At 70.8% G+C, this 56594-nt stretch carries 52 protein-coding genes (2 of these 52 cut by a window edge); 25 read left to right on the top strand and 27 right to left on the bottom strand.

Going from position 1 to position 56594, the window contains the following annotated elements:
- Positions 1-213 carry the 5' end (the start) of a hypothetical protein gene (locus J7E22_RS00790; RefSeq protein WP_214977970.1) on the bottom strand. Its footprint begins 399 nt before the window's first position, so the window shows 213 of its 612 coding nt (coding positions 1-213); it begins with the start codon at positions 211-213; the stop codon falls past the left edge of the window.
- A 420-nt stretch (positions 214-633) separates the two neighbouring features.
- Between J7E22_RS00790 and J7E22_RS00785 the strand changes: the two genes are divergently transcribed.
- Both J7E22_RS00785 and J7E22_RS00780 read left to right on the top strand, forming a co-directional pair.
- Positions 634-1011 (top strand): hypothetical protein, encoded by a 378-nt coding sequence (locus J7E22_RS00785; RefSeq protein WP_214977969.1) that lies wholly within the window; start codon positions 634-636, stop codon positions 1009-1011.
- A 249-nt stretch (positions 1012-1260) separates the two neighbouring features.
- Complete coding sequence (locus J7E22_RS00780) at positions 1261-1785, top strand: AAA family ATPase (RefSeq protein ID WP_214977968.1); 525 nt, start codon at positions 1261-1263, stop codon at positions 1783-1785.
- A gap of 353 nt (positions 1786-2138) precedes the next feature.
- On the opposite strand, the gene J7E22_RS00775 is transcribed toward J7E22_RS00780, so the two are convergent.
- Both J7E22_RS00775 and J7E22_RS00770 read right to left on the bottom strand, forming a co-directional pair.
- The gene (locus J7E22_RS00775) at positions 2139-2453 is read right to left on the bottom strand and encodes a hypothetical protein (protein WP_214977967.1); all 315 of its coding nucleotides are present in this window, start codon (positions 2451-2453) and stop codon (positions 2139-2141) included.
- Between the two features lie 29 nt (positions 2454-2482).
- Positions 2483-2938 (bottom strand): hypothetical protein, encoded by a 456-nt coding sequence (locus tag J7E22_RS00770; protein WP_214977966.1) that lies wholly within the window; start codon positions 2936-2938, stop codon positions 2483-2485.
- Positions 2939-3129: 191 nt separating this feature from the next.
- Here J7E22_RS00770 and J7E22_RS00765 point away from each other — a divergent pair, with 191 nt between their 5' ends.
- Positions 3130-3942 (top strand): hypothetical protein, encoded by an 813-nt coding sequence (locus J7E22_RS00765; protein ID WP_214977964.1) that lies wholly within the window; start codon positions 3130-3132, stop codon positions 3940-3942.
- A gap of 36 nt (positions 3943-3978) precedes the next feature.
- On the opposite strand, the gene J7E22_RS00760 is transcribed toward J7E22_RS00765, so the two are convergent.
- From J7E22_RS00760 to J7E22_RS00750, 3 genes are all read right to left on the bottom strand, one after another.
- Entirely contained in the window at positions 3979-5067 is a 1089-nt protein-coding gene (locus tag J7E22_RS00760) for an LCP family protein (protein WP_214977962.1), read from the bottom strand.
- Positions 5068-5144: 77 nt separating this feature from the next.
- Positions 5145-5630 (bottom strand): hypothetical protein, encoded by a 486-nt coding sequence (locus tag J7E22_RS00755; RefSeq protein ID WP_214977960.1) that lies wholly within the window; start codon positions 5628-5630, stop codon positions 5145-5147.
- 300 nt (positions 5631-5930) lie between these two features.
- Positions 5931-6371, bottom strand: a complete 441-nt coding sequence (locus J7E22_RS00750; protein ID WP_214977958.1) for a hypothetical protein — start codon at positions 6369-6371, stop codon at positions 5931-5933.
- A 116-nt stretch (positions 6372-6487) separates the two neighbouring features.
- Here J7E22_RS00750 and J7E22_RS00745 point away from each other — a divergent pair, with 116 nt between their 5' ends.
- A complete protein-coding gene (locus tag J7E22_RS00745) occupies positions 6488-6793 on the top strand; it encodes a hypothetical protein (RefSeq protein WP_214977956.1) in 306 nt (101 codons plus the stop codon).
- A 67-nt stretch (positions 6794-6860) separates the two neighbouring features.
- The gene (locus tag J7E22_RS00740; RefSeq protein ID WP_214977954.1) at positions 6861-7112 is read left to right on the top strand and encodes a hypothetical protein; all 252 of its coding nucleotides are present in this window, start codon (positions 6861-6863) and stop codon (positions 7110-7112) included.
- Positions 7113-7153: 41 nt separating this feature from the next.
- Here J7E22_RS00740 and J7E22_RS00735 read toward each other — a convergent pair whose 3' ends face one another.
- Together J7E22_RS00735 and J7E22_RS00730 are read right to left on the bottom strand one after the other, a co-directional pair.
- Positions 7154-7990, bottom strand: a complete 837-nt coding sequence (locus tag J7E22_RS00735) for an NAD(P)-dependent oxidoreductase (protein ID WP_214977952.1) — start codon at positions 7988-7990, stop codon at positions 7154-7156.
- Positions 7991-8058: 68 nt separating this feature from the next.
- Complete coding sequence (locus tag J7E22_RS00730; RefSeq protein ID WP_251008559.1) at positions 8059-9060, bottom strand: SDR family NAD(P)-dependent oxidoreductase; 1002 nt, start codon at positions 9058-9060, stop codon at positions 8059-8061.
- 119 nt (positions 9061-9179) lie between these two features.
- Here J7E22_RS00730 and J7E22_RS00725 point away from each other — a divergent pair, with 119 nt between their 5' ends.
- From J7E22_RS00725 to J7E22_RS00715, 3 genes are all read left to right on the top strand, one after another.
- Positions 9180-10229 carry a helix-turn-helix transcriptional regulator gene (locus J7E22_RS00725; protein ID WP_308159088.1) on the top strand — a complete coding sequence of 350 codons (1050 nt, stop codon included), beginning with the start codon at positions 9180-9182 and terminating at the stop codon, positions 10227-10229.
- A 72-nt stretch (positions 10230-10301) separates the two neighbouring features.
- Positions 10302-11870, top strand: a complete 1569-nt coding sequence (locus tag J7E22_RS00720; RefSeq protein WP_214977948.1) for a UDP-N-acetylglucosamine 1-carboxyvinyltransferase — start codon at positions 10302-10304, stop codon at positions 11868-11870.
- 161 nt (positions 11871-12031) lie between these two features.
- On the top strand, positions 12032-13612 hold the full coding sequence (locus J7E22_RS00715; RefSeq protein ID WP_214977946.1) for a Na+/H+ antiporter: 1581 nt from the start codon (positions 12032-12034) through the stop codon (positions 13610-13612).
- 29 nt (positions 13613-13641) lie between these two features.
- Here the strand turns inward: J7E22_RS00715 and J7E22_RS00710 are convergent, their stop codons facing one another.
- From J7E22_RS00710 to nirD, 4 genes are read right to left on the bottom strand one after another with little or no spacing between them, the layout of a single operon-like run.
- Positions 13642-15225: an FAD-dependent oxidoreductase gene (locus J7E22_RS00710; protein WP_308159087.1), complete on the bottom strand. Its 1584-nt coding sequence runs from the start codon at positions 15223-15225 to the stop codon at positions 13642-13644.
- The gene (locus J7E22_RS00705; protein WP_214977944.1) at positions 15222-17372 is read right to left on the bottom strand and encodes a molybdopterin oxidoreductase family protein; all 2151 of its coding nucleotides are present in this window, start codon (positions 17370-17372) and stop codon (positions 15222-15224) included. Before J7E22_RS00705 ends, J7E22_RS00710 begins: the two co-directional genes overlap by 4 nt.
- A 17-nt stretch (positions 17373-17389) precedes the next feature.
- Positions 17390-18817 (bottom strand): MFS transporter, encoded by a 1428-nt coding sequence (locus J7E22_RS00700; RefSeq protein ID WP_214977942.1) that lies wholly within the window; start codon positions 18815-18817, stop codon positions 17390-17392.
- A 2-nt stretch (positions 18818-18819) separates the two neighbouring features.
- Positions 18820-19977 carry a nitrite reductase small subunit NirD gene (nirD, locus tag J7E22_RS00695; RefSeq protein ID WP_214977940.1) on the bottom strand — a complete coding sequence of 386 codons (1158 nt, stop codon included), beginning with the start codon at positions 19975-19977 and terminating at the stop codon, positions 18820-18822.
- Positions 19978-20245: 268 nt separating this feature from the next.
- On the opposite strand from nirD, the gene nirB reads away from it, so the two are divergent.
- The 3 genes from nirB to J7E22_RS00680 are packed head-to-tail and all read left to right on the top strand — an operon-like array spanning position 20246 to position 25118.
- Positions 20246-22888 carry a nitrite reductase large subunit NirB gene (nirB, locus tag J7E22_RS00690; RefSeq protein ID WP_214977938.1) on the top strand — a complete coding sequence of 881 codons (2643 nt, stop codon included), beginning with the start codon at positions 20246-20248 and terminating at the stop codon, positions 22886-22888.
- A 2-nt stretch (positions 22889-22890) separates the two neighbouring features.
- On the top strand, positions 22891-23988 hold the full coding sequence (cobA, locus tag J7E22_RS00685; protein WP_214977936.1) for a uroporphyrinogen-III C-methyltransferase: 1098 nt from the start codon (positions 22891-22893) through the stop codon (positions 23986-23988).
- Positions 23985-25118, top strand: coding sequence for a uroporphyrinogen-III synthase (locus J7E22_RS00680; protein ID WP_214977934.1), 1134 nt, complete (start codon positions 23985-23987; stop codon positions 25116-25118). Before cobA ends, J7E22_RS00680 begins: the two co-directional genes overlap by 4 nt.
- A 79-nt stretch (positions 25119-25197) precedes the next feature.
- Here the strand turns inward: J7E22_RS00680 and J7E22_RS00675 are convergent, their stop codons facing one another.
- On the bottom strand, positions 25198-26802 hold the full coding sequence (locus J7E22_RS00675; RefSeq protein WP_214977932.1) for a glycosyltransferase family 39 protein: 1605 nt from the start codon (positions 26800-26802) through the stop codon (positions 25198-25200).
- A gap of 34 nt (positions 26803-26836) precedes the next feature.
- A complete protein-coding gene (locus tag J7E22_RS00670; protein WP_214977930.1) occupies positions 26837-28525 on the bottom strand; it encodes a CDP-glycerol glycerophosphotransferase family protein in 1689 nt (562 codons plus the stop codon).
- Between the two features lie 102 nt (positions 28526-28627).
- Between J7E22_RS00670 and J7E22_RS00665 the strand changes: the two genes are divergently transcribed.
- On the top strand, positions 28628-31243 hold the full coding sequence (locus tag J7E22_RS00665; protein ID WP_214977928.1) for a glycosyltransferase: 2616 nt from the start codon (positions 28628-28630) through the stop codon (positions 31241-31243).
- A gap of 14 nt (positions 31244-31257) precedes the next feature.
- Here the strand turns inward: J7E22_RS00665 and J7E22_RS00660 are convergent, their stop codons facing one another.
- Together J7E22_RS00660 and J7E22_RS00655 are read right to left on the bottom strand one after the other, a co-directional pair.
- On the bottom strand, positions 31258-31785 hold the full coding sequence (locus J7E22_RS00660; RefSeq protein WP_214977926.1) for a hypothetical protein: 528 nt from the start codon (positions 31783-31785) through the stop codon (positions 31258-31260).
- A 42-nt stretch (positions 31786-31827) separates the two neighbouring features.
- On the bottom strand, positions 31828-32559 hold the full coding sequence (locus tag J7E22_RS00655) for a FadR/GntR family transcriptional regulator (protein ID WP_214977924.1): 732 nt from the start codon (positions 32557-32559) through the stop codon (positions 31828-31830).
- 96 nt (positions 32560-32655) lie between these two features.
- On the opposite strand from J7E22_RS00655, the gene J7E22_RS00650 reads away from it, so the two are divergent.
- From J7E22_RS00650 to J7E22_RS00635, 4 genes are all read left to right on the top strand, one after another.
- On the top strand, positions 32656-33570 hold the full coding sequence (locus J7E22_RS00650; RefSeq protein ID WP_251008536.1) for a proline iminopeptidase-family hydrolase: 915 nt from the start codon (positions 32656-32658) through the stop codon (positions 33568-33570).
- A gap of 201 nt (positions 33571-33771) precedes the next feature.
- Positions 33772-35214: an APC family permease gene (locus J7E22_RS00645; RefSeq protein ID WP_251008535.1), complete on the top strand. Its 1443-nt coding sequence runs from the start codon at positions 33772-33774 to the stop codon at positions 35212-35214.
- Positions 35211-36140 (top strand): acetamidase/formamidase family protein, encoded by a 930-nt coding sequence (locus J7E22_RS00640; protein WP_214977921.1) that lies wholly within the window; start codon positions 35211-35213, stop codon positions 36138-36140. The genes J7E22_RS00645 and J7E22_RS00640 overlap by 4 nt, the downstream gene beginning before the upstream one ends.
- 118 nt (positions 36141-36258) lie before the next feature.
- On the top strand, positions 36259-37749 hold the full coding sequence (locus tag J7E22_RS00635) for a reverse transcriptase family protein (RefSeq protein WP_214977919.1): 1491 nt from the start codon (positions 36259-36261) through the stop codon (positions 37747-37749).
- A 117-nt stretch (positions 37750-37866) separates the two neighbouring features.
- Here the strand turns inward: J7E22_RS00635 and J7E22_RS00630 are convergent, their stop codons facing one another.
- The 3 genes from J7E22_RS00630 to J7E22_RS00620 form a co-directional block, all read right to left on the bottom strand.
- Entirely contained in the window at positions 37867-38463 is a 597-nt protein-coding gene (locus J7E22_RS00630) for a DapH/DapD/GlmU-related protein (protein ID WP_214977917.1), read from the bottom strand.
- Between the two features lie 200 nt (positions 38464-38663).
- Positions 38664-39485 (bottom strand): phosphatase PAP2 family protein, encoded by an 822-nt coding sequence (locus J7E22_RS00625; protein WP_214977915.1) that lies wholly within the window; start codon positions 39483-39485, stop codon positions 38664-38666.
- Between the two features lie 52 nt (positions 39486-39537).
- Positions 39538-40980 (bottom strand): helix-turn-helix transcriptional regulator, encoded by a 1443-nt coding sequence (locus J7E22_RS00620; RefSeq protein ID WP_214977913.1) that lies wholly within the window; start codon positions 40978-40980, stop codon positions 39538-39540.
- Positions 40981-41097: 117 nt separating this feature from the next.
- Between J7E22_RS00620 and J7E22_RS00615 the strand changes: the two genes are divergently transcribed.
- From J7E22_RS00615 to J7E22_RS18065, 3 genes are all read left to right on the top strand, one after another.
- Positions 41098-43101, top strand: coding sequence for a phosphoenolpyruvate carboxykinase (GTP) (locus J7E22_RS00615; RefSeq protein WP_214977912.1), 2004 nt, complete (start codon positions 41098-41100; stop codon positions 43099-43101).
- Positions 43102-43110: 9 nt separating this feature from the next.
- On the top strand, positions 43111-43551 hold the full coding sequence (locus J7E22_RS00610; protein WP_214977910.1) for a hypothetical protein: 441 nt from the start codon (positions 43111-43113) through the stop codon (positions 43549-43551).
- Between the two features lie 358 nt (positions 43552-43909).
- A complete protein-coding gene (locus J7E22_RS18065) occupies positions 43910-44875 on the top strand; it encodes an AraC family transcriptional regulator (protein WP_214977907.1) in 966 nt (321 codons plus the stop codon).
- A 71-nt stretch (positions 44876-44946) separates the two neighbouring features.
- Here the strand turns inward: J7E22_RS18065 and J7E22_RS00600 are convergent, their stop codons facing one another.
- The 3 genes from J7E22_RS00600 to J7E22_RS00590 all read right to left on the bottom strand — a co-directional run bounded on the left by J7E22_RS00600 (position 44947) and on the right by J7E22_RS00590 (position 47317).
- Positions 44947-45384 carry a VOC family protein gene (locus J7E22_RS00600; RefSeq protein ID WP_214977905.1) on the bottom strand — a complete coding sequence of 146 codons (438 nt, stop codon included), beginning with the start codon at positions 45382-45384 and terminating at the stop codon, positions 44947-44949.
- 143 nt (positions 45385-45527) lie between these two features.
- The gene (locus tag J7E22_RS00595; protein WP_214977903.1) at positions 45528-46313 is read right to left on the bottom strand and encodes a hypothetical protein; all 786 of its coding nucleotides are present in this window, start codon (positions 46311-46313) and stop codon (positions 45528-45530) included.
- Positions 46313-47317: a helix-turn-helix domain-containing protein gene (locus tag J7E22_RS00590; RefSeq protein ID WP_251008551.1), complete on the bottom strand. Its 1005-nt coding sequence runs from the start codon at positions 47315-47317 to the stop codon at positions 46313-46315. Before J7E22_RS00590 ends, J7E22_RS00595 begins: the two co-directional genes overlap by 1 nt.
- A 284-nt stretch (positions 47318-47601) precedes the next feature.
- On the opposite strand from J7E22_RS00590, the gene J7E22_RS00585 reads away from it, so the two are divergent.
- The 4 genes from J7E22_RS00585 to J7E22_RS00570 all read left to right on the top strand — a co-directional run bounded on the left by J7E22_RS00585 (position 47602) and on the right by J7E22_RS00570 (position 51044).
- Complete coding sequence (locus J7E22_RS00585; RefSeq protein WP_251008534.1) at positions 47602-48564, top strand: alpha/beta hydrolase; 963 nt, start codon at positions 47602-47604, stop codon at positions 48562-48564.
- Between the two features lie 68 nt (positions 48565-48632).
- Positions 48633-49061, top strand: coding sequence for a hypothetical protein (locus tag J7E22_RS00580; RefSeq protein ID WP_214977897.1), 429 nt, complete (start codon positions 48633-48635; stop codon positions 49059-49061).
- Positions 49062-49200: 139 nt separating this feature from the next.
- Positions 49201-50679 (top strand): phospholipase D-like domain-containing protein, encoded by a 1479-nt coding sequence (locus tag J7E22_RS00575; protein WP_214977895.1) that lies wholly within the window; start codon positions 49201-49203, stop codon positions 50677-50679.
- A gap of 8 nt (positions 50680-50687) precedes the next feature.
- On the top strand, positions 50688-51044 hold the full coding sequence (locus J7E22_RS00570; RefSeq protein ID WP_214977893.1) for a hypothetical protein: 357 nt from the start codon (positions 50688-50690) through the stop codon (positions 51042-51044).
- A 114-nt stretch (positions 51045-51158) separates the two neighbouring features.
- Here the strand turns inward: J7E22_RS00570 and J7E22_RS00565 are convergent, their stop codons facing one another.
- Complete coding sequence (locus J7E22_RS00565; protein ID WP_251008533.1) at positions 51159-51671, bottom strand: YbhB/YbcL family Raf kinase inhibitor-like protein; 513 nt, start codon at positions 51669-51671, stop codon at positions 51159-51161.
- 72 nt (positions 51672-51743) lie between these two features.
- Between J7E22_RS00565 and J7E22_RS00560 the strand changes: the two genes are divergently transcribed.
- Both J7E22_RS00560 and J7E22_RS00555 read left to right on the top strand, forming a co-directional pair.
- Positions 51744-52184, top strand: coding sequence for a hypothetical protein (locus tag J7E22_RS00560; RefSeq protein WP_214977889.1), 441 nt, complete (start codon positions 51744-51746; stop codon positions 52182-52184).
- 275 nt (positions 52185-52459) lie between these two features.
- A complete protein-coding gene (locus J7E22_RS00555; protein WP_214977887.1) occupies positions 52460-52918 on the top strand; it encodes a hypothetical protein in 459 nt (152 codons plus the stop codon).
- Positions 52919-53056: 138 nt separating this feature from the next.
- On the opposite strand, the gene J7E22_RS00550 is transcribed toward J7E22_RS00555, so the two are convergent.
- The 4 genes in view from J7E22_RS00550 to J7E22_RS17810 are tightly spaced (at most 51 nt apart) and all read right to left on the bottom strand, a layout consistent with a single transcriptional unit that may run on beyond the window.
- Complete coding sequence (locus J7E22_RS00550) at positions 53057-54232, bottom strand: flagellar hook protein FlgE (protein ID WP_214977885.1); 1176 nt, start codon at positions 54230-54232, stop codon at positions 53057-53059.
- Between the two features lie 51 nt (positions 54233-54283).
- Positions 54284-54715: a flagellar hook assembly protein FlgD gene (locus J7E22_RS00545; RefSeq protein ID WP_214977882.1), complete on the bottom strand. Its 432-nt coding sequence runs from the start codon at positions 54713-54715 to the stop codon at positions 54284-54286.
- Between the two features lie 39 nt (positions 54716-54754).
- Entirely contained in the window at positions 54755-56539 is a 1785-nt protein-coding gene (locus J7E22_RS00540; RefSeq protein WP_214977880.1) for a flagellar hook-length control protein FliK, read from the bottom strand.
- A protein-coding gene (locus tag J7E22_RS17810) for a C40 family peptidase (protein ID WP_214977878.1) crosses the window boundary here: on the bottom strand, positions 56536-56594 show its end. 670 nt of this gene lie beyond the right edge of the window; 59 of the gene's 729 nt are visible here — the last part of the coding sequence; the start codon falls outside the window, past its right edge; the stop codon is at positions 56536-56538. Before J7E22_RS17810 ends, J7E22_RS00540 begins: the two co-directional genes overlap by 4 nt.

The following is a 56594-nucleotide window of genomic DNA, read 5'->3' as shown; positions in this document are numbered from 1 at the left end:
CGCGATCGGTACTGCTAACTGGAGGAATTGTCGGTGGTCCGGATTGAACCTGAAATCGAACCGCAGCTCGATCTCGTTCACTTCCGCATCGGACAAACCAGGATGAAGCGCGATCCCCCCTTTGCGCAACAGCGCCACTGCAGCAGCCATGACCTCGTCGCCAGTCCGGCGTCGCTCACCGTTCACAAGCAAGTCGTCCTCCTTCCGGATCATCCGTCCCGCATCGGACCGACGCCCCGAACCGCGGTTCCCTCCTCCGTCAGACCAGATGGTGCTGGCTGAGCCGGAGCAGGAACGGAAGCGAGCGCGGGTGGCCCGGGACCATGCCTTCATCTTGACAGGCAGAACCGAAGGATCCGCCACCGGTCACGCTCCGTTGGGCGATCGCAGCTCGCCGGCCAGTGTCGGCGAAGTCCTCCGAAAGTACTCACCCACGTGCGGTCCCGGCATGCGCCCGGAGGACTCGCCTCAATCGGGGGTCGTGCGAGTTGCCGGCGGTTCAGTGCCTGCGATGTCTGCAAGCCCGCGAAGGTACTGCCCATCTCGTTCGATGACCGCAATGCGTCCCAGCCGGTAGCCAAGCGGGCGGTCTTCCCAGTCGCCGGTGGAGCGGACCTCCCACAAGTATACCCAGTGGCGGCGAACCTCGTCGACAATGCCGACCCACATCAAATCAGGACGACGGTCCTTCTGCACTGCGACGAGGTGACCGTCGGCGCCGAACGCATTGACCACGTCCCGAGTTCGGCCGAGGTCGACGCCGACAAGCACGGCAGGAACCCTCGGTGGCCATCCCGGACGGAGCCGCGCCGCCTGCGACTCGAACGATCTGTCGTCGCGTACGTGAAGCAAGTCGGTGAGCCGGAACGCAATGTGACCATCGAAGAATCCGCCCTCAGCGACCCGTGCCAGCAGGACCCACTTGGAGCCCACGGCGAGGACGTAGCCGCTGTACCGCGAGCGAGGCTCCGACCGGCGGCGGAGCACAAGGAGCTGATCCGCGGCCGCTGATCGGAGATGGGCACGAATACGAGACGGACGCATCCAGGAAGGTTGCCACACCGCAGTGGACCGCGGAGGCTGCGGCGCCAGCTGCCAAGCCCGACTCGGGCGTCATCGGCGAACGAGCAATTCGACGTCTCCAAAAGCGTCTCGACGGCCGATCGGCTACCGGACGCGCTACTCCCCCAGCTTCGCCGTGGGTGATGCTCCGCGCTGACCGGCCGCGCGCAGCTGGTCCCTCGCTTTAGGGTGGCGGTCATGTCGAAACTCACGACGTGTGTGCTCATCACTGGCACCGTCGGATCTGGGAAGACCTCCACGGCGTACGCGATCGGTCGACGCCTGCGCGATTCTCTCGTGCCGCATGCCGTCATCGACCTTGACGAGCTCCGGCGATGCTGGCCCGCCCCACCCGATGACCAATTCAACACCGCTCTTGAGGCGGAGAATCTTCGTTCCGTGGCGGCCAACTACCGTCGCGCTGGTGCGATGCGGCTCGTCGTTGCCGGGGTAGTCGAGGGCGCGGGCGCCCTTCAGCGGTACAGCGAGGCGCTCGGCTTTCCGGTCGTTCTCGTTCGTCTCCGGGTCGACCTGTGTCTCGTCCGGGAGCGCCTAGTGGAACGGCACGAGCCCGGCGAAGAACGAGATTGGTACCTGAACCGGAGCGGGCAGTTGGACGGCATCCTCGACGAGGAGAACGCAGCGAGCATCACGATCGACGTATCCGACGAACCACTGGACAGGGTCGCCCAGCGTGTTCTCAGCGCGATCAACTGGGCGTGACCTGAACGGGCAACCACTCGCCAGCCTGACGCCGTCCACGAGCAGGTCGCCCGATAGGCGGTCTGCCGCGTGCTGCAGTCCTGATGCTGGCCCCGCGTCCGATCGTTCGCCAGATCCGGGCCGCGAGCGAGACGACAGCAAGCCGTTGATCCTTCAGCCCGGCTGATTGTTCTCGGGTCCCACGTCTCCACGCGTCCGATGGATGGCCCAATTCATCCTCGGTGGCCCCCGCGTTTCAATCCGTCGCAACACCTGACCCGGGAGTCGCGCGACTCACGTCGCGGACTGGAGACCGACGCCTGATCGCGGTGGCACTCGGTGCCCAGCCGAGCCGCCTGCTCTGCACCGGCAGGTCAGCGCCCGTTGCGCGGGACGTCGTTCAGATCACGCACCAACTGCGCGACGCAGGACGATCCGATCCGAGCGGTCAAGGATTCTGAGAAGCGGCTGAGCCACACGGCTTCCACCTCCTCCACCGTGACGTTCCCGTGTTCGAGGAGGATGCGAGCCACGTCGATCGCCTCTGGCGTGTATTCGTCGCTCGGAGCTCCGTCCTCGTTTCCGGGCAAGAGGCCGTACGGGTCGATGGCGGTCAGCACTGCGAGCACCCCTGACACGATCAGTCCATAGTCATCGCCATCGGCCTTCACCTGGCCAGTCTGCAGCACTCTTCCTTTCTCCGTACACGCCTGTCGTCTCAGCGCGTGGCTGAGCTGCCGTCTGCCGCGGTGGTCCCCCTTGGAAGGATCAGGAGCATCGCGGGAAGGGCCGCCGCACAGATGACGACAGCGCCGATGACGTTCGATGTCACGCTTGCTCCGGTGGCGATGTCGATCGGCTCTCCGATGCAACCGACGACGACGACGAGCCCGAGAGGGATGATTGCGGCGAGCCCGCGTGCGCCATGCCACGCTCGGACGCTGCCCGTCACCAGCGAGACGGCCCCGGCGACACACGCGAGGATGAAGAACGCGACGCCACGGTAGGCAGCGGGGTCGTGAAGATGGCCCACGTTCCCGCGGTGGAACGCCCAGTCGGCTGCGAGCACCACTCCCAGCGCGACGAGCACGACGCCGTACACGGCGGCAACAACTGCTGCGATTCGAGTAGCCGGAGTCACGCGCAGTGTGGAGTCGACATGCACGTTGCTCATGACATGAAGGTAGCAACGGGCCAGCGGAGTTGCGGGAGGCGGTCGGCTTCACGATGTTCCGGCCGATCGCGAATTGCTTCCGGAGGCTTTCGGACCGCGCGCGGGGCGGCCAGGATGGCGTCGTGGGGACCGCGACAGAGACGAGACCGGTATCGCCGTGGGAGCCCAGGCTGGGGCGAGGGACGGCGATCTTGGTGCGCCGACGCCGCAGAGCGCGGACCACTGCACTCATCGGGCTGGCGGTCGGGGTGGTCGCGGCGGCAGCCTGCGGTTCGCTTGTCAGGTCGACCGGCTCCGGCTCGGGCTCCCTGGGGGCGGTCGGTACCGTCTTCGGGACGGTCGTCATCGCTCTGGTCGGGATCATCGTCGCGATGTCGTTCGCGGTGCAGTTGCGGCGGCTGCGGTTCCTGATCGAAGGAGCGGCACTCAGCGTGCTGCTGCCAGACAATCCGACGGTGACAGCGGCGGCGATTGCACCCCATTTGCGTTCCCCTGATGACTACGACCGATGGGTCAGGAACGAGGGGATTCGGCCCGCAGTGTTCGGCGCACGGTTGCCGCAGTGGCGCTGGTCTGCGGGAATGACGCGGGAGCTCTTGCCGGGAACGACCGCTGCTGGCCTGCGGCGTTTTGCGGGGATCACCGTCAACGCGGCTGTGATTGCGCTCGTCGGGTTGGCGGTGGTCTTGCTCCTTGATCACGGCCCGGCAGTCGCATTCCGCATCGTGGGCGGTGCAGCGGTGGTCGCGTTGCTCAGCGCTGCGGGAGTGGTCCGGATGGCCGTCGAGGTGCGGGCTTCGGCTGAGTACCGCGCCGGGTACACGACGTTGACGCCGATGCGTCATGCCGGTTTGCGCGGGTCTGGCTGGACCGAACCCGACGTCCGGCTCGGCGTCGACCTCGTCGACGCGTCCACGCATGCGATCCTGCGAGCGGCCGGAGCCAGAGCCCTGACCGTGGACGAGGCAAGGCAGCGCCGACGCATGTCAGCTACTCCTCGATAGCTCATCCTTCACTGCGTGGGGACGAGCGTAGGGCGCTTACTGCCGCGTGCCCTTCGAGCAGGTCTGTTCAGCGGCGCTTTGTCCGGTGACGGACGAAGGGAGCGCTACGGGCGTGTTGTCGCTCGGCGCAGCACCGTTCGAAACCGGGGTGCCAGAGGAAGGCTTCGGTTCGGGCGAACTGTTGTTGGAGCCGGAGTTGGGCAGAGGAGATGCCCCGGGTGAGACCACGGCACCGCGACCGATCGCCCCTTGGGCGATCTGCGTTCGCGCATCGTCCTGAAGCGCGACGTTGAGGCTGTGTGCTGCGTCCTGACTCACGACGAGCCGGTTGATGTTTTCCGGGTCTTGTTCCGTCGGGTACTGCACCAGCAGCATGTCTGAGGTGTTGGTGTTGCGAACCGCGGCTGCGAGTGACACCAGCGTGCCCGTGTTGTTCAAGCCCTCGGACAACGTCATGTTCGACGTCGCCGCGGAAGCGAACTTGTAGAGCGTCACCGGATTCGAAAGGGCGCCGTCGCTGGTGAGTTGCCTGAGCATCGCGGACAAGAAGACCTGCTGGTTGCTGATGCGTGCGACGTCGCTGCCGTCGCCAACACCGTGGCGGGTGCGGAGGAAAGCCAGTGCTTGATCCCCCTTGAGGGGCACTTGCCCAGCAGGAAGATTCAGGAAGGTGCCATCGTGGATGGGCTTCGCGATGCACACTGTGACGCCACCGAGCGCGTTGCTCATCGCAATGACACCATCGAAGGTGATCAGCCCGGCGTACGGGATCGACAGACCGGTGAGGTTCTCCACCGTCTGCACGACGCATGCGACTCCCCCCTTGGGGCCGCCTTCGGCCAGGGAAGTGTTGAACATCGCCTTCGTCTGCGGATAGCTGGACTTCCCTGTGTCCGGATCCGTGCACGCCGGGATCGGCACCATCGTGTCTCGCGGGAACGACACGATGGTGACTTGTGAATGGTCTTCACTGATGTGGACGAGCATGGTGACGTCGTTGCGGGCGCCATCGGCGTCGTGCTGCTCCGCAGTCTGTCCGACGCGTGTGTCGGAACCGATCAGCAAGATGTTCGCACCGCCCTTGATGGCGCTGATGTCCTGGGTCTTGGCTTTGCCGTAATCCACATCGACGCGCTGGAAACGGTCGAGGCGAGTGACGGATCGGCGTCACTGACGGCGACCGGTTCAAGTACCTCAAATGGCTACCCTTGGCCTGCCGGGGCGTATGCGACGAGAGGCGTCCCGTTCTTCTCGCAATCGGCCGCTGCCTGCCGGAGCGCTCCGGTGAAGGGTGCAGCATCGGGGTCGAACTTCGTGGACGCCACCGTGGAGGGCGAGTTGTTCACAGCGTCCTGCAGGGCCACGAGGTCCGGACTGAGCCCGACGTTCGGCGTCCGGAGCAGCCCGGACAGCGTGGTGGGAGTGAGATTGATGATGGCTGCGTAGCCGTCGTCCCTCAGCGTGCCGGCACTGCGTCCCAGCGTTGCGATGGACAGGTTGGACTGCAGTTCTGACAACCCCGAGCAGGTGACTGCGACGCCCTGATCAGGTGCGTGCTTGGCTTTCGGAGTCGCGACCTTCGCGGTAGACGCTGGTGTGTGGTCGGCAATGTGTGGCGCTGTGCCGACGCAGCCCGCCAGCGCGACAAGTGCGGCAACTGCCGTCATCGCGGTCAACAGAATGCGCATGGTCCCCCCGGTGAGCAGCTCTGGTGCCTTCGATCCTTGTACCAGCCTAGCTCGGCCGCCATCGCCGCATCGGCCGTCGTGCCCCGCGTCTACCAGGGGGTTGAAGGCACGGCGCGAGGTACCAAGGCACACCGTGAGCCGTGGCGTCGCATCAGCGCGGAACCAGGATCGTGCTCTTGGGTTCCGCGGCTGATCGATTGTCAGGATCGATGAAGGCCCTGGTTCGTCGAACGCCTATCGAGCGCAACCACTCCACGACGATGGACGATGCTTCAAGGCGGTCGAACAGCCGCCAGGCTGTCAGTGCAAGGGCCTGAGCATCACGGAGCCATCGATTGCGCCGACCTCGAGGACGGCCGAGCCGGCGCTGTCTCCCTCCGCGTGCATGCTGACGTCCTTGCCGGTGCTCGAGGCCACGAATCGCAGGAGATCGAGGAGTGCCGTCAGCGAGGCATCATCGATGATCTCGCGCAGATCGAAGTCGAACGTGATCGGAGCGCCCAGGCCGAGGGAGAAGTTGACGAGCACTCCGGGTGCCGGCCGCACCCGGGTCGGACCGAGTTCGTCTTCAGGCCCGGCATCGAGGACGTGCCAGGGTGAGCGTGCGAGTGCTGCGCGAAGTCGGTCGACGTCCGCTCCGGTAGATCCGATCACCGTCGCGTCCGGAAGGACCATGGCGTCGACGCCGGGCTCAGGAGCGAACGCGCGGCGCAGATCGGCGGCGGTGAACTCTGGTTCCATGCGAGGAGTCTGTCTCGATGCATCGACGGAGCCAACCGCGTCGGTGCACGATCGTCTCCGGGGCGCGATGCGGCCCGCTTCACTGCCTGGTCCCGTCGCGGCGTAGCCTCGCTCGCATGTCCGAGAGAACGCCCGAAGAGCACCGCACACTGGTTCGGTCGCTGTTCGGCCGGCCCGGGGTTGCAATCAGCTGCTTGTGGCTCGGTGTCGGGCTCGCATGGCTCGGGCTTGCGATCGCCGAGCCGAGTGCGTTCCGGTACTTCGTGGCTGCGCTGTGGCTCATCATGGGTGGCGGGATGCTCGTCGTTGCGCTGAACGACCGGGCTGAGCGCAACCGGCAGCGAACATCGTCCGGTCTCGCCCGAGCGGCATCGGGCCCGCTGTCCGACCGCTCTGAACACTCTGATCGAAACGCTCCGTGATCCACCCGCCCAGTGGACTGCATGACCTCGCAGCGACGGGCACAGCGCGAACTGCGAGACTCCCACCATGACGAGAGGTGGAGGGCCGGAGTTCCCGGACGTCGACCCGCGGTTCGACGTGCAAGCGCGACGACTCTTCGGGCCCTTCTGGCAGGTGCGGGTCACCGACACCGTCTCCGGTGGCGCGATCCCGGTGAGCGGAGGCGCGTTCCTCACCGGGTACGGATCGGTCCGGCGTGCGGCGAAGTACTCCTCGCGGCTCTGGCTGAGCAGGATGGAGCGGCGGGACCGGCGTGCTGCCCGGAAGCCGACCGCCTGACGGCGTTCGCCGTCCGGAGAGCGACGCCCGGCGCGGTCAGCTCACCGGACCTCGTCCGCCAGCCGCGGAAGCGCGTGCGCTCCACGGACCGCACGCTCGATGAACGGCACCACGTCCGCACCCAGCCCGGCGACGGCCTCGGCGAAGATCTCCATGTCGACCAACTGCATCCGTTCGAGGTGGTCCGCGTTCTCCGGAGTGATCGCGCTGCCGAGAGCGTCGAGCGCGCGGCTCGACCCGGTGCCGGATCGGAGGACCTCGACGAGCGGACCCGTCTCCACGCCGAGGGCACCCGCAATGTGGAGCACCCGGTCCAGGCTCTCCTGGTTCGCCATCAGCAGGGCGTTGTTGAGGAGCTTCGCGGTCTGACCGGTCCCGGGACCGCCCATGTGCGCGATGGTGGCCGAGAACGTCTCGAAGACCGGGCGGACGCGCTCGAGGACCGCCGCGTCCCCGCCGACGATCGTCACGAGTCGACGCGCGACGGCGCCGGCGCGGCCCCCGCTCACCGGCGCGTCGAGGACGTGCACGCCGGTGGGTGCGGCGAGGTCGGCGAGCTCCAGCGCGAAGGCCGGGAGGCCTGTGCCGTGGTGCACGAGGACGGAGCCGGCCCGCATCCCGGCGAGGAGGCCACCGGTGGTCACCACGTCGCGGACGCCGTCGTCGTCGTTCAGGCAGAGGCCGACGACGTCGCTCGCGGCGCCGAGCTCCGCCGGCGTGGCGTGCACGGTGACGGGGAGTCCGTCGAGCGCGTCGAGCGAGCCCGGACGCCGGGCCCACACGTGCAGGGTGTGGCCGGCTTCAGCGATCGCGCGGGCCATCGGAGCGCCCTGGTCTCCGAGTCCGATCCAGCCGACGGCGAGGGTCGTGGTGAGCATGGTGGTTCCTTCCTGAGTGTGTCGTGTCGTGTCGGGTGTGTGCTGACTCGTGCCGCGATGGCACGCGGTCAGGCTGCGAGGAACCGCTCGGACATGGTCCACATGCGGTCGGCGTTCTCCGGGTCGAGCGCGTAGGGCGCGACGGTGGTCACCAGGACGGCCGGGTCGGTGATGCGCTCCGTGGCGGGCGTCGCCTCGGTGTTGTCGTTGAAGTAGCGGCCGCCGATGCCCGCCAGCAGGGGTGAGACCGCGACGAACACGCTCGTCGAGGCGCCCTGCTGCACGTTCTTCTGCAGGTGCTCCGGGGTGGCGAGCGAGCCGCCGACGTGGCGCTGCAGGTCGGTCTTGATCGCGCCGGGGTTGAGCGCGTTCACGGTGATGCCGTCGTCGGCCCAGCGCTCCGTCGCCCCCACGGCGAACAGGATCTCCGCGGTCTTCGACTGGGCGTACGCGGACACGGGGTCGTAGATGCGGAAGCGGTAGTCGACGTCGTCGAACACGACCGGTCCGAACAGGTGGCCGGACGAGCTCACGACGACGACGCGGGCGCCGTCGGACGCGCTGGCGAGGGCGTCGTGCAGGCGTGTGGTGAGGTCGAAGTGTCCGAGGTGGTTCGTCGCGAACTGCATCTCCCGACCGTCGGCGTTCCGCGTCAGGTCCTGGATCATCATGACGCCGGCGTTGTTGACGAGCAGGTCCAGGGGGCCGGTCCACGAGTCGGCGAAGGCGGCGACGGACCGCCGGTCGGTCAGCTCGAGCGGCGCGGTGTGCACGTTCGGGTTCCCGGTGTCCGCGGACACCTCCTCGGCGACACGCTGCGCCGCGTCCATCCGGCGCGCGGCGATCGTGACGTCGGCGCCGCGGCGTGCGAGGGTGCGCACCGTCTCGACGCCGATGCCGGACGCGGCACCGGTCACGACCGCACGCTTGCCCGTCAGGTCGATGCCCTCGCTGACCTGGTCGGCGGTGTCGGTCCAGTGGAACGGCGTGGTGATCTGGGTGGTCATGGTGGTCCTTCCGATGACGGCGACGGTGGTCCGGACGGTCCGGTCCTCGTCGCCGGAGGCCATCGTCACGCCCCTCGCGACCGTGACGAGAGACCCCGGTGGAGCAGTGCCCTGCCAGGACCAGGATCCGATCGCGCCCGCCGATGCTGCCGCCCTCGACCGGCAGGCGTTACCGTCGTCACGTGGACGGCACGAACCCCCTCGGCGAGTACCTCAAGGCACGTCGGCAACTCGTCACGCCCGAGCAGGTCGGGCTCCCCCGCGGCCCCCGCCGGCGGGTCCCGGGACTCCGTCGTGAGGAACTGGCGCTGCTCGCGGGGATCAGCCCGGACTACTACCTCCGGCTGGAACAGGGTCGGGACCACAACCCGTCCGCACAGGTCCTCGACGCCCTCGCTCGCGTCCTGCACCTGGACCGCGAGGGGACCGCGTACCTGCAGCAGCTCGGCCGCGCCGCACCGGCCGTGCTCCGTGCACCGGGGACGGCGACGAGGACGACGAGGACGACGCCGAGGACAGCGACGACGCCGGGACCGACCACGACGGCACCGACCACGGCCGCACCGACGACTCTCGAGGACCGCGTCGACCCCGCGATCGTGCAGCTGATCGACGAGCTGCCGGTGCCGACCTTCGTCCAGGGCCGCTGGCTCGACGTCCTCGCCGCGAACCCGCTCGCCCGCGCACTCTCGCCCCAGTACCGGCCCGGCGTGAACCTGCTCCGCGCCGCGTTCACCGACCCGCGAGACCGGACGCTGCACCAGGACTGGGACCGAGCGACCGAGGAGGCCGTGTCCGGGCTGCGCGCGGCCGCCGGCACCGATCTCGACGACCCGCGGTTGCAGGACCTGGTCGCCGAGCTGTCGGCCGTGAGCGACCGGTTCCGCGAGCTCTGGGCCCGGCACGACGTCCGGGGCAAGGTCGGCGGGACGAGCGTGATGCTCCACCCGGAGGTCGGGCCGCTCGAACTACGCCACGAGAAGTTCGCCGTCACCGGCAGCACGGGCCAGCTCATGGTCGTCTACCACGCCGAACCGGGCTCGCCGTCGCACGACGCCCTCCGCCGGTTGGCCGCCTCGATCGAGCAGGCAGGAGCCGCGCCAACGGGCGCCATCCCCCCAGGAGCAGCGGTAGCACCGGCACCACCAACACCAGGACTGGCACCGGCACCGGCACCGACCGGTCCACCCGTCGGGGGACACGACCGCGGAAAACTCTCAGATACGAGGTAAGCGGGTCGTATTCCGCGGCGCGGAGGCTCCCATGACCGGTTTTTATCTCATCACCGTGTTAGCGTGACGAACATGACCGACACCACCACCGTCGTCCCCCCGGCCGTCACGGCCACGTCCGCCCCGCTCCGCGAGGTCGGCGCCCTGATCCGGGGCGCCCGCAAGGGACGCAGCATGACCCAGGCCCAGCTCGCCGAACGCGTCGGCACCAGCCAGAGCGCGATCAACCGGATCGAGCAGGGCGGCCAGAACCTGTCGCTCGAGATGCTCACCCGCATCAGCGACGCCCTCGACCAGCAGATCGTCTCCATCGGCGGCGCCCCGCAGCGTGCCCACCTGCGGGTGCAGGGCGGCCGGAAGCTCAGCGGCTCGATCGCGGTGAACTCGAGCAAGAACGCGGCGGTCGCACTGCTCTGCGCGTCGCTCCTGAACCGCGGGGTCACGCGGCTGCACCGGGTCGCGCGCATCGTCGAGGTCGACCGCATCATCGACGTCCTCCGCAGCCTCGGCGCGAGCGTCACGTGGTCCGTCGACGGCGAGACGCTCGAGATCGTCGCCCCGAGCGACCTCAACCTCGACGCGATCGACGCCGACGCTGCCCGCCGCACGCGGAGCGTCCTGATGTTCCTCGGGCCGCTGAGCGGTCGGTACGGGTCGTTCCGGCTGCCGTACGCCGGCGGCTGCGACCTCGGCACCCGCACGGTCGAGCCGCACCTCATCGCCCTGCGTCCGTTCGGTGTCGACGTCGAAGCGACCTCCGGCTGGTACGAGGTCGGCGTCGCGAACACCGAGGTCCCGACGAAGTCCGTCGTCCTGACCGAGCGCGGCGACACCGTGACCGAGAACGCGATCCTCGCCGCGGCCGCGCGCGACGGCGTGACGGTGCTCCGGAACGCCAGCCCCAACTACATGGTGCAGGACCTCTGCTTCTTCCTGGAGCTCCTGGGCGTGCAGATCGAGGGCATCGGCACCACCACGCTCCGCATCACCGGCAAGAGCCGCATCGACGAGGTCGTCGACTACTGGCCCAGCGAGGACCCGGTCGAGGCGATGAGCCTGCTCACCGCCGGCATCGTCACCGCTTCCACCCTCACCGTCACGCGCGCCCCGATCGAGTTCCTCGAGATCGAGCTCGCGACCCTGGCCGAGATGGGCCTGCGCTTCGACGTCACCGAGGAGTACGCCGCCGCGAACGGCCGCACCCGCCTGGTCGACATCACCGTGCACCCGTCCGAGCTGCACGCACCGATCGACAAGATCCACGCGATGCCGTTCCCCGGGCTGAACATCGACAACCTGCCGTTCTTCGTCGTGATCGCCGCCATGGCCGAGGGCACCACCCTCGTGCACGACTGGGTCTACGAGGGGCGGGCCATCCACCTGCTCGACCTCACCCGGCTCGGCGCGAGCGTCACGCTGCGCGACCCGCACCGGCTCGACGTCACCGGCCCGACGCACTTCTCCGGTGCCGAGGTGAGCTGCCCGCCTGCCCTCCGGCCCGCCGTCGTCATCCTGCTCGCGATGCTCGCCGCCAAGGGCGAGAGCGTCCTGCGGAACGTCGGCATCATCGCCCGCGGGTACGAGCAGCTGCAGGAACGACTGAACTCCCTCGGCGCGTCGATCGAGACGTTCCACGACTGAACCCGGTCGGATCGGACCAGAACGCGTCCGATCAGTGACCCGACGGCCCGCCCGACCCGTGTCGAGGCGGGCCGTCACCGTCGTCCGGGAGCCGCACCGCGCCTCCCGGACGCCCAGCCCGGACCGGGTTGACTGAACCGTCGTCGATGTGAGGAGCGCGTGTGCTGGGACCGGAACTGGTGGTCGTGCTCGGCATCGCCATCGCACTGACCACCGCCGTCGCGAGGCGCCTGCGGGTCGCGCCACCGGTGCTGCTCCTCGTGATCGGCGCGCTGCTGGCGTTCATCCCGCAGTTCGCCCGCGTGCAGCTGCCCGCCGACGCCGTGCTGCTGCTGTTCCTGCCGGCGCTGCTGTACTGGGAGAGCCTGACCACGTCGCTGCGCGAGATCCGCAAGAACCTGCGCGGCATCGTGCTGATGGGGACCCTGCTGGTCGTCGTCACCGCGGGCGGCGTCGCCGTCCTGCTGCACGTGATGGGCATGCCGTGGGGTCCCGCGTGGGTGCTCGGCGCCGCCGTGGCCCCGACGGACGCCACGGCGGTCGGTGTGCTCACGAAGATGCTCCCCCGCCGCAACGTCACCGTGCTCCGCGCCGAGTCGCTAGTGAACGACGGTACGACGCTCGTCGTGTACGGCATCGCCGTCGCGGTGACCACCGGCGCGCAGCACCTCACCTTCTGGAACGTGTCCGGCATGCTCGCGCTGTCGTACCTCGGTGGGATCGCCGCGGGACTCCTGGCCGCGTGGCTCGGGACGGTCGTGCTCCGGCGCGTGGACACCGTGGTGCTCGAGAACCTGGTCACCCTGCTCGTGCCGTTCGTCGCGTTCCTGGGCGCGGAGGCGATCGGTGCCTCCGGCGTGCTCGCCGTCGTCGCCGCCGGCATCGTGATCAGCCAGGTCGGCCCCAAGCTCGACCGGGCCGAGACCCGGCAGCAGGTGCGGGCGTTCTGGTCGTTCCTGACGTTCCTGCTCAACGGCTCGCTGTTCGTCCTCGTGGGGATCGAGGCGATGATCGCCGCCCGCACGCTGCACGCGTCCGACATCTTCCGCGGCCTCGGCGTGGTCGTGGCGGTCTCCGTCGCGCTGGTGCTGCTGCGGTTCGCGTTCCTGAACGCCGCTGGCGGGACGGTGTGGCTGGTGACGCGTCGGACGGGAGGCGCGCCCCGCGAAGGACACCGGGACCGGTTGGTCAGTGGGTTCGCCGGGTTCCGCGGCGCGGTCTCCCTGGCGATGGCGGTCGCCGTCCCGCGGACCCTCGAGTCTGGCGCTCCGTTCCCCGACCGGGACCTGATCATCTTCGTGACCGCCGGCGTCGTCGTGCTCACGATCGTCGGGCAGTCGATCGTGCTGCCCCTCGTGCTCCGCCGCGCGGCGCTGCCGGAGGACGAGTCCGTCGCCGAGGAGCGTCGGCACGCGGAACGGACGGCGATCGAGGAGGCCCTCGCGGCGCTCCCCCGGCTGGCTCGTTCCACGGGCGCCGACCGTGCGACGGTGGCGCGGCTCCGGAAGGACTACGAGGCGCACCTCGACGTCATCGAGGCCCGTGCCGAGGACGACGACGACCACCCGGCGCTGCAGCGGCACGACAACGCGGTCGCGCTCGAGCTGGCGCTCGTGCAGCACAAGGCAGCGACGCTCCTGCGGCTGCGCGACGAGGACGAGATCGACGACCTGGTGCTCCGGCAGATCCGCGCCGGGTACGACGCCGAGGAAGCCCGGTTGAACGGGGCCGTACCGCTCTGATCCGGGGCTCGACCGGGCCCTGGTGCTCGTCAGCCGACACGGACGATCCCGGAGGCAGTGAGCAGCTCCTCGATCCGCCCCCGGCACCCGCCGCAGCCGGTGCCGGCCCGAGTGGCCGCACCGACGGCCTCGATCGTGTCGGCTCCCGCTCCCGCGGCTGCGGTGACGGTGCCCGCGGACACCCCGTTGCACGCGCACACGGTGGCGTCGGCGTCGAGCGCACGCGGAGCAACGCGTGCCGCCGTCGGCGCATCGAGCCGGAGGAGCGTGGCCGGGTCCCCCGGCACGCTGCTCCCCCGCTCGAACAGGAGTGTCAGCTCGGCCCCGGCGCGTGGCATCCCCACCGTCACGAAACCGACGAGCACGTCGCCCCGCACGACGGTCTTGCAGTACTGACCGCCGACCGGGTCCAGCCAGACCCCGACCCGGACGTCGTCGTCGCGCCACGGATCGACGTCCACGAGACCGCCCGCCACGAGGTCCACCCCGGTCGCCTTGAGCATCACCACCGCCGGTCGCTCGACGGGACCGTCGTCGGTCGGGAGGAGCGGTGCGGCGGTGGCCCGCGCCTCCCGGGTCAGGCGATCCGCGAGCCGCGACGCCTGCCGCCATCCGGGTCCGATCAGCCCGGCCGGACCGCCGGACACCGGCGCGTCGGGATCCACGACGTGGGCGCAGTCACCGATCGCGTGCACGGAGGGATCGGTCCAGCTCCGGAGTTCCTCGTCGACGAGGACGCCGCGGTCCGTCGCGATGCCGGCCCGTTCGGCGAGTTCGGTCCGGGCGGCGACGCCGCAGGAGAGCACGAGCAGGTCGCCGGGGATGCGCGAGCCGTCCGCTCCGAGGAGGGCGCTGAACCGTGGCCGACCGTCCGGGCCGTCGACGGTCTCGATCGCCTCCGCCCGGGCGTTGGCGGCCAGCCCGACCCCCGCGGCGCGGGTCACCCGGGCGAGCACCCGGCCACCGTCGCGATCGAGGTTCCGCGCCATCGGAGCCGGGCCCTGGTGCACCACGACGACCTCGGTCCCGTGCTCCGCCGCGAGCAGCGCGAACTCCATCCCGAGGACGCCGGCGCCGAGCACGACCACGGTTCCGCCGCTCCGGACGGTCGCGCGGACCTGGTCGGCGTCCTCGAGGTCCCGCATCGCGACGACGCCGAGCGGGAACGGGTCCGTGCCGCGATCGACGTCTGCGGCGGCCGTCGGGACCCGACGTCGGTCGTGCCGGACGTCCCCGAGGCCCACCAGCGTCGGGATGTTCGGACGGGCGCCGGTGGCGAGCACGAGCCGGTCGTAGTCGAGCCGCTCCCCCGAGTCGAGCAGCACGGTCTGACGGGTCCGGTCGAGCTCGACGGCCGCTGCCCCCAGGTCGATCCGGACACCGGCGGCGCGCGCTGCGGCGGTGTCCGTGACGTCGAGGCGCGCGCGGTCGGCGGCTCCCACCGCGTACTCCGCGACGAGCACGCGGTTGTAGGCGTCCTCGCGCTCGGCACCGACGACCGTGAGGGCGACGTCACCGCTGGTCACGGCGGGCAGCAGCTCCTCGACGAAGCGGGCGCCGACCGGACCGTAGCCGACGAGCACGATCCGCAGCGGGTGGTGTTCCGCGGTCACGACGGCTCCGTCCCGGTCCGGAGGGCGTCGCCGGCGAGCCGCACCGTCACGACGGTGCGCTTGAACTCCGGCATCGCGGACAACGGGTCGACCGCCGCGACCGTCAACCGGTTCGCCGCACCGTCGCCCGGGAAGTGGAACGGCATGAAGACGGTGTCGTGGCGGATGTCCTCGGTGAGGGTCGCGGTGCCCTGCGCCGTGCCGCTCGTCGAGCGGAGTTCCACGGGGTCGCCGGCACGGATGCCGAGGCGCGCGGCGGTGTCCGGGTGGATCTCGACCGCGGCGGTCGGAGCGGCGGCGACGAGCTCGGGCACCCTGCGGGTCTGCGCACCCGACTGGTAGTGCTCCAGCAGTCGGCCGGTGATGAGGGTCAGCTGGGACCTGGTGCCACCGCCACCCGCACCCGGTCCTCCTGCGCCGGTGCGTCGCGGCAGCGGCTCGCCCGCGCCGGATCGCGGCCGCACCGGGACCATGCGGGCGCGGCCGTCGTCGTGTCCGAAGCGGTCGGTGAACAGACGTGGGGTGCCCGTCGAGCCCGCCGGGTACGGCCAGTGTGCGGCGATCCCGGTGTCGAGCAGGTCGTGGCTCAGGCCGGAGTAGTCCGCGATCCCGCCCGCCGACGCCCGTGCGAGCTCGTCGAACACGACGGCGGGCTCGGTCGGCCAGGTGGACGGGGCGTCGAGGCGCGCGGCGAGGTCGGCGAGGACGTCGAGTTCGCTCCGTGCGGCACCCGGGGGCGGGAGGGTGCGTCGACGGCGGATGACACGACCTTCGAGCGAGGTCATCGTGCCCTCCTCCTCGGCCCACTGGGTGACGGGGAGCACGACGTCGGCCAGGGCCGCGGTCTCGGACAGCACGAAGTCCGAGACGACCAGCAGGTCGAGCCGCCCGAGACCCTCCCGGACCGCCCCGACGTCGGGGCCGGAGACGACGACGTTCGCGCCGTGGACCATGAGCGCCCGGACCCCACCGGGGCGGCCGAGCATGCCGAGGAGTTCGACCGCCGGCACGCCCGGCCCCGGGATGACCGACGGATCGACGCCCCAGACGCCGGCGACGTGCTCCCGGGCTGCGGGGTCGGTGATCTTCCGGTAGCCGGGGAGCTGGTCGCACTTCTGGCCGTGTTCGCGCCCGCCCTGCCCGTTCCCCTGGCCGGTGAGCGTGCCGTACCCGGATCCCGGGCGGCCGACCAGGCCGAGCAGCAGGGCCAGGTTGATCGCCGCCGTCGCGGTGTCGGTCCCGTCGACGTGCTGCTCCACCCCGCGCCCGGTCAGGACGTGCGCCCGGTCCGCGGCGGCGAGCCGGCGGGCGAGCGACCGGACCACTCCGGCCGGCACGCCCGTGTGTTCCTGCACCCGCTCGGGCCACCACGGCGCGACGCTCCGGCGGACGGCGTCGGCGCCGGACGTCCGGGAGGCGACGTACGCCTCGTCCGCCAGGCCCTCGGCGAACACGACGTTCGCGAGACCGAGGAGCAGGACGAGGTCCGTCCCCGGTGCCGGTTGCACGTGCACGCCAGCACCGTCGTCGGTCAGTCGCGCGGTCGCCGATCGGCGAGGGTCGACCACCACGAGCCCGCCGGCCGCACGAGCGCCCTCGAGGTGCCGGACGAACGGCGGCATGGTCGCGGCGACGTTCGACCCGAGCAGCAGCACCACCTCGGCGTCGTCCAGGTCGGTCACCGGGAAGGGCAAACCCCGGTCGACGCCGAAGGCCCGGTTCCCTGCTGCCGCGGCTGACGACATGCAGAACCGGCCGTTGTAGTCGATGCGGGACGTCCCCAGCGCGAGCCGGGCGAACTTGCCGAGCTGGTACGCCTTCTCGTTCGTCAGCCCGCCGCCACCGAACACCCCGACGGCATCGGGGCCGGACTCCGCACGGATCCGCCGTAGCCCGGTGGCGACGGTGTCGAGGGCCTCGTCCCAACCGACCTCGACGAACCCGTGCGCGGTGCGGACGAGCGGCGTGGTGATCCGGTCGGGCACGGTGAGGAGCTCCGCCGACGTCCAGCCCTTCTTGCAGAGCCCTCCCCGGTTGGTGGGGAACTCCCGCGGTGTGACCGTCGCTCCCCCGTCGGCTGCGGGGGTCAGGGTCATCGCGCACTGGAGCGCGCAGTACGGGCAGTGGGTGGCGGTGCCGGTCGTCACGGTGTGCGGTCCCCGGGTCAGATGCGGACGCCGGCGCGACGGCCCCGGACGGCGAACACGATGGTCACGGCGATCATCACGACGTAGGCGGCGACGAACCAGCTGAGCCCGGTGGCGTACCCGCCGAACGAGGTCTTCGACAGGCTCAGCACCTGCGGCACGACGAACCCGCCGTACGCCCCGATCGCGGAGATGAGACCGAGGGCGGCGGCCGTCCGGCGCTGCGACCCGACGTCGCCGGCCCGCCGGTGTGCGTCCTCGGACCCGGCGCGGAGCGCGAAGACCGTCGGGATCATCCGGTACGTGGAGCCGTTGCCGATCCCGGCGGCTGCGAAGAGGACGAGGAAGCACCCCAGGAAGGTGCCGAAGCCCGCGGTCGGCAGGGTCGTGATCACCGCGATCGCGCCGGCCGCCATCACCACGAAGGAGACGATCGTCACCGACGTCCCGCCGAACCGGTCTGCGAGCCGGCCGCCGATCGGGCGTGCCAGCGATCCGACCAGTGCGCCGAGGAACGCGAGCGAGAGCGTGGCAGTGCCGACCCCGAAGGCGGAGAACGCCGGGAACTGGTCGGCGATGAGCTTCGGGAACACCCCGGAGAACCCGATGAACGAGCCGAACGTCCCGATGTACAGGAACGCGAGGAGCCACATCTCCGGCACCTTCACCGCGGCGATCGACGCGGCGAAGTCGGCCTTCGCGTGCGAGAGGTTGTCCATCCGCAGCCCCGCACCCACCACCGCGATCAGGATGAGCGGGATCCAGATCCAGCCCGCGAGCGGCAGCTGCAGCGTCACACCGGCACCGATGCTGACCACGATCGGCACGACGAGCTGTGCGACGGAGGCGCCGAGGTTGCCACCAGCGGCGTTCAGGCCGAGGGCGAAGCCCTTCTGCCGCTGCGGGTAGAAGAACGTGATGTTCGACATCGAGCTGGCGAAGTTGCCGCCACCGAGGCCCGCCGTCGCCGCGACCAGGAGCATCACGCCGAACGGGGTGTGCGGGTTGCCGACGCAGAGCGCCAGCCCGACGGTCGGGATGACCAACAGCCCCGCGGAGATCATCGTCCAGTTGCGGCCGCCGAATCGCGGCACCATGAACGTGTAGGGGAAGCGGAGTGTCGCGCCGACGAGACTCGGGATCGAGATGAGCCAGAACGTCTGCGCCGTGTCGAACGCGAACCCGGCGGCGGGCAGCGAGACGACCACGATGGACCAGAGCTGCCAGACGACGAAGCCGAGGAACTCGGCGCCGATCGACCACCGCAGGTTCCGCGCGGCGATGGCGGACCCGCCGTGCTCCCACTGGGCGGTGTCCTCTGGGTCCCAGCCGTCGATCCAGCGGCCGGGTCGGTGGGTGAGTCCGGGCGCGGAGCCCGCCGGGGTCGGTGTGGGACCGGCTGGCGAGGCGGCGGCGAGGCCGGGCTGGTCGATCTGTGTGGTCATGGTCACTCCTGGTGGCTGCGGGGCGTCGTGGTGGTGACCGCGTCGTGGCGGTCGAGCACGATGCCGACGAGTTCTGCGGGGGGCGGCGCGTCCTCGACGAGGAGCGGCCGGCTGGTCAGGTCCCCACCGGCCGCGACCGCGAGGTCGGCGAAGTAGCCGGGGGCGAGCAGGTAGGTGGCGACGGCGACACGCCCGACACCGGCGGCGGCCGTGCGCGTGGCCGCGACGGCGTCCGGGAGGCGCGGCTCGGCCGCCGAGATGAAGGACACGGTGACGGGGCGGTCCAGCACGACCGCCAACATCGCCCCGACCGTGTGGCAGTCCGCGACCGCGGACGCGTCCGTCGACCCCGCTGCGGCGAGGACGACGTGGTCGTCCGGCGTGAGGCCGGCGTCGTGGAGGCGGCGGGCCAGGACGTGCGCCAGGCGGACGTCGGGCCCGAGGGCGCCGCCGACGACGACACCGGGCGCGCTGTCGGTGCTGCTCTCGACCGCCGCGGGGCGTTGGGCTGCCGGGCCGGGTGCGCCCGCGGTGCGCTCGGCCGCGGCTTCGGCAGCCGCCTCCGCGAGGTCGACGTGCACGTGGAACCCCGCCGACAGCAGGAGCGGCACGACGACGGCCTCGGCGCCAGGGTCTGCAGCACGGAGCACGGTCGGGACGTCGGGCTCCTGCACGTCGACGAACGCGTCGAGGACCGGCAGCTCGGGTCGTGCCGTGCGGACGGCGTCGAGCAGCCCAGCGACGGCCCGTCGTCCCGCGGGGTCCGAGGTGCCGTGGGAGGCACCGACCAGCACGGTGGGCGCGGCCACCTCGACGACGTCCCCGGTGAGGCGGACGCGCCAGATCGGCAGGCATACGGAGGTATCCGTCAGGCACGCGCCCGAATCGAGGTCGTAGACGTCCTTGTGCAGCGGCGACGCGATGGTCGGGACGCCGCCGCGTGAACCCACGATCCCCCGGGCCATCACGGCCGCGCCGGTGTGCGGGTCGGCGTTCGAGAAGGCCCGGACAGTCCCGTCCGGCAGGAGGACGACCCCGACCTGGGTCCCACCGACGAGCGCGGTCTCACCCCACATCGGCTCGAGCTCGTCACGTCCGCACACGGGCGTCCACGCGGTCGCCGCGCTCGTGGCGATCACGTCGTCGGTGATGGCGATCATGCTCGGTCCTCTCGTCCGTCGTGACGTCGGGCCGCCGTGCACCGCTGTCGGTGGCGTCGGTGGCCTGCTGGGCAGCGAATCTACGGAGCGCGTGTTTCCGCGCCGGACCGTCGGCGTGACGCGCCGGTAACGATGACCTCTCGCCGGCCCCGACGCCGTGTGAGCGCCCCGACACACGCCGTCACACCGGTGCAACGGTGCCGTCACGTCGGCTCCGTAGCGTCGTCGGCAACGACCGGGCGCCCGTCCGGAGCAGGAGGTGCAGGCCATGTCGGAGACCACCGCGACCGCGTCACGTGGGACGGACGACTGCGACCAGGGTCGGCGGCACGTCGTCGTCATCGGCGGCGGGCCGGCCGCGCACCGACTCGCCGACTCGTTGCGCGCACGGCGGGAGGCCGGTGGGCCGCCCATCGGCGTGACGGTCATCGCCGAGGAGCCGTACCTGCCGTACGACCGGGTCGCGCTCTCGACGCGGCTCGCGGCACCGGTCGACCTGACGCTCGGCGACGGCACGCTCTGGACCGCTGCGGACGTGACGTGCGAGACCGGGGTCCGCGCGGACGCCATCGACCTCGCCGGGCGCACCGTCACGCTGTCGGACGGTCGGTCGCTGCCCTGGGACGACCTGGTCCTCGCGACCGGCTCCTCGGCCACCGTCCCGCCGATCCCGGGGGCCGCGGCCGGGCGGGTCTACCGCACGGTGGACGACGTCGACCGGCTCCGAGCCGAGATCGACGACTTCCGCGAGCAGCACGGGCGTCCCGCGGCGGTGGTCGTCGTCGGCGGCGGGCTCCTCGGGCTCGAGGCGGCTGGCGGTGCGCTCGCCCTCGGTGCCGGCGCGGCGATCGTGCACTCCGGGCGGTGGCTGATGTCCTCGCAACTCGACGAGGGCGCGGGCCAGGCGCTGGGACGGGTGATCGACGGCAAGGGCATCCGGATGCACCTCGGCACCCGCCCTTCCGAGGTCCTCACGGCGCCGTCCGGCCGGGTGATCGGCGTCGCGCTGCAGGACGGCACCACGATCCCCGCTGACATCGTCGTGTTCTCGATCGGCATCACGCCCCGCGACGAACTCGCCCGTGCGGTCGGCATCGAGGTCGCTCCCCGTGGCGGCGTGGTCATCGGCGCGGACTGCCGGACGTCGGCGCCCGGCGTGTGGGCCATCGGCGAGGTCGCCGCGGTCGACGGTGGCTGCGTCGGACTCGTCGCCCCGGCGAACGCGATGGCCGAGGTCGTGGCCGACCGGGTGTCCGGCGGGGCAGCCGAGTTCCCCGGGGTCGACGACGCGACGAAGCTGAAGCTCGCCGGGGTCGACGTCGCGTCGTTCGGTGACGCCTTCGCCCGGACGCCCGGCGCGCTGGAGGTCGTGTACGCCGACCCGCCCCGCGGGCTGTACCAGAAGCTCGTCGTCAGCGCCGACGCGAAGACCCTGCTCGGCGGGGTGTTCGTCGGCGACGCCGCGCCGTACTCGGGCCTCCGTCCACTGCTCGGTCGTGAGCTCCCCGCCGAGCCAGTGTCGTTCCTGTCCGCCGCCGGGGCGGAACCGCCCGCGGGGATCGAGTTGCCCGACGACGCGCAGGTCTGCTCGTGCAACGCCGTGACCGCAGGCGACGTCCGGGGGTGGATCGCCGGGGACCACGGCGAGGCCTGCACCGACATCGCCACGCTGAAGTCGTGCTCGCGGGCCGGCACCCAGTGCGGGTCCTGCGTGCCGCTCGTCAAGAAGATCCTCGACACCGAGCTCACCAAGGCAGGTGTCGCGGTCTCGACCGCGCTCTGCGAGCACGTGTCCATGAGCCGGACGGAACTGTTCGAGGCGGTCCGGGTGCTGGGCCTCCAGACCGCCGCCGAGGTCTTCGAGCGGTTCGCGACCGGCTACGGCTGCGACGTCTGCAAGCCGGTCGTCGCCAGCGTGCTGGCGACGCAGACCAACGCGTACATCCTCGACGCCGGTTCCGGGCCGCTGCAGGACACGAACGACCGCGCGCTCGCCAACATGCAGAAGGACGGGACCTACTCGGTGGTGCCGCGGATCCCGGCCGGCGAGATCTCCCCCGCGAAGCTCAAGGTGATCGCCGACGTCGCGGACCGCTACGGGCTCTACACGAAGATCACCGGCGGCCTGCGGATCGACATGTTCGGTGCACGGCTCGAGCAGCTGCCGGACATCTGGCGCGAGCTCGTCGACGCCGGGTTCGAGTCCGGGCAGGCGTACGGCAAGGCCCTCCGGAACGTGAAGTCCTGCGTCGGGTCGACCTGGTGCCGGTTCGGCGTGCAGGACTCCGTCGCGATGGCGATCTTCCTGGAGGAGCGCTACCGCGGGCTCCGGTCCCCCCACAAGTTCAAGATGGGCGTCTCCGGGTGCGCGCGGGAGTGCGCCGAGGCCCGGGCGAAGGACGTGGGCGTGATCGCGACCGAGAACGGGTGGAACCTGTACGTCGGCGGGAACGGCGGGTTCCAGCCCGCCCACGCGCAACTGCTCGCGACCGACATCGACTCCGAGACCCTCGTGCGGTACATCGACCGCTACCTCATGTACTACATCCGCACGGCGGAACGCCTGCAGCGGACCGCGCGGTGGCAGGAGGAACTCGACGGCGGGCTCGACCACGTCCGCGCCGTCGTGTGCGAGGACTCGCTCGGCATCGCCGCCGAACTCGAGGCGGCCATCGCGACGCACGTCGAGGGGTACGAGGACGAGTGGGCGGCGACCCTCCGCGACCCGGCCCGACTCCGACGGTTCCGGTCGTTCGTCAACGCTCCCGACACCCCAGACCCCACTATCCTGAGGGTCCCGGAGCGCGAGCAGACGCGTCCGGCGGCACCCGGCGAGCGGGGGTCGGGACCGGTGCCCATCGCCGGCGCGACGATCCCCGTCGGGCCGGGCCGTGCCTCCAGGGAGGGGTGACCGTGGAACTCGCACTGGACCTGACCGGTCGCGCCGTCCTGGTGGTCGGCGACGCCGACCCGGTCAGGAGGATCGTGGCCCGGTCCGCCGCGTCCGGCGCCGTGGTGGACGTCCGGACACCCGGTGTGGCCCTGCAGTGGATGCGCGCGATCCCGGTCGCACGCACCCCGGGCTCGGTGCCTCCGGCGGTCGTGGTCTGGGCCGCCGACGCGCACCCCCTGCGGGAGGCCGTGCTCGCAGCGGCCCGGGCGCTCGGCGCGCTGGTCGCCGAGGAACGACCGCTCGCTCCGACGCCACGCGGCCACGTGACCCTGGTCGGTGGCGGCCCCGGGGAGCCGGACCTGGTCACCGTCGCCGGTCGTCGGGCCCTCGCTGACGCGGACGTCGTCCTGCACGACCGGCTGGGACCCCGCGACCACGTCGCGGCGCTCGCCCCGGGAGCGACGTTCGTCGACGTCGGCAAGACGCCCGGACACCACGCCGTCCCGCAGCGGGACATCGAGCGGATCATGCTCGAGCACGCTGCGCGCGGCCGCCGGGTCGTCAGGCTCAAGGGCGGCGACCCGTTCGTCTTCGGCCGCGGCGGTGAAGAGGTGCTCGCGTGCCGTGCGGCCGGGGTGCCGATCACCGTCGTGCCCGGCATCACGAGCGCCATCGCCGTGCCCGCCGAAGCAGGGGTCCCCGTCACGCACCGCGAGGTCGCGCGTGCCTTCACCGTGCTGTCCGGACACGTCCCGTTCAGCGAGGACGAGCTGCGCCACCTGGTCGGGCTCGGCGGCACGATCGTGGTGCTCATGGGCATCGGCACGGTCCACCACACGATGGCGGGACTCCGCCGGCACGGGATGTCGGCGGACGTGCCGGTCGTCTTCCTCGAGCGGGGGTACACGCCGGAGCAACGGACCGTGCTGACGACGCTGGGCGGGGCCGACCGTGCCGTCGCGCTCGAGGGCGTGCGGTCACCGGCCGTGATCGTGATCGGCGAGGTCGTCCGTCTCGCGCGGGACGCCGCGGCGGTGGACGGGATGGCGGCGGACCTCGCGCAGGCCGGGGTGCTCGCGCAGGCCGAAGTGCCCGCACGGGTCGGGGTGTCCGGGTGAGCGAGGGTCCCACCACGGCCGCTCCGGCGTTCCGACCCGACCAGCTCGACGGCTTCCGGATCGCGGTGACGTCCGACCGCCGCTCCGAGGACCTGATCGCCGCGTTCGAGCGGCGCGGTGCCGAGGTCGTCCACGCGCCGACCATCCGGATGACGGGTGCGCAGGACGACGAGGCCCTGGTCCACGAGACGCAGGCGGTCATCGACGCCGTGCCAGACGTCCTGCTCGCCACCACGTCCTACGGGGTGCGCCGCTGGTTCGAGGCGGCCGACGCCGCCGGACTCGGCGACGACCTGACCGATGTGCTGCGCGATGCGCGGATCCTCGTGCGGGGCCCGAAGGCGCGCGGAGCGGTCCGCGCCGCCGGGCTCGACGACCACGGCATGAGCGAGCGCGAGACGACGGCGTCGCTCGTCGACCAGGTCCTCCGTGAACCGGTCGCCGGGCGCGTGATCGCCGTCCAGCTGCACGGCCTGACCGACCCGATGCAGCTCGACCGCCTGCGCGACGCCGGAGCGCGCGTGCTGACCGTTTCGCCCTACCGGTGGACCGTCCACGAGAACGCCGACCGTGTGGAGCGTCTCATCGCCTCGACCTGCTCGGGCGGCATCGATGCGGTGACCTTCACGAGCGCCCCCGCGGTGGAGGCCCTGTTCTCCATCGCCGACGGGATCGGGCGGCTCGGGGAACTGCAGGCGGCGCTGCGTGACGGCGTCGTCAGCGCGGCGGTCGGCCCGGTGACCGCCGCGCCGCTCGTCGACGCGGGCATCCTGCCGATCGTGCCGGACCGGTTCCGGATGGGCGCGCTCATCCGGCTGCTCTGTGAGCACCTGGAACGCTCAGCGGTCGAGGTCGTCACCGAGGGCGGCGCACTCGAGCTCCGCGGCAACCGCGTCCGGATGGGTGACGACCGCGTGACCCTGAGTCCGGTCGGCCTCGCGCTGTTCACCGCTCTCGTGCGGGCCGACGGAGCCACGCTCTCACGGCGTGACCTGTCCGACGCCGCGCCGGGCGCGCTCGATGACCACGGCGTCGACGTCGCGATCAGCCGACTGCGGCAGTCGCTGCCCGCTGCCGACGTGATCGGCACCGTGATCAAGCGCGGCTACCGGCTGGCCGTGCGGTCCTGATCACGGGCGCGGGCCCGGTCGCGCTCTGTGTCTCGGGAACGTGCGCCGCGGACTGACGCGAGACCGTCCCGACCCGCCGTCAGGACCGGACGTACTCGCGGATGACGCTCCGGTGCGTCCGCACCTCTACCCCGGGGCGGAAGCCCAGGTCCTCGAGGTCCTCCATGCCGTACGTGTCGGTGTGCGTCGGTGTCGCGTACTCGACGAGCCACACGCGGTCGACGCCCGCGAAGCGCCCGAGTGCCGCCGCACGAGCCGGCGTCATCGCCGTGTCGCGCCAGGTCGTCGACCGGGCGTACGGGATCTGGAGCGTGACGTCGCGGACGTTCCGGAAGCCCTCCGGGTACGTGTGCTCGGCGAGCCGCGGCCGCTGCGAGGGCCGGGCGGACTCGTCGAACACGATCGCGTCCCCGGGCACGGCGCGGGCACCGATCGTGGCGCTGATCTCGGCCCAGTCGCTGTTGTTCTTCGCGTAGGGGGTCCGCTGCGAGGCCCACACCGGCGCGGCCGCGATGAGCACGACGACCACGGCGACGGCACTGATCACGGTCGGACGCCGGACTCGCTCGGCCAGCCACGCGATGCCACAGGCCATCAGGATCGCTGCCGCCGGCGCCGAGTAGGACATGTACCGGCCGGAGAACATCGGGTGGACCGCGCTCGCGAGGACCAGGATCGTCGTCGGCAGCACCAGCCAAGCCGCGCCGAGCAGGACGAGCGAGGGACCGGTGCGGGTCGTGGTCGGGGTCACCATCGGGGCCGCGATCGCCGTCGGACCGGTCGTCCGGACGGCGTCGCTCTGCGTGCGCCCGGCCCAGGCGCGAACCGCCGGCACGGCCGCGGCGAGGACGGCGATGAGGATGAGCGCCCAGGCGAGCAGGGCGAAGGGCACGCTCGTGAACCACAGGCCGACGGTCAACGACTTGAACGTGATCGTGGTGCGGTGCGCCAAGAAGGCGACCTGTCCGCGCTCGAGCAGACCGAAGACGATCACGGGTGACGCGAGCACGACCGCCGTCCCCGCGGCGAGTGCCCAGCGTCGGAGCACCGCCCGACCGGGGCGGGACGCGAGCACGACCGTCGCGTGCACGGCGAGCAGCAGGACGGAGAACATGAACGTCCAGATGCCGAGCGCGAGCAGGCCGGTGTACGCCCACCACCAGCGCTTGCCGTCGGACCGACCGGTGAGGATCCGCACGAGTACCCAGGCGGCCCAGGCAGCGATCGCGGCGCTGAAGGCGTAGGACCGGGCTTCCTCGCCCATGTACGTGACGCGCGGCAGGACGGCGCAGACGATGCCCGCGACGACGGCGAGCCGGTCGTCACGCAGTTCGTGGACGATGAGCACGACGGCGGCGGTCAGGAGCCCGACGGCGATGGCGGACGGGAACCGCACCGAGAACGGGGATGCCCCGAAGACGTCGACCCAGGCGTGCAGGCCGCCGTAGTACAGCCCGTGCACGGCGTCGACGTTGCCGAGCATCCGGAGCAGGCTCGGGATCGATCGCTGGGCGGACATGACGCTCGTGCCCTCGTCGCCCCAGAGCGACGGGATCCAGGAGCCGATCGCGGACAGCACCATCGCCACGACACCGAGCACCGCGGCCCGGCCGGCGATGCCAGCGGGGACGGCGGGCTCCTCCGTCCGGAGTCGCGCGACGGACTGCAGTGTGGGACCGACCATGGACCCATGGTCGCGCAGCCGCCTGAACGGTTCGCTAACGGACGACCGTCGCGGTGCCGTCGCCGAGCGCCTGGGTGAGCGATGCGACCGTCTCGGCCCCGCCGCCGCGTCCCCACTCGGTGACGCTCCCGGCCCTGGCGGCCGCGACCAGGGTCCTCCAGAACGGCGATCCGCCGGAGGCGTCGACGACCGCGTCGAAGCGGATGTCCGCGACGATCCGGTGCCATTCCCGACTCCACTTGCGCTCGGCGGCACGCCCGCGGACGAACCCCGATCCGTTGGTGTTCCCCTGCCGGACCAGCTGGCGGATCCGCGGGTCGAAGGCTGACTGGATCGTCAGGTACCACCGGCTGCGAGAGTCCGAGAGCAGCACCGAGACGTCGATCCGGTCGTGGTCCAGGGCGTTGAGGACCGCGACGACCTCGGCCGCCAGGGGTTCCCGCGCCGATGCCGGGACGACCACGAGCAGCGACTTCCGCGTCGGCGAACCCGGGTCGGTCGTGGTGGTCCGCGGATCGCCGCCGGCGCCCTGGTCGAACACCGCCCGGATCAGCCGCGCCGTCGCTCCGCCGTCGTCGTGGGCGCTCATCCGCTGCCGCATCGCGGCCCGGGCGCTGCCGTCGTCGGTCGTCGACGCCACCGCGGCACCGACCGCCTCGGGCGTCGTCACCCGCGGACCGGGCCACTCGGCCGTCGGGATCGCCAGGCCCCGGTAGGACGCGTACTCCTGGACGTCCGGGACGAAGAACACGATGGGCCGGTCGAGCGCCAGGAAGTCGAAGAAGATGCTCGAGTAGTCGGTCACGAGCGTGTCCGTGACCCCGAGCAGGACGTTCGTCGGGATGTCGTTCGGCACGAGGACCCCGCGTGCGCCCGCCCGCTGTGCCGCGAGGTGGTGCACGACCTGGTGGGTCTTCAGCAGGACGACGAACTCGGCCGGGTCGAGCGCGGCCTGCATCGCCGCGACGCGCTCGAGCAGCAGGTCCGCGTCGTCCTCGGGACGCGCGAACGACGTGCCCCGCCAGGTCGGCGCCCAGAGGACGATGCGGCGGTCGCCGACGTCGAGACCGCGGTCGACGAGGTCCGCTCGCACCGAGCGCACCGCGGCGGCGTCGAGGAACTGCCGGTCGATCCTGGGGTAGCCGGTCTCGAGCACCGGTCGGGCCATCACGCCGTCGAGCCGATGTGCGCGCCGGAACAGCACGTCCGTGGTGAACGCGTTCGGCGACACGAGGACGTCGGCCTGCAGGAAGTTGCGCAGGACGTTCGCGACGCGGGAGGCGGGGTCACCGATCTCGAACCCCATGTTCTTCAGGGGGGTCCCGTGCCAGGTGTTCACGTACGTCTGCTCGGGCCGCTTGTCGAACTGCCGGTCGAAGGTCGCGTTGCTGATCAGCCATCCCGCCGTCGCCATGGCGCGGACGGCCCCGGTCGAGCCCGGCTGGACGAACCGGACGCGCGGGTGGTCGCGGAACTCCTGGCGGACCGCGGCGTTGTCGTTCTCGTCGGACAGGCTCCACACGTGCCGGAGGTGCTGCCGGTCCGGGTCCGTCACGAGGGACCGGAAGACCGCCTCCGGACTGCACAGCACACCGTTGCCGTTGAACGACTCGTAGAACACGACGTTCCGGTCCACCGGGCGGGTGCGCCAGAACGCACGGACCTCCGACCGGAACCGGCGGTCGAACCGGCGGCGGGAAGCGGACGTTCCGGACGTGTTCATCCGGTGAATTCTACCTTCCGTGGGAGTGCCATCTTCGCGAATTCTGGGAATCGCGAGAGGATCATCCACGCGTGCCCAGCGGGGCACCTTGAGGGAGTGTGCATGAGTGTCATCGGTAGGGGTCGGCGTCTGGCCCGACGGGTCGTGCGGTCGACGTCGGTCGAGTGGTACTCGTACTGGCGGGCACAGCCGATCCGGTCCGGGACGGTCCTGTTCGAGTCCTTCGCCGGCAACGGTGCGGCGTGCAACCCCGAGGCGTTGTTCCGTGCCCTCCTGGCAGCGCCGGACCAGCAGCACCGCCAGCTCGTCTGGGCCCTCGCCCCGGGGCGGGGCGTCGAGCTGCGTCGGGAGTTCCGCGACCACCCCCGCGTGCGGTTCGTCGAGCGCGACTCCGCCGCCTACTGGCGGGTGCTCGGGACCGCCGGGACCCTCGTCAACAACGCGACCTTCCCGCCGGCCTTCGCACGCCGTGACGGCCAGGTGTACCTGAACACGTGGCACGGCACCCCCCTGAAGCGGATGGGGTTCGACGAGCCGGACGGCGCGACCGCGTCGGCGAACGTCCTGCGCAACTTCCTGAACGCCACCCACCTGCTGTCGCAGAGCCCGATGATGACGGAGCGCATGTACCGGGGCTCCTACCGGCTCACCGGCGTGTTCCAGGGCGAGGTGCTCGAGGTCGGGTACCCGCGGAACGACCGGACGGCCCTGTCCGCGCAGTCGGGCTCCACGGCCGCCACGACGACCGACGCCGAGCTCCGTCGGACCTTCCGCGACCGCGGCTTCGACGTCGACGGACGCGCCATCGTCCTGTATGCCCCGACCTGGCGCGGCGAACGGTTCAACCGGGCCGAGGACGACTCGCTCGAACTCGCCGCAACCGCCGACCGACTGCAGGCCGCACTCGACGAGCGGGGCGCCTCCGCGCTCGTCATCGTCCGCCCGCACCAGATCGTGGCGCAGGCGGCCGAGGCCGTGCCGGCCCTCCGCCAGCGCCTCGTGCCCGAGGACCTGCCGACCAACGCCGTGCTCGCCGCGACCGACGTGCTCATCTCGGACTACTCCTCGATCATCGTGGACTTCGTCGCCACCGGGCGCCCGATCGTCCTGGCGCACAGCGACCTCGCGACCTACGCGACCGACCGCGGACTCGACGTCGCCGACGACGAGTGGCCGGGCGTCCGCGCCACGACGCCGGACGAACTCGCCGACGCCGTCACCGCCGCGGTGCTCCGCGACCCCGCCGCCGCCCCGTCGGCCCACGACCGCGCGCTGGCGGACCTCTACGTCCCCCGTGACGACGGACACGCATCGGAACGCGTCCTGGACGCGGTGTTCCGTCCCGGAGCCGCGCAGGACGGCGTCGTCCGCCTGGGCACGCCCACCGCCACGCGGATCCTCCTGCACATCGGAGCGCTCCGCGACAACGGCATCACCACGGCTGCCATGAACCTGCTCCCCCGCCTCGCCGACGCCGGGTACGACGTCACGGTGACGCACCCGCACTTCGCGAGCCGGTCGAGCCTCCGGAACCGGCACCGGATCGACCCGCGCGTCCGCGTCCTCCAGCGCACCGGCGGCATGAACGGCTCGAAGACGGTGCAGGTCCTCCGGCGCGCAGCAGACCTCCGCGCCGACGCCCGGGCGCACGCACGGGTGCCGGCGCTGCGCCGCCTGTGGGACGACGAGTGGCGACGGTGCTTCGGCACCGCCGAGTTCGACGTCGTCGTCGACTTCTCCGGGTACGCGCCGTTCTGGGCGCAGCTCCTCCTGCACGCCCCGTCCGACCCGCTGTCCTCCGTGTGGCTGCACAACGACATCGAGTCCGAGGTCGACCGGCTCGTCGGGGGCCGCCCCACCATGCGGCGGTCGCTCCGGGCGATGATCGCCCTGTTCGGCGAGTTCGACCACGCCGTCTCGGTCTCGCCCGCGCTCAGCCGACGGAACGCCGCCCAGCTCGGCCACCGTGTCCGCGCGCACTGGACGTTCGCCCGGAACCTCATCGACGCGGGCTCCGTGCTCACGCGGTCGCAGGTCCCGATGGACACCGTGCTCCTCGAGGCACAGCCCCCGGCGGAGGTCGACTTCGTGCTCCCGGAGTGGGTCGCCGACCTCCGGACCCCCGGCGACCGCCGCTGGTTCGTCTCGCTCGGCCGGCTCTCCCCCGAGAAGAACCACGACCGCCTGCTCGACGCCTTCGCACTGGTCGCGCAGACCGACCCGGCCGCGCGCCTCCTGATCGTCGGTGACGGCCCGCTGCGGGCCCACCTGGAGGCGCGGGTCGCCGACCTGGGGATCGCCGACGTCGTCGTCTTCACCGGCACCCTGCCGAACCCGTACCCGCTGCTGGCCGCGGCGGAGTGCCTGGTGGTCTCGAGCAACTACGAGGGGCAGCCGATGGTGATCCTCGAGGCCGCCGTGCTCGGCAAGGCCGTCGTGTCGACGCGGTTCGCCTCCGCCGAGGACGCCCTGCCGGACGGTGGGATCGAGCTGGTCGACCTGACACCCCGCGGCCTCGCCGACGGCATGCTGGCGTTCCTCGCGGGCCGGGTCCCCCCGGTGTCCCTCGACGACGAGGCGTACAACAGCGCGGCGTTCGCCGAGTTCGTCGCGGCGACCACGACCCGCGAGGGCGTGTCAGCCGGCAGCACCGTGGCGGGGAGCGCTGCGGACGGCACCGTGGGTGGAAGCACCGCGGACGGGACCGCGACGAGCTGACGGCAGCGGCCCGGTCAGTCCCGGGTCGCCACGCCCTGCCGCAGCATCGACCGTGCCGTCCGAGCACGCGGGATCACCCACACCGCGCTCCACCCGCCGAGACCGACCCACAGGCCGATCAGCAGCAGGGTGAGGAGCGTGCCGTGCTGGTCGCGCATCGACCACGTCATGGGGATCCAGAACACGCTCATCACGACCTTGCCCCACCCCGCCTCGAGCCGTCCGGCCTGCGCCTGCAGCATCGGGACCCACATCTCCGCGGGGACGCCGAGCGGGATCTCGCGCTCGGTGATCCACCGTTCCACGAGGACGACGCGCTCGTATCCACCGTCCGACCCCCACGAGCGCAGCTGCACGACGACCGCGACGGCGGCCCCGGCGACCGCGCTGGGCAGCCCGACCGACACGAGCAGGCCGGGGGTCACCGCCAGCCACGACGACACGATCAGGACCACGAGGACCGTGGCGAAGGCGGCTCCGGCCACGGCGGACCCGAGCAGGCGCATCCGGCCGGCCTCGTCGATCACTCCCACGTCCTGCACGCGGCGAAGGTTACTCGGGGGATCCGGGTGCACGCGGTGCGCTCAGTGGGTGGGGACCTGGCCCGCGCGGAGCATCGCCTGTTCGAGGAGCTCCAGGTCGATGCCGACGTGCCGTCGTGCCACCACCCCGGCCTCGGCGGCGCGACCGCCGCACACGGCGTCGACGAGGGTCTCGTGTTCCCGGAGTGCCCGTACCTCCATCTCGACCATCCCCTCCGGTGTCCCCCACAGGTGCGCCGGAGCGGCGATCGAGATCTGCGACTCGAGTGCCGCCAACGTCCCACCGAGCACGTCGTTGCGAGCGGCCTCGATGATGGAGCGGTGCAGCACCGCATCGGCCTGCTGCTTGCCGAAACCGGACTCCGCCGACCGGAACGCCTCGAGTCGGTCCCGGATGGTCGCGGCCCCCGCGTCGGTGATGCGTTCGGCAGCTGCGGTTGCGAGGGCGCCGTGCAGCAGGGCGATCGCGTCGGCGGTGTCCCGGATGCCCGCCCATCGGGCCAGCAGGGTCCGACCCACCGAGTCGGACGACGAATCCGGCCACTGCGTCCGCACGAAGGTGCCGCCGCCCCTGCCGCGCCGGGTCTCGAGGAGCCCACGGTCGACGAGGCGTGATAGCGCGCCGCGGACGGTGACCCGGGCGACCCCGAGCAGGACGGCGAGTTCACGTTCCGGCGGAAGCCGGGAGCCGGGGAGGTACTCACCGACCGCGACCGCCGTGACGAGCCGGTCCTCGACCTCGTCGACCCGGGGTTCCGCCGCCCGATCCGTCACTCGTGTCCCCTCCCCGCTCCGCAACGCTGTTACGGCCACGTTAAAGCAGCCGTAATGGTCTTGTGCCAGACCTTTTCTCGGTCCATGCTGACCGTCATGGCCATCATCACCGAATCCGCGATGCCGTTCCAGGACGGCGAGACCTGGTTCCGGGTCACCACTCCGGACGACGCCGTCCCCGGTGCTCTGCCCCTGGTGGTCCTGCACGGCGGTCCCGGCATGGCGCACGACTACCTACGGAACCTCGCGGAGCTGGCCGACCAGACCGGTCGGACGGTCGTGCACCACGACCAGTTCGGTTGTGGTCGCAGTTCGCACCGGCCCGACGCCCCCGCCGAGTTCTGGACGCCGCAACTCTTCGTCGACGAGTACGCGGCCCTCGTCGAACACCTCGGGCTCGGGGAGCACCACGTGCTCGGACAGTCCTGGGGCGGCATGCTCGGTGCCGAGATCGCCGTGCGTCAGCCCGTCGGGCTCCGCAGCCTGGCGATCTGCAACTCCCCCGCCTCGATGCAGCTCTGGGTCGAGGGCGCGGCCGAGCTCCGGGCCGAGCTCCCTGCCGACGTGCAGGACGCCCTCACCCGGCACGAGGCAGACGGCACCGTCCAGGACCCCGAGTACCTCGCCGCCACCGAGGTGTTCTACGAACGCCACGTCTGCCGGGTGGTGCCGATGCCGCAGGACTTCGTCGACTCCGAGGCTCAGATGGAAGCAGAGCCGACCGTCTACCACACGATGAACGGGCCGAACGAGTTCCACGTCGTCGGCACCCTGCGTGACTGGACCGTCATCGACCGGCTCGACCGAGTGACCGTCCCGACCCTCGTCGTCGCCGGTGAGCACGACGAAGCGACCCCGGCCACCTGGACACCCTTCGTCGATCGGATCGCCGACGTCCGGCAGCACGTGTTCCCGGGCGCCAGCCACTGCTCACACCTGGAGCAACCCGAGGAGTTCCGCCGCGTCATCGCGGCGTTCCTCGCCGACCACGACGACCAGCTCACCGGCTGATCGGCACCGTCGGCCCCACCCTGACCGGCCCCACCCTCTCCGGCCCGACCCTCACCGGCGCGACCCAGCCGGACCCACTCCGACCGGTCCCACCCCGACCGGCCGCATCCCGGACGGGCGGCACCTCCCGCACCCCGCCACGTGCCTCCCGTTCGCCGCTCCCACCTCCGCACCGTCCCTCCACCCGAAACGGAACCGACCATGTCGCAGCAGCACAGCGAGCTCTCCGCGCAGCAGCAGCTCGAGGCCTACGGCTACAAGCAGGAGCTCAAGCGCTCCGTCTCCACCACCGACCTGCTCATCTACGGGCTGGTCTTCATGGTGCCGATCGCCCCGTGGGCGATCTTCGGCACCGTCTTCAACGCGTCGAAGGGCATGGTCCCGCTCGTCTACCTGGTCGGCCTCGTCGCGATGATCTTCACCGCGCTCGCGTACGCCCAGATGGCGAAATCGATCCCCCTCGCCGGCAGCGTGTTCTCGTACGTCGGTCGCGGGATCCACCCCACCGCCGGGTTCTTCGCCGGCTGGGCGATCTTGCTCGACTACCTGCTCGTCCCGACGCTGCTCTACGTGTTCGCGGCCGAGAGCATGATCGGCATCTTCCCGGGGACCCCGCGGTGGATGTGGGCGCTGCTGTTCGTGGCGATCAACACCGTGATCAACCTGCTCGGGGTCTCGTCCCTCAAGCTCGCGAACCGGATCTTCCTGCTCATCGAGCTCGTGTTCGTCGTGATCTTCGTCGTCATCGCGATCATCGCGCTGACCGGTGGCACGGTGCCGGGTTCCTCGTTCAGCACCGCCCAGGTGTGGGACCCCGCGAAGGTGTCCGCTCCGCTCATCGCGTCAGCACTCTCGATCGCGGTCCTGAGCTTCCTCGGCTTCGACGGCATCTCGACCCTTTCCGAGGAATCGACCGGTCGCCGCGGCGGCGCTGGTCTCGCGATGATCCTCGCGCTCGTGATCGTCGCGTTCCTGTTCGTCCTGCAGACGTGGCTCGCTTCCGCCCTCGCCGCCGGTCGCGACTCGTTCCCGGACAACGAGGTCGGCAACGCGTTCTTCGACGTCGTCCGCCAGGCATCGTCGAGCGGTTGGGCGACGGCGTTCTTCGCGGTGAACGTCCTCGCTATCGGCATCGCCAACGCGATGGCCGCCCAAGCTGCGACGAGCCGACTGCTGTTCTCGATGAGCCGCGATCGGCAGCTGCCGGCGTTCCTGCACAAGCTCAACGGCCGTCAGGTCCCGCAGAACGCGATCATCGTCGTCTCGGTGCTCTCCGCGATCCTCGTGCTGTTCTTCGTCGGCCAGATCGACACGATCTCGTCCCTGGTGAACTTCGGCGCGCTGTTCGGCTTCATGCTCCTGCACGTGTCGGTGTTCGTGCACCACATCGTCCGGGGCGGATCGCGGAACTGGCTGCTGCACCTCGTCGTCCCGCTGATCGGCTTCCTGATCATCGGGTACGTGCTGCTCAACGCCGCCGTCGAGGCCAAGGTCGGCGGCATCGTCTGGCTGATCGTCGGCGCCGGTGTCTTCCTGTACTACCGACGCACGGGCCGCCCGACCGACGTCGGAGCCGAGGAACCGAGCAGCCTCGGCGAAGGCGCGAACCCGCCCACCCCCACCACCACGGAGGACCACCGATGACCCCGGACCACTTCCTGCCGAACACGCTCGGCCGCCCCGGCTACACCGCCGACCGCGAGCCGGTCCTGACGATCGTCGCGGGCACCGGCGAGACGATCGGGTTCGAGACGACGGACGCGGTGTACGCAGAACTGGACCAGCACCACGACATGGCCCAGCTGTCAGCGCCGATCAACCCGGTCACCGGTCCCGTGTACGTGGAGGGCGCCGAGCCCGGTGACACGCTCGTGGTGACGATCCACGACATCCAGCTCACGACGCACGGGTGGTCGGTGTCGCTGCCCGGCTCCGGCGCGCTGCAACACGTGATGGGCGACCGCGTCTTCGCCCGCCGCTGCCCGATCGTGGACGGCCAGGTGCATGTCACCGACCGCCACGCGTTCCCCGTCCGGCCGATGATCGGGTGCATCGGGGTCGCACCGGCCGACGGTGAGAACTCCACGATCATGCCCGCGTACGCCGAGGGCGGGAACATGGACGTGACCGAGGCCCGCCCCGGCTCGTCCGTGCACCTGCCGGTCCGGGTCCCCGGAGCGCTCTTGTCGATCGGCGACATCCACGCGCTCATGGCGGAGGGTGAGTCGTCCTTCGTCGCCATCGAGGCGCAGGGCACGGCGATCGTCTCCGTCGAGGTCGTCAAGGGCGGCCCGGCGCTCCGGGCTCCCCGCATCGAGACCGACGACGAGTGGCTGTTCGTCGGGCTCGGCGACCCCGTGCAGGAGAGCATCCGCCGCGGGTACGAGGACGCCTTCGCCTTCCTCGTCGACGGGCACGGGTGGAAGGCCGAAGACGCGTACGCGGTACTCAGTGCCGTCGGTGACTCGAAGCTCGGTGGCCCGACCGGCTCGGGTTCGCCGGACCCGCTGCACCCGTTCGACGCAGTCGGCGCGGTCACCCTGCACCGGGTCCCGAAGTCGGTGCTCTGACCGCCCTGGAGGCGCGCGGCCGGTGACCGACGTCGGTCACCCGCACCGCGCCTCCAGACCGACCACCGGCTGGAGGCGGGCCTGGTGCGCCGTCACACGTCGTCGGTACTGTTCCGCCATGGGGTTCCCGGGGGAGGCGGACGGCGTACGTGGTGCGTCGTCCTCTCCGGGGCAACCCCGGGGAACGCAGGAACAGCTGACACACCCGCCCCGAGAGGCTCGGCGCGCTCCGCGCGCGCTCCCTCACGGCAGCACCGATCAGTCCCCCGGGAACCCCGGTCCGCTCGCCGAGGTCGCACAGGCGCTGGCGGACGCCTTCCTGACCGCCGACGACTGGTCGCGTCCGGCGCTCACGGCCGTCGGGTACGACGCGATCGGGGTGGAGCGCGCGATCGTCGGTCTCGCCGTCGGCGCCGCGCTCGATGCGTACCCGCGCGCACCGAGCGACGCACCCCGCCAACTGGCGCGTGTGCTGGCCGCGGCACCGCGCCTCCAGTCCGCGTACGCGGCCCGCGATCCCCGTGTCCGGCCCGTCCGGATCCTCGCTCGTCCGGTGGGCGCGGTCCGGGCCGGTCGGTCCGTCGACAGCCCGCTGCTCGTCGACACGGTGCCCGAACTCGCACGGGCGCTCGACCTGACCGTCGGTCACCTGCTGTGGCTCGCGGACCCGGGTGGATGGAACCGGCGGCCCGACGCCTCCAGTGCCCTGCACCACTACGGGTACGCGTGGATCCCGCGTGGCGGACGGACGCCGCGGCTCATCGAGAAGCCGAAACCCCTGCTCCGGCGCACGCAGCGGCTCCTGCTCGACGGGCTGCTCGGGGCGCTGCCGGTGCACGACGCCGCGCACGGCTTCGTCGCGGGGCGGAGCGCGGTCACCGGGGCGGCGGAGCACGTCGGCCGACAGGTCGTCGTGACCGTGGACCTCACCGCGTTCTTCGCGTCGGTGACCGCCGGGTCGGTCTTCGGGGTGTTCCGTACCGCCGGGTTCGCGGAGCCCGTCGCGCGGGTGCTCACCGGGCTCTGCACCGCCCGGGTGCCCGTGCACGCGCTCCGTACCATGCCCGACGGCGGATCTGTCGAGCACCGCTTCGCCCTGCGGCAGGCGCTCCGACTCCCCCACCTGCCCCAGGGTGCGCCGTCGTCGCCGGTGCTCGCGAACCTGTCGCTGCGGCACCTCGACGCCCGGCTGGCGGGCCTCGCCGCAGCGTCCGGAGCGACCTACACCCGGTACGCGGACGACCTGACGTTCAGCGGGGACGACCACTTCGCCGGCAGCGTGGACGGGTTCCTGCGCGCGGTGGGGCGGATCGTCGTGGAGCAGGGGCACACGATCAACCAGGCGAAGACCCGCGTGCGGCGCCGCGGACGACGGCAGTCGGTGACGGGGATCGTCGTGAACGAGCGTGTCGCGCCGGGACGGGCCGAGCACGACCGCCTGAAGGCGATCCTGCACAATTGCGCGGTGCACGGGCCGCAGGGTCAGAACCGGGCTGGGCACCCGGACTTCCGGGCACACCTGGAGGGGCGGATCACCTGGATGATGCAGCTGAACCCGGAGCGCGGGGCGCGGTTGCGGGCGGTGTTCGAGCGGATCGAGTGGGGGTGAGCGTTCGTGCGTTCGCCGCGTTCGTGGGTCCTGCGTTCGCGCGTCGGTCCTGCGTTCGCGCGTTCGTGGGTCATGCCGTTCGCGCGTTCGCCGTGGTGGTCCCGGTCGTCCCGGTCGTCAGCGGGTCGGCGCGGTGCCGGGTTCGCTGGACGACGCGCCGACCCGGCTGGCCGGTCGCAGGTCGCGGATCCGCTTTGCGGGCACCCCGCCGTACACGCCCCAAGACGCCAGGCGCCCGGTGACGACCGCTCCGGCCGCGACCACGACGTCGTCCTCGATGGTGGCACCGGGCAGGATCGTCACCCGCCCCCCGATCCACACACGCGAGCCGATGTGCACGGGCCGACCGACGGGGCTCATGCTCCAGTGCCCGTCCTCGTCGATCGGGTGGTCGCTCGTCGCGATGAGCGTCTGCATGCCGATGGCGGAGTAGTCGCCGATCGTCACGGGAGCGATGGCCTGGATCTGCACGTCGCTGTTCACGTAGACCCCGGTGCCGATCGTCAGGAAGCGGGGGCTGCCGGTGAGTTCGAAGCCGGAACCGGTGCTCGAGAGCGCGTGTGCACCGGCGCGGTTGAGGACGAACCGACGGACCGTGCGGGGCACGAAGTCGGATCCGATGAAGCGGGTCCAGATGGTGCGGTCCACGGCGAGGGCCATGTCCTCACGCAGCCGGGCGAGGAACGAGGTGCGGTCGTCAGGGTGTGCGGACATCGTGGGGATCCAGTCGTCAGGTGGTGCGACGAGAACGCACCTCATCCCACGCTACGTGTCCCTCGTTGTGGGGACAACGCGAGTGTGGGGAGCGTGCGGGATCGTTGCGGGGTCGCCACCAGGCGAGCCGGCGCTCACGTGCATCAGGAGCACTGTGCAGGATCGGCTCGCGATCAGCGCTCCCCGTGTGCACGACCGCGTCATCGCTGGCTCGGCGCCTCCGCGGGCACCCCGGCCCGACGGCTCGTCAGGTACAGGCGGTGGCTCGTGATGACCAGGCCCAGCCACCCGCTCCCGGTCGTCCATCCGACCAGGACGTCGGTGAACCAGTGCGCGCCGAGCAGGACCCGGCTGAGTCCGACGCCCGCCGCCGTGCCCGCGGCTGCCGCTGCGACGGCACCCTGACGGAACTTGCTCTTCTGCCGCAGCATCAGCAGGTACGCGAGCGTCCCGGCGATCGTCGTCGCGTTCAGGGTGTGACCCGACGGGAAGGACGGCGACGTCTCGTACGGCGAGATGGCGTCGGCCTTCGCCGGCCGGTTCCGCTTGATCATGTCCTTGCCGCTCAGGGTCATCAGCAGGGAGCCGGTGCCGGCGGCGACGAGGAGCGTCAGGGGCGTGCGCGTCCGGCCGCGCGCGGACAGCACCCCGCCCGCGGCGAGCGTCATGAGCGGCATCCCGACCGGTCCGAACACGTGGGCGATGGTGGCCGCGGTCGCGTCGAGCGCCGGGGAACGCAGCCGCTTCGCGGCCGCGAGGATCGGCGCGTCGAGCGACTGGATGCCGGTGCTCCCGGAGACGGCGGCGAAGATCCGGGAGGCGCTGTACGCGGTGGCGACGGAGATCGCCCCGCCGACGGTGAGGGAGACGATCAGCGCACCGTGGGCGCCGAGGCGCTCGCTGAGCTTGCGGTGTTCCTGCGCGAGCGTGCGGCCGACGGGGGTCGTCCAGTTGGTGACGTCACGGTCGGCGACGAACCGGTCGCTGGTCTCGGGGGTCGCACTGGAGGCGGGTTGGTCCATCCATGCAGTGTGTCCGCGTCCTCCTGACAGGACGTCGGCGTATCCGTGATGGTCAGTCGGCGGCCGCGTGCGATTCCAGGAACCGGTAGACCTCGCCGTCGTCCACGCCGGGGAACCGGCCCGTCGGCAACGGGGCGAGGACGTGCTCGCCGAGCTTGGCGCTGGGCCACGCACTCGCGTGCCACCGTTGTTCCAGCGCCGGGTCCGGGCGACGACAGCACGCCGGGTCCGGGCAGTCCGAGGCGCGCCGGACGGTCGTCTCGCGTCCGCGGAACCACTTCGCGTGGGCGAACGGCGTGCCGAGCGTGATGGAGAACTCGTCGTCGTCGGTTCCCGTCTGCACGCTGCACCAGTACGTCCCGGTCGGGGTGTCGGTGTACTGGTAGTGCTCCCGGGAGCGGTTGCGGCTCGCGAACGCGGTCCGGGCCGCCCACTTCGCGCAGACGATCTGCCCGACGATGCCGCCCTCCGCATCCGACGGGAACACGATCCCGTCGTTCTCGTACGCCTTGACGACAGCGCCGGACCGTCGGATGCGGACGAAGTGCACGGGCAGGTCGAGGAAACGTGTCGCCAGGCTCGTGAAGCGGTGCGCGGCGGTCTCGTGGGTCACCCCGTACGCGTCGCGGAGGTCTTCGAGCGCGATGTCGTGCTCGGCCTTGGCGTCCAGCAGGAACGGGACAGCCGTGTCCCGCGGCACCAGGCAGGCGGCCGCGAACGTCGTGATCTCGATGCGCTGCCGGAGGAACTCGGCGTAGTCGGCCGGCTCGCGATGCTGGAGCACCCGGTGTGCCAGCGCTTGCAGCGCCAGACTCCGGAGGCCGTGGCCACCAGGCGTCGTGGCCGGCGGCAGGTAGATGACCCCGTTCTCACGATCCGTGATGGTCCGCGTGGAGGCCGGCAGGTCGTCGACGTGGACGAGCCGGTACCCGAGGTGCTCTGCAAGGCGGGCCACGGTGTGGTGGGTCAACGGACCGGCCGGCCGGTCGATGGAGGCCATGAGGTCGGCCGCCCGGTCCTCGATGTCCTCGTGGTAGTTGTCGATCGCCTGGCCTTCGAGCCGCAGCGCGGTCATCGCCTGCCGACCGGCGACCTGGGTCGCGGCGGATTCACGCACGCGGGCGTCGAGGGCGGCGTGGAGCGCGACGATGCCGGCGAGCGCGTCGTCGGGCAGACTGCGCCGCGACTCGATCCGCGGGAGGCCGAGCCGCTCGAGCATCGGGGCGCTCTGGTAGTGCGCGAGTTCCAGTTCCAGCCGCGCTCGGTCCGTCGGAGGCTCGTCCTGCGTGAGCGTCGCGACGTCCGTGCCGAGGGCTGCGGCGATCCGGGTGAGCACCGAGAACTTCGGCTCGCGGAGGCCGTTCTCGATCATCGAGAGCTGGCTCGGCGCGAGCGACACGGCGCGCCCGAGGACCTCGAGGGTCATGGACCGCTCGGTCCGCATGTGCCGGATCCACTGGCCGAGCAGGAACACCGCAGGGGAAGGGGACGTCATCGTCTCGGTTTCTCGATCTGGGAAGAACACGTGTTCTTTCCGCGGCAGCGTACCGCCCGAGAGCCTCGATGCCCAGCAGCCTGGAGCGACCAGGACATCTCGACGAGGAGATCCCCCATGACGGACGCCCACCCAGTCCCCCGCCTCCGATCCGTGGCGATCGCGGAGCTGCCCCCGGGAGCCGAGCGCTCGGACGTCGCCGATCCACGGCTGGCCGACTGGGTGGCCCGCATCACGACGCTGACCCGTCCCGACGAGGTCGTCTGGTGCGACGGCTCGGACGCGGAGTGGAGGCGCCTGACGAGCGAGATGGTCGCTGCGGGCTCGCTCCTCCCGCTCGATCCGGTCGCGCACCCGGACAGCTTCCTCGCCCGGTCCGATCCGGACGACGTGGCGCGGATGGAAGACCGGACGTTCATCTGCTCCGTCCGTGAGGACGATGCCGGGCCGACGAACAACTGGCGGGAGCCCTCGGCCATGCACGCGGAGCTCGACGCGCTGTTCGCGGGGTGCATGCGCGGTCGGACGATGTACGTGGTGCCGTACTCGATGGGACCCGTCGGCGGGTCGATCTCGCAGGTCGGGGTGCAGGTCACCGATTCCCCGTACGCCGCGCTGTCGCTCGGCATCATGGCTCGTGTCGGCGATGCTGCGCTCGCTGCGATCGGTCCCGACGCGGAGTGGGTCGCGGGCGTGCACAGCGTCGGGTACCCGCTCCGCGATGGCGATGGCGATGGCGACGGCGACGGCGACGGCGATCGGGACGGACACGGCGGCACGCGACGGCGTGCGGACGTCGCATGGCCGAGCAACCCGGTGAAGTTCATCTCCCATTTCCCGGAGGAACGGGCGATCTGGTCGTTCGGGTCCGGGTACGGCGGGAACGCGCTGCTGTCCAAGAAGTGCTTCGCGCTGCGGATCGCCTCCGTGATGGGACGCGACGAGGGCTGGCTGGCGGAGCACATGCTCGTGCTGAAGCTGACACCGCCTGCGGGGCGGCCGGTGCACATGGCGGCGGCGTTCCCGAGCGCCTGCGGCAAGACGAACCTCGCGATGCTCCGACCGACGATCCCCGGGTGGACGGTGGAGACCATCGGTGACGACATCGCCTGGCTCCGGCCGGGCGCCGACGGCCGGCTGTTCGCGATCAACCCGGAAGCCGGGTTCTTCGGGGTCGCGCCCGGAACGTCCGTCGAGAGCAACCCCGTCGCGATCGAGACGATGCGGGAACACACCATCTTCACGAACGTCGCCGTGACCGAGGGCGGCGAGGTGTGGTGGGAGGGCAAGACGCCTACGCCGCCCGAGCACCTCATCGACTGGCGTGGAGCCCCGTGGACGCCGGAGACGGGGACGCCCGCTGCCCACCCGAACGCCCGCTTCACCGTTCCGATCGAGCAGTGCCCCACGCTCGCGTCCGACTGGTACGAACCCGACGGTGTGCCGATCGACGCGATCGTGTTCGGTGGTCGACGAGCGACGAACGTGCCGCTCGTCGTCGAGGCCGAGGACTGGACCCACGGCGTGTTCGTCGGCGCGACCATCGCCAGCGAGACGACCGCTGCCCAGGAGGGTGCGGTGGGCGAACTCCGCCGCGACCCGTTCGGCATGCTCCCGTTCGCCGGCTACAACATGGGCGACCACTGGCAGCACTGGCTCGACGTCGGCGAGGCGCTGGGCGAGCACGCGCCGAAGATCTTCCAGGTGAACTGGTTCCGGAAGGGCGCCGACGGTTCGTTCCTGTGGCCGGGGTTCGGGGAGAACAGCCGCGTGCTCGCCTGGATCGCGGGCCGCATCGCGGACGAGGCCGCCGGGGCCGCGACACCGATCGGGACGATCCCCGCGCCGGGATCGCTCGACCTCCGCGGGCTCGAGGTGAGCGACGACACCCTGGAGGCCCTGTTCGAGGTCGACCCGGGATCGTGGCTCGACGAGTGCGAGCAGACCGAGGCGTTCTTCGCCGCGCTCGGTGACCACGTGCCCGATGTCCTCCGCGACGAACTCGCTCGGCTCCGCGATCGGCTCGCAGCAGCACAGACCGACGCGGCCGTGCTGCCTCCGTCGGTCCGCGCATCTTCCGTCGGTCCGTGCTCCCTGACGGGGCGCCCCGACCGCCAGTAGGGTGAACCGGTGGACGCGTGTGCAGAGCTGGCTCGGCTCGCCGCGGATGTCGCGGAACAGGCTCAGTCCCCACGGGATTTCCTCGTCCGTCTCGGCCGAGCGGGCGCGGGCATCCGCCGGGGACCGCTGGGGATCCTGGACCTCGCGCGCGGCGGGCGGAACACCGTTCGTGGGACCGGCTTCCGCAGCGAGTACGACGACGGCACCCTCGGACAGGTCCGGCACTTCGCCGGCACGGCCGCCGGCGCGGCCCGCTTCGGTCCCGCGCTGACGCTGTGGCTGTCCGTGCACGTGACGCGGGACGACCCGGAGTCTCCCGACGGCCGCCTCAGCGCGCTCGCCGTGAGCTTCGCGCGCGACGTCCGGGCGGGCGTCATCAGCCCGGGCAGCGCCCCTGACTGGATCACGACCAACGTGTGCGCCGTGACCGGTCGCACCACCATCCACTGACCACCGGGCAGTCGTTGGCACTGGATCGGACTTGTTCACTTATTGAAACGTCCACTTTTCGAACGATCTCGTTCCCGGGCTGGTGACAGCCCCCGGATCGTCGTAACGTCGCAGCGCTGGGTGCACCTGTGTTCTCCCCGCCAGAACGATGTCCGCGATCGCGGAGCGCTGGCGGAACGAGACGGCCCGGTAGCGATGAGGCGTCCACAGCCTCACGGAAGGCCGGTCCCCTGATGACCGACACGACCCTGTTCCTCCAATCCGGCCCGTTCCATGCGGGCACCCCCCGAACCCCCGCTGCTCGCGCGTTCGACGACGTTTTCCCCGACCACGCGCGTGGTCGCGGAGCGTCCACGTCGTGACGGACGTGCAGACCGCGCCGGCTCCGATCGCTCCCTTGGTCGCCGTCGCGGGGACGGACACCAGCACCGCCATCCAGGACCTCGCCGGCATGTACGCGGGTCGTGCGTGGTACTCGTCGCACGTCGACTCCGACTACTGGTACAAGTACGTGGCCGTCGGCGACGACCAGCTGAGCATCCGACGCTCCCAGATGCACGGCTACCTCCGCGGCGACGTCGCCGTCGAGAACGAGGTCGTCGTGCAGTGGATCGACGCCGGCCGGGCACGGGTCGACGTCCGCCGGAACGAGGTGCAGATGCAGCTCGGCGTCCCGACACTGTTCCCGATCGAGCAGCGGTTCGAGATGGAGTACGAGGACTGGGACCAGCGCCTGGTGCACCTCAGCCGCGGGCTCGTCCTCGACGTCGCCGCCGAGCGCTACCTGACGGACGGTTCCCTCGCGTTCGACCGGTCCGCCACACCCAGCGTGGAGGCGGTGCTCCAGTGGCGTGGATCGATCACCGCCGCGATGGGCGCGCTCCGGGCGGACGGCACGGCATCGCTCGCGTGGCACGAGGCACAACGAGACGTCGCTCGTTCCCTGTTCGGCCTGTACCGGTTCGAGGGCGAGCCGCTCCCCCAGGGCTTCGGTGACCGGAGGAACGCCCACCTGCGTGCAGCGGTGGACTTCATCCACGAACACACCGCCGACTCCTTGACGGTCTCCGACATCGCGCTCGCCGCGGACCTCAGCGTCCGCGGCCTGCAGGAGTCCTTCCAACGCAGCCTCGGGCGCACCCCGATGAACTACCTGCGTCAGGTGCGGCTCCGCCGCGCCCACGCGGACCTGCTCACCGCGGACCCGGAGACCACCTCCGTCGCTGCCGTCGCGTCGCGGTGGGGGTTCACCCACCTCGGACGGTTCTCCAGCGAGTACCGCAAGCAGTTCGGCGACTACCCGAAACGGACACTCCGCCGCTGACGCCGGCCGCCGGTGCTCGCGACTGGGTGTCGATCACCGGTCGGTCAGGGGACGATCTCCCGGAACGGGCTTCAGGCGGTACCGAGTTCCTGGGCGAGCATCACGATGATGCCGCTCGGTCCGCGGAGGTACGTGAGCTTGTAGACGTCGCCGTACGTCGCCACGCCACGCAGCGGGCGGCAGCCGTGCCGTGCCGCGATCTCGAGTGCGGCGTCGATGTCGTCGACGGAGAACGCGATGCGGTGCATGCCGATCTCGTTCGGCCGGGTGGGCTCGGTCTCGATCGCGTGCGGGTGGAGGTACTCGAAGAGTTCGATCTGACCGTGACCGTCGGGCGTGGTGAGCACGGCGATCCTCGCGCGGTTGCCGTCCAGCCCGACGGCGGTGTCGGCCCAGTCCCCGCTGATCGTGTCGCGGCCCACGACCTGGAGGCCGAGGTCGGTGAAGAACGCGATCGTTGCTTCGATGTCGCGGACAGCGATCCCGACGTTCTCCAGCGTGATGGCCATGCGTCGCATGCTACCGAGGCGGTCGACCGCCGGACGGACGCGTTGCCTGGCCTGCCCGATCGGTCGGATACCGGACGGTGCGGCGGGGCTGCAGCACGGGACCATCCACCGGTCGCTCGTCATCGGCAGTGCACTGCAGGTTCTCAGCGACTGTCCGGTGCGGGGTCATCCCGCTCAGCGACCACTCGATGTGCGTCGGGTGCCGATATGCCCACCATTGCCGCGATGCGCGCTGCGCTGAGTTCCGGAGCAGTTCGATGCTGACGTGCGTGCGCCGCGATCGTGGTGGGGAGGGTCTGGTGCAGAACGTCGCGTGCTGCTCGGGGGGTTGTGTCGGCGCTGGCGAGGAGTGCTCGCGTCATCTCGATCGTCGCGTGTGCGAGGAACGCTGATGCGTCGCTATCCGGCGCCAGGGCAGCTGCCGCGGTCCCGAGGGTGGCGAAGTCCTGTTGCACCAGTTCGTACAACGGACTCGACCGGAGGTGGCGGCCTGCCCGAACGGCGTCAGCGATCGGCATGCCGATGTCGTCGTAGCTCATCAGGAAGGAGAAGTTGTCGCCCGGCCCGTCGAAGGCGAATTCGTACGACTGTGCGATGTCCTGGAAGAGGAGCTCGCCGGGCTTCTGAACGGTGATGTCGTCACCGTTGAGGTAGACGCTGGTTCCGACGTTCTGGTAGGTCACGGCGAACAGCTCTCGACCGCTGGCGCGGAGTGATGCCGGGCTACGGCTCAGCCGAAGGTCTGTGTCAGCGGTTCGGATGATCGTGTTGTGGTCTCCCACGTTCCAAGACTCCGTCTTGTTGCGGATGTGTTGGTCGGGACCAGCGTGCGTGACGCGAGTGGGGCCGGAAGCGGCGCTGAAGATCGCGCTCAGTGCGTCGTCGCGGTCGCCCGGAGGCAGCGCGGCGGTGTCGAGGAGCAGGACCATCAGCGCGCCGATCCGCGGTCGTCATCACGTGGCGGTTCGCCCGGACGATGACTCTCGACCTGGGCCATCCGCCACTCCCGGGGGCTCACGCCGTAGGCGGCGCGGAATCGGCGACTGAAGTGGCTGGGATCGCTGAATCCCCACCTTCGAGCGACGACCTCGATGGTGACGTTGACCGAGGCGGGGGCAGCGAGTTCGGCGCGCGCGTGGTCCAGTCGTTCCCGAAGGATCCATTCGTGCAGGTTCAGGTCAGAGCGGGCCCAGATCTTGTAGAGCTGTCGGATCGAGACGTGGTTGTCGCGTGCAATCCTCCGCGCGTCGAGAGAGGGGTCCCGGATGTGCTGTCTGACGTAGGCGAGGAGGGTGTCGTACTGCGTGTCATGGACGGCGTCACGAGCGCGCGGGTCCTCCCGATCGGTGCTCGCGAGGAGTGCCCGGGTGAGCTGGAGAGTCGACGCGGCCAGGAGCTCTGCTGCCTGGTCGCCCTCGGGGAGTTGCGCCGCGATGTCCGTCAGTCGGGCCATGTGCCCCTGCATCAGTCGGTACAGGGGACTGGTCCGCATCCGCCGTCCCGCCTCCATCGCAGCCGGAACGGAGAGCCCGAGGTCGTTGTGGCTGATCAGGAACGAAGCGTTGTCGACGTCGCTGTCGCCGGCGTACTCGTAGGGTCGTGCGACGTTCTCCAAGTACAGCTCACCCGCGGCGTGGGTGATGACCCCGTCGCGCTGGATGTAGGTGCTGGTGCCCCGATGCTGGAACGACAGGGCGAACAGGGGCCGACCCTCCGACCGGAGCTCCTGCGGTGTGCGCGTGAGCCGCATGCCCGACCCTGATGTCCTGATGAGCCCGTGCGACGGGCCCAGGGCCCAGAACTGTGTGGCGCTGTTGATCTGCTCGTCCGGCACCGAGTGGGTCACCCGGGTCGGGCCGGAAGCCTCCGAGATGAGCGCGGAGAGGGCGTCGTTGCGTTCGCCGCGAGGAAGGTGAGTCGAATCGAGCAGCATCACCACGGTGTCCACCCTTCGCACGACCCAAGCGGTCGGCATCAGCGTAGGCGCGACCCCGGAGCGGGACAACGCATGGTCCCGTGATCCGGGCGGCATCGGATCGTTCGTGCACGCACAGCACACCACGGTGCAGATCCAGCACGGGAACGGGGCTCGTACGGGCCGAGGCGCTGAGTCGGGGCAGCATCGTCCCATCACCGTGCACACACAGCACACATCAACGGTCCGCCCCGCCCGTACGGTCTGCATGACCCACCGATCTCGACCAGAAGGCGATCATGATGACCGGCAATCCGAGAAACCTCTCACTCGAACCCGCAGCCCAGGCACTCGTCGACGCCACGTCCGAGCCGCCGTTCCTCTACCAGCTGCCCCCGGAGCAAGGCCGGAAGGCCGTCGACGACCTCCAGTCCTCGGAGATCTGGAAGCCAGCCGTCGACGAGGAGTGGCTCGACGTTCCCGGCGGCCCGACGAGTTCGGTGAAGATCCGCATCGTGAAGCCGGCGGGTACCACCGCGACCTTGCCGGTGATCCTGTACACGCACGGCGCAGGGTGGGTCTTCGGTGACGCACACACACATGATCGTCTCGTTCGCGACCTCGCGGTCGGCGTGAACGCAGCAGTGGTGTTCCCCGAGTACGACCGCTCACCCGATGTGCAGTACCCCGTCGCGAACGAGCAGTCCTATGCGGCGGCGCAGTGGGTCACCGCCCACGGTGCCGAGCGAAACCTCGATCCGTCGCGGATCGCGATCGCCGGTGACTCGGTCGGCGGCAACATGGCCATCGCGTTGACGCTGATGGCGAAGGAACGGGGTGACGTGTCGTTCCTCGCGCAGGTGCTGTTCTATCCGGTCACCGATGCGCGCTTCGACACAGTCTCGTACCAGGACTTCGCCGCGGGCTACTACCTCGCTCTCGACGGCATGAAGTGGTTCTGGGACCAGTACACGACCAGTACCGATGACCGGAACGAGATAACCGTCTCGCCGCTCCGCGCGACGTCGGAGCAACTCGCAGGGCTCCCGGCCGCGCTCGTGATCAACGCGGAGGCGGACGTGCTCCGCGACGAGGGCGAAGCCTTCGCGGGGAAGCTCCGCAGTGCGGGCGTCCCGGTGACCCAGACGCGGTACGGGGCGACCGTGCACGACTTCGTGATGCTCAACTCGTTGCACGAAACCGCGGCAGCGAAGGCCGCGATCGCCCAGGCAATCGCGTTCCTCCAGACCGCGCTGCGCTCCTGATCCGGGTCAGCGACCGCACGCCGGTCGCCGTGCTGCTCCCCACAACCACCATCGAAAGGACCACGCTCATGGCACTCTCCGACCAACTCCTCGAACTCTCCGCGCGGGCGCAGCAGCTGGAAGCATCTGCTGCGGCCGTCAAGGAACGCGACCAGGCAGCCATCGCCAAGCGCAAGGCAGACCTGGAGGCTTCGGCCAGGGCGACCCGCGCTGCACTGCACACTGACTTCGTCGAAGCTGCCGATGCGGCGGAGACCGGTTGGGCCGACCAGCAGGCCGCGATCACGACGTCACTCGACACTCTCCGACAGCGCCGTGCAGAGCGCCATGCAGCACGGGTCGTCAAGCGAGCCGATCACGCCGCTGACCTCGCAGAGGCAGATGCCCTCGACGACGTCACCTTCGCCATCGACGCCATCACCGCGGCTGAGTACTCCGTCCTCGACGCCGTCGATGCTCGCGCTGCTGCCGACGCCGAGGAGCACGCCGCTCACTGACGCCATCAGCGCTCGTGTGGCTGCCCGTCCGGCAGCCGCACGAGCGTTCGGCCCCATGGCGGCAGACGGCAGCCAGCAGCCAGCAGCCAGCAGCCAGCAGCAACGGTGCCTGTGGGTACCCCGACCCGGAGGAACGCCAATGCGCAGAGCATCGTGGTTCCGCAACCCGTCCACTGCTCTCATCGTCGTCCACCTGCTGATCAGGCTGACCGCGGTGCTCACGATCCCACGCAACCGCCGACCCACCGCCGCCATGGCCTGGTTGCTCGCGGTGTTCGCCGCACCGATTCCCGGGAGCATCCTGTTCGGCCTGTTCGGCACGACGAAGCTGCCACTCCAACGTCGGCAGCGACAGCGACAGATGACGTCGCTCATCGCGGACGCCGCGACGCGGCGAACGGGGTCGCGAGACGCCGTGGGTCCTCCCTGGTTCTCGTCGCTCACCCGGCTCAACGAACGGCTGGGTGGCATGCCACTGGTCCGCGGGAGCCGAGCCTCGATCCTGCCGTTGTACGACGATGCATTGGCCTCGATGACCGCCGCCGTGGATCGATCCACGACGTTCGTGAACGTCCAGTTCTACATCTGCAGTCTCGACGCGGCGACCACGCCGTTCTTCGACGCTCTGCTGCGTGCACAGCAACGCGGAGTCGACGTCCGGGTGCTCTACGACCACTTCGCGACCACGCGGAGCCCCCGGTACCGGGTCACCAGGCGCTGGCTCCGGGAGCACGCCATCCCGTTCCACGAGATGCTCGCACCCGACCTGGAACCCGGGAAGCGCGCCCGTCCGGACCTGCGGAATCACCGGAAGATCCTCATCGTGGACGGGACTGTGGCGTTCATGGGATCGCAGAACCTCGTCGACGCGACCTACAACACGAAGCGGAACCTGCGTCTCGGCCTGCGATGGAGAGACCTGCTGCTCCGCCTCGAGGGGCCGGTGGTGACCGAGCTCCTGGCGGTGTTCGTGACCGACTGGTTCAGCGAAACGGACGAGATCCTGTCGTTCCCGAACGCACCCGCGCTCGCGGTGCCTGCAACGACAGCAGCGACGGCTGCAATCTCGATCGACTGTCAGGTGGTGCCATCGGGCCCCGGATTCGACGGCGAGAACAACCTGCGGCTGTTCAACGCGCTGGTGTACGCGGCCGAGGAGCGCCTCGTGATCACCAGTCCGTACTTCGTGCCCGACGACTCCATGCTCTACGCGATCACGACAGCGGCCCAGCGGGGCGTCGAGGTGGTGTTGTTCGCCAGCGAAGTCGCCGATCAGGTGATGGTCTTCCACGCGCAACGGTCGTACTACGAGACGCTCCTGCGCGCTGGCGTCCGGATCTTCCTCTACCGCAAGCCGATCGTCCTGCACGCGAAGCACTTCACGATCGACGAAGACACCGCGGTCGTTGGCTCGAGCAACATGGACATGCGGTCGTTCAGCCTCAACCTCGAGGCATCCCTGCTGATCCGGAGCCGCACCTTCGTCGCCGCCCTCGGTACGGTCGAACAGCACTATCGGGACAACGCGCGGGAACTCACACTCGACGAATGGCTGCGTCGTCCTGTTGCGTCCAGGACCTTCGACAACCTCTTCCGCCTCACCGCAGCCCTCCAGTAGGCCGCGTCGTGCCCTGGACTCGGACCGCGATCGTGCTGATGACGCTCGCCGGCTTCTCCTTGACCGCCGGTAACGCGGTCGGGGCGTACCGCAACGTCAGGCGCACACTCTCCTCCGTCAGCACTCGTATCGCCGCTTCCCGCCGCTACGACGACGAGGAACGCGCCCGTCAGGAGCAAACAGCGGGACGTCATGATGGTCCCGGCGCCGTCGCCGGCTTCCCCACGGAGTTCACGGAACTCACCGCTCACGCTGCGCTCGATGTCGTGTCGCGTGCGCTCCGGTCCAGCCGCAACAATCTGCTCTGGGCTGGAAGTGGTCTGGTCCTCTCCACCGCAGCAGCAGTGTGGTCTGTCCTCTCGTAGCGGGAACACCGAAGCATCGACCCTGCCCGGTAGCGCATCGGCGATCGGGACGGGTCTGTTCGTGGACGCGGTCGTGGCGTCGTGCTTCACGACCTCCTCATCGCGCGGACCGCGTCAACGGCGTTCGTACGTCCCGTCGAGGCGTGCCCGAGCCAGAACGTGTCCGGTCATCTCGTCCAGGGCCTGGCGCAGGGTGTACCGGTCGGGGAGTTCCATTGGAGCGTCGAGTGCGAAGAGCTGGAACACGTAGGAATGTGGTCCGTGCGACCGCGGCGGGAGCGGCCCGCTGTAGCCGCGGCGGCCGAGTGTGCCGTTCCCGTTGCGGAGGCCCGGCACTGGGCTGGGCTCTGAGAGTGCGCCTTCCGGGATTGAAGTGAGTGTTGGACGGACACCGACGACCAGGGCGTGCGTAGCGGGCCGCTTCATCGGAACGTCAGGGTCTTGCACGACCAGGACGAGCTCGACGGTGCCACTCGGAGGCGGCGTCCACGACAGCGGTGGAGACACGTTCGGGCCGAAGATGCGACCACGGTGGCGGTCTGGGATGGCGCATTGGGCTCTTGCGCACGCAGCTCGTTGTACTCCGTCCTCCGGACGATCGCTCGGCGCGAAGGCGGGCCGCGTCATGGTTCCGCGGCTGTCGCGTCTTCCCTCCTGCGACCGATGTTGAGCCGCTGCACCGGTGACAGGGTGGAAGTCGTGGATGAACGGCGTGGGCTGTACGAAGACGACCAACGTGGGTCCCTGTGGCGAGCGCCGTCAGCGGTCGTAGGCCTGATCACCGTCGCCATCTGGTTGGTGCTGTACTGCCTGTCCCAGGCGCACTACGAGCCTCTCGAGACCGCTTACCAGGCGCATCTCGACACGCTCGACAACCCGCCGATCCTCCAGGACCCACCAGCCCCAGTTGCCCGCGCTGAGTTCTTCGTCGGAGCAGTGCTCGTGCTCGCCGTACCGGTGGCCGCTGTCGCGCTCGTCACCGGACTCAGCTCCGCGCGGAACAGCCAAGGCGTGACCTGGGTGCGCGTCCTCGGCTGGACGACGTTCGGCATCGGCGCCGTTGGAGCGTTCCCCGCGCTCGTCGCGAGCGTGTTCGGCGCGGTCGCAGCCTTCTTCAACGCGCTGACACTGCTCGGCTGACGGACCGCGCATTGCCCACCTGCACCGGTCCTGCAAGAGGATCCCCTACCGAAGGGGGTCTCCTCCCTGCGACGCCGCGGAACTCCTCCCGACGGGGCGACCGACGAGTCCCACCGCCACGCCGCAGACGTAAGAGCACCCGAACTCCCGCGAGGCGGCAAACTAGCGCAGTGCCTCCGCTCGGCCCTGCATCAATCCCGCATCGTCGACATACCCGATCGGCTCGTCACTCTGGGAAGCTCTCCCGCCGCCCCCTCGTGCTGACCATCGCGGCGATGGCGATCTACACCGCGCTCTGCGCGGTCAGCGTCCTGCTCAGCCTCTGGGCCGTGCAGGAGCATGCCGCGCTCGACGAGCCAGTGCACTGGGGCACCTACCGGGAGACCAAGTGGGAGTGCTCAGTCGGTCGATACAGGACATGCGCATCCACGGGAACGTGGACCAGCGACGACAACGTCAGGGTGGCTCGCAACGTTGCATTCGACGGGTTCGATGACGACGACGGAGCACATCACCACGGCGTGCGTGCCGGGTACCGAGCCATCGACGCCGACGGGCACGGTCTCCCCGACAGGGTCTACGACGCGGACGACATCGACCATGTCTGGGATGGTTCCGCCGTCGTAGCGTTCTTCGCGTTCGCACTCGCAGTGGTGCTCGCCGGACGGTGGGGCGATCTGCAACGGACGACGGCCCGTCTGCAGCGGGCGCTCCGCTCGCACAAGCCCGCGTAGTCCAGCAGCCGTGGGTCGACTCGAGCAGCACGACGCACGCCGAGTCCGACCCGACCCCTGCCGCAACGACGAATCCGGGGCGCCCCGCACGATCGCGTGGACGCCCCGGACCAGGAGCCAGCAGGATCTCCCGCAGCCCTACCGCTTCAGGTTCGTCAGCTCCTGCAGCACCTCGTCGCTCGTGGTGATGATGCGGGCGTTCGCCTGGAACCCACGCTGCGCGACGATCAGGTTCGTGAACTCCTGCGACAGGTCCACGTTCGACATCTCGAGGGTGCCGGAGGCGAGCTGCCCGACACCGGGGTCGCCCGGGGCGCCGACGTTCGCGGTGCCCGAGTTCCCCGTCGCCCGGTACCCGGAGGCACCGGCCTTCTCGAGCCCGCCCGGGTTGGCGAAGGTGGCCAGCGCGATCCGACCGAGGGCGAGGGAGGCCCCGTTCGAGAAGCTGCCGACGACGGTTCCGTCCTTCGAGATCGCGTAGCCCTGCAGCGACCCTGCGCCGTTGCCGTTCTGCGAGGCGATCGACGCGGTGTTGAGCGACGCGAACCCGGTGAGCTGCGTCATGTCGACGGTGATGCCGCCGGCCGTGACGGTGCCACCCGCGGTGAGCTTGCCGTCCGTGCCGAACGTCAGGGTGGAGGTCGCCGACCCGCCCTGACCGTCGGTCGCGGTGACGTCCCATCCAGCGGCGGTGCGCTGGTACGCGATCGACATGGTGTGCTTTGCACCGGAGGCGTCGTACACGGAGGCGTCACGGGTGAGCGTCGTGCCCACCGCGGTCTCGGACGGCAGGTTGCCGGTGACGCCCGCGGTGGTGGTGCGGACGGCGGGGGCGGCAGCGCCGAGGGGCAGCTTGATGTCGCCGAGCTGGCCGTTCTGGTTGACGACGCCGTTCGTCGCCGGGTAGCCCTGGACGATCTTGCCGTCGGACGACACGAGCCGGCCGTCGGCGTCGAAGTCGAAGGCGCCGGCGCGCGTGTAGACGGTGTCGTTGCCGAGGCGGGTGACGAAGAACCCGTCACCGGAGATCATCAGGTCGGTGGCCTTGCCGGTCGCCTGGGCGGACCCCTGGGCGAAGTTCGTGGAGACACCGGCGACCTGCACGCCGAGGCCGATCTGGGCGGGGTTCGTCCCGCCGATGCCGGTCTGCGGTCCCCCGGCGCCCTGGGTCATCTGCGACAGGGTGTCCTGGAAGACGGTGGTCGATGCCTTGAAGCCGACGGTGTTGACGTTGGCGATGTTGTTGCCGGTGACGTCGAGCATCTCCTGGTGGGAGCGGAGGCCGGAGATCCCGGAGTAGAGCGAGCGGAGCATGATGCGTCCTTTCGTGGGAAGGAGTCAGGAAGAAGGTGGGAGGGGTGTCGTTCAGGTGGTCTTGATGCCGGAGATCACGTCGAGGTTGACCTCCTTGCCGTTCACCGTCACGGTCGGGACGCTCTGCGCGTAGGAGACCGCGGTCGCGGTCCCCTTGATGTCGGTCCCCGTGGCGGCATCGGTGTAGCTGACCTGCTTGCCGACGAGGTTCGCCGCTGCGATGCGCATCTGCAGCGAGAAGTTCTCGTTCCCCGTGGTCGTCTGGTTGGTGAGCTGCTCCATCATCGCGAGCTGCGTCTGCTGGCTGATCATCTGGTTGGTGTCCATCGGCGAGGACGGGTCCTGGTTCTGCAGCTGCGTGACGAGCAGCTTCATGAACACCTGCGAGTCCATCGTCTGCGACTTCTGCGTCGCGGGGTTGGCGGCGAGGGCTGCAGCCTGCGCGCTCTGGTCCACGGTGCCGGTGATGCCGTCGATCGGCATGGTGTTCCCTTCGGTTTCGCCTGGGCGAGGTGGTCTCGCTCAGGCGAGGACGTCGAGTCCGGCGCTGCGGACGGTGGGTGTGCGGGGGGTGCCGGGCGTGCGCGGGGTGAGCCGCGCCTCCAGGCCGGTGGACGGGCGACCCGGTTCCCCGGGTGCTCGCTGCTCGCGTCCCGGGGCGTGTTCCGGGTGGTTCTGCGAGGACAGGTCGAGGGTCGTGCTGAGGCCGGTGCCGGCGGCGTCGCGGCGGAGGTCCGGCAGGACCTGCCGGACGGCCTCGCGGCACGCGTCGGACGTCGCGAACAGTTCGACGTGCATGCCGCGCGCGGTGACGTGGGCCCGCACGGTGACGGGGCCGAGCGCGTCCGGGGTCACCTGGACGACGACGACGTGCTCCCCCGGCCCGGCCTGGGCCAGGGTGAACACCGGGCGCGACAGCTGCTGCGCGAGCGGTGCGGGCGCGTTCGCGGTCGCGGCACCCGACGCCGTGACCGGCGCGGTCGTGGTGGTCGTGGGGACCGGGAACGGCGTCTCGCCGCCGCGTGCTCCGGCGACGGCCTGGAGGCGCGGATCGCCTTGGCCCGACGCGCCGGTGTCGGTCCCGTGGCCGGTCTGGGCACTGCTCCCCCGGTCGCCGCTGACGCCGGTCGGGATGCCGGTCGCTGATCCGACGGCCGATGTCGGCGCGGGCGTCTGCTGCAGCGCTGCGGTCGTGGTCCGGTCGGCGGCGAGCGAGCCGGTCGGCGACCCGGCCGTGGATGCGGCGGCCGCGGTCACGACGACGGGGGCGGCGCTGGCCGGAGCCACCGATGCCTGGTTCGTCACGACCGCGTCGGCCGCGGGCGTGCCCGTTGTGGTGACGGACGACGGTGCGGGCGGGGATGTCGTTCCGAGGGCGGTCGGCCGCCCGGCGCCGGACGACGGTGGGACGGGTCCGCCGGCAGTCGCCGCGGGGGTCGGACCTGCGGGTGTCGACGTGGTGACCAGAGCGGTGGTGGCCGACGCGGCGGTGGTCGGCGCGGCGGTGGCACGGTCACCCGTGCCCTGCGGAGCGGTCGTCGCGGACGCCCCGGCCGCGGCGGACGACGGGAGGACGTTGGTGGGCGCGGACGTGACGGCTACGCTCCCGGTGGCCGCGGGCACGGGGGTCGATGCCCCTCCTCCGGCGGCCGACAGCGTGGTCGTCGAGACGGCCGGGGAACGGTGCAGCGCCTGCGGCGTGACGGCCGCCGGAACCGCGGTCGCGAGGGCGAGGGCCGCCGCCGGGGTATCCGCGGCCGCGGTGCCGGTCGTTGCTGTGCCGATGGCTGCGCTGACGCCGCCCAGTGCGTCGGGGCTCGAGCCCGTGCCGCTCGAGCCCGTGCCGGGGGTCGAGCCGGCGTCCGCAGAGGCTGCGCCGGTCGCGGTTGCGGCCGTGGACGCTGTGTCGGCCGAGACTGCGTCGGTCGGAGCTCCGTCGGTCGCCGTGCTCGCGGACGATCCCGCACCCGACGTCGTGGCGGCGCGTGCAGCTGCTGCCGCGGTCGACCCGGTCGTCGGGTCGGTGTCGGCGCCGGCTGACCGCTGGTCGTCACGGTCCCGCGGACCGCGCTCGACGTGCGAGCGTGCGGCCCGGTGGTCAGCGGGCCGTGCCGGGCGGCGGTCGTCGAGCTCCGCGGTACGGGGACCCGCCTGCTGCGCGCGACCGGCATCGACCGCGTCGGGGGAACCGGAACCGGCTGCGGCCAACGCCGACCCGAACGAGTCGGCCGACCCGGACGCGGACCGCCCGACGGAAGCGGTGTCACGGCCGACCGGCTGCGGAGGGGTGCTGATCATCAGGCTCATGCGGCGCTCCCCGACTGCATCAGGGACATGAGCGCGGCGGTCTGCAGGTCGGTGC

It is taken from the genome of Curtobacterium sp. ISL-83 (assembly GCF_018613895.1).
Lineage (GTDB): Bacteria > Actinomycetota > Actinomycetes > Actinomycetales > Microbacteriaceae > Curtobacterium.
This window is presented reverse-complemented; position numbering and strand designations above follow the sequence as displayed.

What these genes read in the sequence shown, in the direction of transcription:
- J7E22_RS00780 (WP_214977968.1), top strand. Translation starts at nt 1,261, where the DNA reads ATGTCGAAACTCACGACGTGTGTGCTCATCACTGGCACCGTCGGATCT.
- J7E22_RS00770 (WP_214977966.1), bottom strand. Translation starts at nt 2,938, where the DNA reads ATGAGCAACGTGCATGTCGACTCCACACTGCGCGTGACTCCGGCTACT.
- J7E22_RS00755 (WP_214977960.1), bottom strand. Translation starts at nt 5,630, where the DNA reads ATGCGCATTCTGTTGACCGCGATGACGGCAGTTGCCGCACTTGTCGCG.
- J7E22_RS00750 (WP_214977958.1), bottom strand. Translation starts at nt 6,371, where the DNA reads ATGGAACCAGAGTTCACCGCCGCCGATCTGCGCCGCGCGTTCGCTCCT.
- J7E22_RS00745 (WP_214977956.1), top strand. Translation starts at nt 6,488, where the DNA reads ATGTCCGAGAGAACGCCCGAAGAGCACCGCACACTGGTTCGGTCGCTG.
- J7E22_RS00740 (WP_214977954.1), top strand. Translation starts at nt 6,861, where the DNA reads ATGACGAGAGGTGGAGGGCCGGAGTTCCCGGACGTCGACCCGCGGTTC.
- J7E22_RS00735 (WP_214977952.1), bottom strand. Translation starts at nt 7,990, where the DNA reads ATGCTCACCACGACCCTCGCCGTCGGCTGGATCGGACTCGGAGACCAG.
- J7E22_RS00730 (WP_251008559.1), bottom strand. Translation starts at nt 9,060, where the DNA reads ATGGCCTCCGGCGACGAGGACCGGACCGTCCGGACCACCGTCGCCGTC.
- J7E22_RS00720 (WP_214977948.1), top strand. Translation starts at nt 10,302, where the DNA reads ATGACCGACACCACCACCGTCGTCCCCCCGGCCGTCACGGCCACGTCC.
- J7E22_RS00700 (WP_214977942.1), bottom strand. Translation starts at nt 18,817, where the DNA reads ATGACCACACAGATCGACCAGCCCGGCCTCGCCGCCGCCTCGCCAGCC.
- nirD (WP_214977940.1), bottom strand. Translation starts at nt 19,977, where the DNA reads ATGATCGCCATCACCGACGACGTGATCGCCACGAGCGCGGCGACCGCG.
- nirB (WP_214977938.1), top strand. Translation starts at nt 20,246, where the DNA reads ATGTCGGAGACCACCGCGACCGCGTCACGTGGGACGGACGACTGCGAC.
- J7E22_RS00675 (WP_214977932.1), bottom strand. Translation starts at nt 26,802, where the DNA reads ATGGTCGGTCCCACACTGCAGTCCGTCGCGCGACTCCGGACGGAGGAG.
- J7E22_RS00670 (WP_214977930.1), bottom strand. Translation starts at nt 28,525, where the DNA reads ATGAACACGTCCGGAACGTCCGCTTCCCGCCGCCGGTTCGACCGCCGG.
- J7E22_RS00665 (WP_214977928.1), top strand. Translation starts at nt 28,628, where the DNA reads ATGAGTGTCATCGGTAGGGGTCGGCGTCTGGCCCGACGGGTCGTGCGG.
- J7E22_RS00650 (WP_251008536.1), top strand. Translation starts at nt 32,656, where the DNA reads ATGGCCATCATCACCGAATCCGCGATGCCGTTCCAGGACGGCGAGACC.
- J7E22_RS00645 (WP_251008535.1), top strand. Translation starts at nt 33,772, where the DNA reads ATGTCGCAGCAGCACAGCGAGCTCTCCGCGCAGCAGCAGCTCGAGGCC.
- J7E22_RS00640 (WP_214977921.1), top strand. Translation starts at nt 35,211, where the DNA reads ATGACCCCGGACCACTTCCTGCCGAACACGCTCGGCCGCCCCGGCTAC.
- J7E22_RS00635 (WP_214977919.1), top strand. Translation starts at nt 36,259, where the DNA reads ATGGGGTTCCCGGGGGAGGCGGACGGCGTACGTGGTGCGTCGTCCTCT.
- J7E22_RS00630 (WP_214977917.1), bottom strand. Translation starts at nt 38,463, where the DNA reads ATGTCCGCACACCCTGACGACCGCACCTCGTTCCTCGCCCGGCTGCGT.
- J7E22_RS00625 (WP_214977915.1), bottom strand. Translation starts at nt 39,485, where the DNA reads ATGGACCAACCCGCCTCCAGTGCGACCCCCGAGACCAGCGACCGGTTC.
- J7E22_RS00620 (WP_214977913.1), bottom strand. Translation starts at nt 40,980, where the DNA reads ATGACGTCCCCTTCCCCTGCGGTGTTCCTGCTCGGCCAGTGGATCCGG.
- J7E22_RS00615 (WP_214977912.1), top strand. Translation starts at nt 41,098, where the DNA reads ATGACGGACGCCCACCCAGTCCCCCGCCTCCGATCCGTGGCGATCGCG.
- J7E22_RS00600 (WP_214977905.1), bottom strand. Translation starts at nt 45,384, where the DNA reads ATGGCCATCACGCTGGAGAACGTCGGGATCGCTGTCCGCGACATCGAA.
- J7E22_RS00595 (WP_214977903.1), bottom strand. Translation starts at nt 46,313, where the DNA reads ATGGTCCTGCTCCTCGACACCGCCGCGCTGCCTCCGGGCGACCGCGAC.
- J7E22_RS00590 (WP_251008551.1), bottom strand. Translation starts at nt 47,317, where the DNA reads ATGCTGCTCGATTCGACTCACCTTCCTCGCGGCGAACGCAACGACGCC.
- J7E22_RS00585 (WP_251008534.1), top strand. Translation starts at nt 47,602, where the DNA reads ATGACCGGCAATCCGAGAAACCTCTCACTCGAACCCGCAGCCCAGGCA.
- J7E22_RS00580 (WP_214977897.1), top strand. Translation starts at nt 48,633, where the DNA reads ATGGCACTCTCCGACCAACTCCTCGAACTCTCCGCGCGGGCGCAGCAG.
- J7E22_RS00575 (WP_214977895.1), top strand. Translation starts at nt 49,201, where the DNA reads ATGCGCAGAGCATCGTGGTTCCGCAACCCGTCCACTGCTCTCATCGTC.
- J7E22_RS00565 (WP_251008533.1), bottom strand. Translation starts at nt 51,671, where the DNA reads ATGACGCGGCCCGCCTTCGCGCCGAGCGATCGTCCGGAGGACGGAGTA.
- J7E22_RS00555 (WP_214977887.1), top strand. Translation starts at nt 52,460, where the DNA reads ATGGCGATCTACACCGCGCTCTGCGCGGTCAGCGTCCTGCTCAGCCTC.
- J7E22_RS00550 (WP_214977885.1), bottom strand. Translation starts at nt 54,232, where the DNA reads ATGCTCCGCTCGCTCTACTCCGGGATCTCCGGCCTCCGCTCCCACCAG.
- J7E22_RS00545 (WP_214977882.1), bottom strand. Translation starts at nt 54,715, where the DNA reads ATGCCGATCGACGGCATCACCGGCACCGTGGACCAGAGCGCGCAGGCT.
- J7E22_RS00540 (WP_214977880.1), bottom strand. Translation starts at nt 56,539, where the DNA reads ATGAGCCTGATGATCAGCACCCCTCCGCAGCCGGTCGGCCGTGACACC.